At 66.2% G+C, this 56,563-nt stretch carries 53 protein-coding genes and 1 pseudogene (1 of these 54 cut by a window edge); 11 read left to right on the top strand and 43 right to left on the bottom strand.

Features of this window, described 5'->3' with window-relative positions:
- Both ACW7G0_RS00270 and ACW7G0_RS00265 read left to right on the top strand, forming a co-directional pair.
- A protein-coding gene (locus tag ACW7G0_RS00270; protein ID WP_456986891.1) for an HAD family hydrolase crosses the window boundary here: on the top strand, nt 1-617 show its 3' portion. It extends 118 nt beyond the left edge of the window; the window shows 617 of its 735 coding nt (coding positions 119-735); the start codon falls outside the window, past its left edge; the stop codon is at nt 615-617.
- Complete coding sequence (locus ACW7G0_RS00265) at nt 614-1,993, top strand: leucyl aminopeptidase family protein (protein WP_456986889.1); 1,380 nt, start codon at nt 614-616, stop codon at nt 1,991-1,993. Before ACW7G0_RS00270 ends, ACW7G0_RS00265 begins: the two co-directional genes overlap by 4 nt.
- Before the next feature lie 11 nt (nt 1,994-2,004).
- Here the strand turns inward: ACW7G0_RS00265 and ACW7G0_RS00260 are convergent, their stop codons facing one another.
- Genes ACW7G0_RS00260 through ACW7G0_RS00245 form a run of 4 tightly spaced genes read right to left on the bottom strand, consistent with a single transcriptional unit; the run spans nt 2,005 to nt 5,630 of the window.
- On the bottom strand, nt 2,005-2,607 hold the full coding sequence (locus ACW7G0_RS00260; protein WP_456962530.1) for a response regulator: 603 nt from the start codon (nt 2,605-2,607) through the stop codon (nt 2,005-2,007).
- Entirely contained in the window at nt 2,604-3,881 is a 1,278-nt protein-coding gene (locus ACW7G0_RS00255) for a sensor histidine kinase (RefSeq protein WP_456989397.1), read from the bottom strand. Before ACW7G0_RS00255 ends, ACW7G0_RS00260 begins: the two co-directional genes overlap by 4 nt.
- Before the next feature lie 40 nt (nt 3,882-3,921).
- On the bottom strand, nt 3,922-4,701 hold the full coding sequence (locus ACW7G0_RS00250; RefSeq protein WP_456989396.1) for an ABC transporter permease: 780 nt from the start codon (nt 4,699-4,701) through the stop codon (nt 3,922-3,924).
- Entirely contained in the window at nt 4,701-5,630 is a 930-nt protein-coding gene (locus ACW7G0_RS00245) for an ABC transporter ATP-binding protein (RefSeq protein ID WP_456986887.1), read from the bottom strand. The genes ACW7G0_RS00250 and ACW7G0_RS00245 overlap by 1 nt, the downstream gene beginning before the upstream one ends.
- A gap of 168 nt (nt 5,631-5,798) precedes the next feature.
- On the opposite strand from ACW7G0_RS00245, the gene ACW7G0_RS00240 reads away from it, so the two are divergent.
- Genes ACW7G0_RS00240 through ACW7G0_RS00225 form a run of 4 tightly spaced genes read left to right on the top strand, consistent with a single transcriptional unit; the run spans nt 5,799 to nt 10,303 of the window.
- Nucleotides 5,799-7,028, top strand: coding sequence for an efflux RND transporter periplasmic adaptor subunit (locus ACW7G0_RS00240; protein WP_456986885.1), 1,230 nt, complete (start codon nt 5,799-5,801; stop codon nt 7,026-7,028).
- A 54-nt stretch (nt 7,029-7,082) separates the two neighbouring features.
- Nucleotides 7,083-7,775 (top strand): ABC transporter ATP-binding protein, encoded by a 693-nt coding sequence (locus tag ACW7G0_RS00235; protein ID WP_456962533.1) that lies wholly within the window; start codon nt 7,083-7,085, stop codon nt 7,773-7,775.
- A 7-nt stretch (nt 7,776-7,782) separates the two neighbouring features.
- On the top strand, nt 7,783-8,940 hold the full coding sequence (locus ACW7G0_RS00230) for an ABC transporter permease (RefSeq protein ID WP_456986883.1): 1,158 nt from the start codon (nt 7,783-7,785) through the stop codon (nt 8,938-8,940).
- Nucleotides 8,941-8,992: 52 nt separating this feature from the next.
- The gene (locus tag ACW7G0_RS00225; protein ID WP_456986881.1) at nt 8,993-10,303 is read left to right on the top strand and encodes an ABC transporter permease; all 1,311 of its coding nucleotides are present in this window, start codon (nt 8,993-8,995) and stop codon (nt 10,301-10,303) included.
- 116 nt (nt 10,304-10,419) lie between these two features.
- On the opposite strand, the gene ACW7G0_RS00220 is transcribed toward ACW7G0_RS00225, so the two are convergent.
- From ACW7G0_RS00220 to ACW7G0_RS00165, 12 genes and pseudogenes are all read right to left on the bottom strand, one after another.
- Nucleotides 10,420-12,663, bottom strand: a complete 2,244-nt coding sequence (locus ACW7G0_RS00220) for a carboxy terminal-processing peptidase (protein ID WP_456986880.1) — start codon at nt 12,661-12,663, stop codon at nt 10,420-10,422.
- A gap of 237 nt (nt 12,664-12,900) precedes the next feature.
- Complete coding sequence (lipA, locus tag ACW7G0_RS00215; RefSeq protein ID WP_456989395.1) at nt 12,901-13,902, bottom strand: lipoyl synthase; 1,002 nt, start codon at nt 13,900-13,902, stop codon at nt 12,901-12,903.
- Between the two features lie 11 nt (nt 13,903-13,913).
- Complete coding sequence (gene lipB, locus ACW7G0_RS00210) at nt 13,914-14,666, bottom strand: lipoyl(octanoyl) transferase LipB (RefSeq protein WP_456986878.1); 753 nt, start codon at nt 14,664-14,666, stop codon at nt 13,914-13,916.
- Nucleotides 14,654-14,932 (bottom strand): DUF493 family protein, encoded by a 279-nt coding sequence (locus ACW7G0_RS00205; protein WP_456986876.1) that lies wholly within the window; start codon nt 14,930-14,932, stop codon nt 14,654-14,656. The genes lipB and ACW7G0_RS00205 overlap by 13 nt, the downstream gene beginning before the upstream one ends.
- 55 nt (nt 14,933-14,987) lie before the next feature.
- Nucleotides 14,988-16,205, bottom strand: coding sequence for a D-alanyl-D-alanine carboxypeptidase family protein (locus tag ACW7G0_RS00200; RefSeq protein ID WP_456986874.1), 1,218 nt, complete (start codon nt 16,203-16,205; stop codon nt 14,988-14,990).
- Nucleotides 16,206-16,283: 78 nt separating this feature from the next.
- Complete coding sequence (locus ACW7G0_RS00195) at nt 16,284-17,642, bottom strand: septal ring lytic transglycosylase RlpA family protein (protein WP_456986873.1); 1,359 nt, start codon at nt 17,640-17,642, stop codon at nt 16,284-16,286.
- Complete coding sequence (mltB, locus tag ACW7G0_RS00190; RefSeq protein WP_456986871.1) at nt 17,639-18,778, bottom strand: lytic murein transglycosylase B; 1,140 nt, start codon at nt 18,776-18,778, stop codon at nt 17,639-17,641. The genes ACW7G0_RS00195 and mltB overlap by 4 nt, the downstream gene beginning before the upstream one ends.
- Before the next feature lie 80 nt (nt 18,779-18,858).
- On the bottom strand, nt 18,859-19,971 hold the full coding sequence (gene rodA / locus ACW7G0_RS00185) for a rod shape-determining protein RodA (protein WP_456986869.1): 1,113 nt from the start codon (nt 19,969-19,971) through the stop codon (nt 18,859-18,861).
- A complete protein-coding gene (gene mrdA, locus ACW7G0_RS00180) occupies nt 19,968-21,911 on the bottom strand; it encodes a penicillin-binding protein 2 (RefSeq protein WP_456986867.1) in 1,944 nt (647 codons plus the stop codon). The genes rodA and mrdA overlap by 4 nt, the downstream gene beginning before the upstream one ends.
- A 3-nt stretch (nt 21,912-21,914) precedes the next feature.
- Nucleotides 21,915-22,400: a rod shape-determining protein MreD gene (gene mreD / locus ACW7G0_RS00175; protein ID WP_456962543.1), complete on the bottom strand. Its 486-nt coding sequence runs from the start codon at nt 22,398-22,400 to the stop codon at nt 21,915-21,917.
- A 14-nt stretch (nt 22,401-22,414) separates the two neighbouring features.
- Nucleotides 22,415-23,359, bottom strand: a pseudogene (gene mreC, locus ACW7G0_RS00170) (rod shape-determining protein MreC); the annotation flags it as partial.
- Nucleotides 23,360-23,397: 38 nt separating this feature from the next.
- Nucleotides 23,398-24,444: a rod shape-determining protein gene (locus ACW7G0_RS00165; RefSeq protein ID WP_456978152.1), complete on the bottom strand. Its 1,047-nt coding sequence runs from the start codon at nt 24,442-24,444 to the stop codon at nt 23,398-23,400.
- Between the two features lie 260 nt (nt 24,445-24,704).
- On the opposite strand from ACW7G0_RS00165, the gene ACW7G0_RS00160 reads away from it, so the two are divergent.
- Entirely contained in the window at nt 24,705-25,637 is a 933-nt protein-coding gene (locus tag ACW7G0_RS00160; protein WP_456986865.1) for a carbohydrate kinase family protein, read from the top strand.
- Between the two features lie 30 nt (nt 25,638-25,667).
- Here the strand turns inward: ACW7G0_RS00160 and ACW7G0_RS00155 are convergent, their stop codons facing one another.
- The 3 genes from ACW7G0_RS00155 to ubiE all read right to left on the bottom strand — a co-directional run bounded on the left by ACW7G0_RS00155 (nt 25,668) and on the right by ubiE (nt 29,342).
- Nucleotides 25,668-26,390, bottom strand: coding sequence for a hypothetical protein (locus tag ACW7G0_RS00155; protein WP_456986864.1), 723 nt, complete (start codon nt 26,388-26,390; stop codon nt 25,668-25,670).
- A 134-nt stretch (nt 26,391-26,524) separates the two neighbouring features.
- Nucleotides 26,525-28,474 carry a M1 family metallopeptidase gene (locus ACW7G0_RS00150; protein ID WP_456986862.1) on the bottom strand — a complete coding sequence of 650 codons (1,950 nt, stop codon included), beginning with the start codon at nt 28,472-28,474 and terminating at the stop codon, nt 26,525-26,527.
- 73 nt (nt 28,475-28,547) lie between these two features.
- Entirely contained in the window at nt 28,548-29,342 is a 795-nt protein-coding gene (ubiE, locus tag ACW7G0_RS00145) for a bifunctional demethylmenaquinone methyltransferase/2-methoxy-6-polyprenyl-1,4-benzoquinol methylase UbiE (protein ID WP_456986861.1), read from the bottom strand.
- A 166-nt stretch (nt 29,343-29,508) separates the two neighbouring features.
- On the opposite strand from ubiE, the gene ACW7G0_RS00140 reads away from it, so the two are divergent.
- Nucleotides 29,509-29,964, top strand: a complete 456-nt coding sequence (locus ACW7G0_RS00140) for a nucleoside deaminase (protein WP_456986860.1) — start codon at nt 29,509-29,511, stop codon at nt 29,962-29,964.
- Nucleotides 29,965-30,063: 99 nt separating this feature from the next.
- On the opposite strand, the gene ACW7G0_RS00135 is transcribed toward ACW7G0_RS00140, so the two are convergent.
- From ACW7G0_RS00135 to ACW7G0_RS00055, 17 genes are all read right to left on the bottom strand, one after another.
- Nucleotides 30,064-31,338 (bottom strand): APC family permease, encoded by a 1,275-nt coding sequence (locus ACW7G0_RS00135; protein ID WP_456986859.1) that lies wholly within the window; start codon nt 31,336-31,338, stop codon nt 30,064-30,066.
- 300 nt (nt 31,339-31,638) lie between these two features.
- Nucleotides 31,639-32,538: a pirin family protein gene (locus ACW7G0_RS00130; protein ID WP_456986858.1), complete on the bottom strand. Its 900-nt coding sequence runs from the start codon at nt 32,536-32,538 to the stop codon at nt 31,639-31,641.
- Between the two features lie 72 nt (nt 32,539-32,610).
- A complete protein-coding gene (locus tag ACW7G0_RS00125) occupies nt 32,611-33,183 on the bottom strand; it encodes an NADPH-dependent FMN reductase (protein WP_456986857.1) in 573 nt (190 codons plus the stop codon).
- Between the two features lie 80 nt (nt 33,184-33,263).
- On the bottom strand, nt 33,264-33,908 hold the full coding sequence (locus ACW7G0_RS00120; RefSeq protein WP_456986856.1) for a hypothetical protein: 645 nt from the start codon (nt 33,906-33,908) through the stop codon (nt 33,264-33,266).
- Nucleotides 33,905-34,411 carry an RNA polymerase sigma factor gene (locus ACW7G0_RS00115; protein ID WP_456986855.1) on the bottom strand — a complete coding sequence of 169 codons (507 nt, stop codon included), beginning with the start codon at nt 34,409-34,411 and terminating at the stop codon, nt 33,905-33,907. Before ACW7G0_RS00115 ends, ACW7G0_RS00120 begins: the two co-directional genes overlap by 4 nt.
- Nucleotides 34,404-35,123, bottom strand: a complete 720-nt coding sequence (locus ACW7G0_RS00110) for a hypothetical protein (RefSeq protein ID WP_456986853.1) — start codon at nt 35,121-35,123, stop codon at nt 34,404-34,406. Before ACW7G0_RS00110 ends, ACW7G0_RS00115 begins: the two co-directional genes overlap by 8 nt.
- Nucleotides 35,124-35,258: 135 nt before the next feature.
- Nucleotides 35,259-36,644 carry an ATP-dependent protease ATPase subunit HslU gene (hslU, locus tag ACW7G0_RS00105; protein WP_456986852.1) on the bottom strand — a complete coding sequence of 462 codons (1,386 nt, stop codon included), beginning with the start codon at nt 36,642-36,644 and terminating at the stop codon, nt 35,259-35,261.
- Between the two features lie 2 nt (nt 36,645-36,646).
- Nucleotides 36,647-37,198, bottom strand: coding sequence for an ATP-dependent protease subunit HslV (hslV, locus tag ACW7G0_RS00100; RefSeq protein ID WP_456978132.1), 552 nt, complete (start codon nt 37,196-37,198; stop codon nt 36,647-36,649).
- A 131-nt stretch (nt 37,199-37,329) separates the two neighbouring features.
- The gene (xerC, locus tag ACW7G0_RS00095; protein WP_456986850.1) at nt 37,330-38,211 is read right to left on the bottom strand and encodes a tyrosine recombinase XerC; all 882 of its coding nucleotides are present in this window, start codon (nt 38,209-38,211) and stop codon (nt 37,330-37,332) included.
- Between the two features lie 312 nt (nt 38,212-38,523).
- Complete coding sequence (locus ACW7G0_RS00090) at nt 38,524-39,198, bottom strand: DUF484 family protein (RefSeq protein ID WP_456986849.1); 675 nt, start codon at nt 39,196-39,198, stop codon at nt 38,524-38,526.
- The gene (dapF, locus tag ACW7G0_RS00085) at nt 39,195-40,061 is read right to left on the bottom strand and encodes a diaminopimelate epimerase (RefSeq protein ID WP_456986847.1); all 867 of its coding nucleotides are present in this window, start codon (nt 40,059-40,061) and stop codon (nt 39,195-39,197) included. The genes ACW7G0_RS00090 and dapF overlap by 4 nt, the downstream gene beginning before the upstream one ends.
- Nucleotides 40,054-40,350, bottom strand: coding sequence for an LPS translocon maturation chaperone LptM (gene lptM, locus ACW7G0_RS00080; protein WP_456986846.1), 297 nt, complete (start codon nt 40,348-40,350; stop codon nt 40,054-40,056). The genes dapF and lptM overlap by 8 nt, the downstream gene beginning before the upstream one ends.
- Nucleotides 40,351-40,387: 37 nt before the next feature.
- A complete protein-coding gene (locus ACW7G0_RS00075; RefSeq protein WP_456986845.1) occupies nt 40,388-40,828 on the bottom strand; it encodes a YbaN family protein in 441 nt (146 codons plus the stop codon).
- A 97-nt stretch (nt 40,829-40,925) separates the two neighbouring features.
- Nucleotides 40,926-43,046, bottom strand: a complete 2,121-nt coding sequence (locus ACW7G0_RS00070) for a S9 family peptidase (RefSeq protein WP_456989394.1) — start codon at nt 43,044-43,046, stop codon at nt 40,926-40,928.
- 117 nt (nt 43,047-43,163) lie between these two features.
- On the bottom strand, nt 43,164-45,290 hold the full coding sequence (locus ACW7G0_RS00065) for a prolyl oligopeptidase family serine peptidase (protein ID WP_456986844.1): 2,127 nt from the start codon (nt 45,288-45,290) through the stop codon (nt 43,164-43,166).
- Nucleotides 45,291-45,400: 110 nt separating this feature from the next.
- The gene (locus tag ACW7G0_RS00060; RefSeq protein ID WP_456986842.1) at nt 45,401-45,634 is read right to left on the bottom strand and encodes a hypothetical protein; all 234 of its coding nucleotides are present in this window, start codon (nt 45,632-45,634) and stop codon (nt 45,401-45,403) included.
- A 98-nt stretch (nt 45,635-45,732) separates the two neighbouring features.
- Nucleotides 45,733-46,668, bottom strand: a complete 936-nt coding sequence (locus ACW7G0_RS00055) for a patatin-like phospholipase family protein (RefSeq protein WP_456986841.1) — start codon at nt 46,666-46,668, stop codon at nt 45,733-45,735.
- 241 nt (nt 46,669-46,909) lie between these two features.
- Here ACW7G0_RS00055 and ACW7G0_RS00050 point away from each other — a divergent pair, with 241 nt between their 5' ends.
- Nucleotides 46,910-47,128: a hypothetical protein gene (locus tag ACW7G0_RS00050; protein ID WP_456986840.1), complete on the top strand. Its 219-nt coding sequence runs from the start codon at nt 46,910-46,912 to the stop codon at nt 47,126-47,128.
- Between the two features lie 33 nt (nt 47,129-47,161).
- Here the strand turns inward: ACW7G0_RS00050 and ACW7G0_RS00045 are convergent, their stop codons facing one another.
- A complete protein-coding gene (locus tag ACW7G0_RS00045; protein ID WP_456986839.1) occupies nt 47,162-48,139 on the bottom strand; it encodes a helix-turn-helix transcriptional regulator in 978 nt (325 codons plus the stop codon).
- Nucleotides 48,140-48,257: 118 nt separating this feature from the next.
- On the opposite strand from ACW7G0_RS00045, the gene ACW7G0_RS00040 reads away from it, so the two are divergent.
- A complete protein-coding gene (locus ACW7G0_RS00040) occupies nt 48,258-48,917 on the top strand; it encodes a DUF481 domain-containing protein (protein ID WP_456986838.1) in 660 nt (219 codons plus the stop codon).
- A 15-nt stretch (nt 48,918-48,932) separates the two neighbouring features.
- Here ACW7G0_RS00040 and hemC read toward each other — a convergent pair whose 3' ends face one another.
- The 5 genes from hemC to ACW7G0_RS00015 form a co-directional block, all read right to left on the bottom strand.
- Nucleotides 48,933-49,871: a hydroxymethylbilane synthase gene (gene hemC / locus ACW7G0_RS00035; protein WP_456986836.1), complete on the bottom strand. Its 939-nt coding sequence runs from the start codon at nt 49,869-49,871 to the stop codon at nt 48,933-48,935.
- Between the two features lie 16 nt (nt 49,872-49,887).
- Nucleotides 49,888-50,613, bottom strand: coding sequence for a LytR/AlgR family response regulator transcription factor (locus ACW7G0_RS00030; protein WP_456986834.1), 726 nt, complete (start codon nt 50,611-50,613; stop codon nt 49,888-49,890).
- 51 nt (nt 50,614-50,664) lie between these two features.
- A complete protein-coding gene (locus tag ACW7G0_RS00025; RefSeq protein ID WP_456986832.1) occupies nt 50,665-51,369 on the bottom strand; it encodes an alpha/beta hydrolase in 705 nt (234 codons plus the stop codon).
- Nucleotides 51,370-51,418: 49 nt separating this feature from the next.
- Nucleotides 51,419-52,339 carry a TonB family protein gene (locus ACW7G0_RS00020; protein ID WP_456986830.1) on the bottom strand — a complete coding sequence of 307 codons (921 nt, stop codon included), beginning with the start codon at nt 52,337-52,339 and terminating at the stop codon, nt 51,419-51,421.
- Between the two features lie 137 nt (nt 52,340-52,476).
- A complete protein-coding gene (locus ACW7G0_RS00015) occupies nt 52,477-53,184 on the bottom strand; it encodes a pirin family protein (RefSeq protein ID WP_456986828.1) in 708 nt (235 codons plus the stop codon).
- A gap of 273 nt (nt 53,185-53,457) precedes the next feature.
- On the opposite strand from ACW7G0_RS00015, the gene ACW7G0_RS00010 reads away from it, so the two are divergent.
- Nucleotides 53,458-54,873, top strand: a complete 1,416-nt coding sequence (locus tag ACW7G0_RS00010) for an amino acid permease (RefSeq protein WP_456986827.1) — start codon at nt 53,458-53,460, stop codon at nt 54,871-54,873.
- Nucleotides 54,874-55,025: 152 nt separating this feature from the next.
- On the opposite strand, the gene ACW7G0_RS00005 is transcribed toward ACW7G0_RS00010, so the two are convergent.
- The gene (locus ACW7G0_RS00005) at nt 55,026-55,325 is read right to left on the bottom strand and encodes a hypothetical protein (RefSeq protein WP_456986826.1); all 300 of its coding nucleotides are present in this window, start codon (nt 55,323-55,325) and stop codon (nt 55,026-55,028) included.
- Nucleotides 55,326-56,563: the final 1,238 nt, after the last annotated feature.

Here is a 56,563-nt window from a genome sequence, read left to right as displayed (position 1 = left end):
CACGCGCCGCCCGCATGTGGCCGCTGGACGAGCGCCAACGACTGCGCGAGGTCGCCAACACCGAACGGCCGCACCTGGCCCATGACATGACCGCCCAGCGCCAGTGGATGCTGGAAAGAATGCTGGTGCTGGCAGGCGAGGATGTCGATCTGGCCACCGATGCGTATGCCGCCTACTTTGCCGCGCGTTGCGACGTCGACCACTATGCCGACAGCGTACCGGCGTTGGAGCGACTGGCGGCCAAACTGCCCCTGGCCGCGCTCAGCAACGGCAATGCCTGCTTGCACACGATCGGGCTGATGCACCTGTTCGCGTTCCAGTTGGGGGCACGCGAGCATGGCGCGGCCAAGCCGGCAGCGAGCATCTTCCACGCCGCCTGCGACCAGCTTGGCGTCGCGGCACAATACGTATTGCATGTCGGTGACGATCCCCGGATGGACGTCGTTGGCGCCCACCGCGCCGGTCTGCGTACCTGCTGGATCAACCGGCCCGATGCCTCTGGCAAGACCCGGTCCTGGCAGCGCAGCGACATCCGGCCCGACCTCGAATTTTCCACCCTTGCCGCATTGGCCGACTGGCTCGACGCGGCGCACCACCAGGACCCGATTTCCCCATGAGCGCAACCACCGGCTTCATCCATGCCAGCACGGCCACCGACACCCTCCCGCTGCATGTCATCGACCGCAGTCAGCTGACCGATTGGCTGTCGACGCAATCGGCGCAGACCGGTAGCTGGGTGGCGGCTAAAGGTTTCGACGCCGCACCCTGCACGGTGCTGGTGTTGCCGGGGACCGATGGCACGATCGCCGGGGCGGTGGCGGGCATCGGCGACCCACTGGATCCGGCCAGCTATGGCCACCTGCCACTCGGGTTGCCGGTACGCACGTTCCACCTTGCCGGGGATCATGAGCCCGCCGTCCTGGCCGCATTGCAACTGGGCTGGGGGCTTGGCGCCTACCGTTTCAACCGCTACAAGCAGCCCCTGCGCCAACCGGCGCTGTTGCAGGTCGACGGCGATGCCCAGGTGCATGACGCGCTGGCCGCCTGCGTGCGGGTGCGCGACCTGGTCAACACGCCATCCGAGCACATGGGCCCGGACCAGCTGGAGCAGGTCGCCTGCGAGATCGCCGAGCGCCACGGCGCGGCCATCGAGGTGGTCAGTGGCGAGGACTTGCTGGAGCAGAACTTCCCCGCGATCCACGCCGTCGGCCGCGCCAGCCACCGCGCACCCCGGTTGATCGCGCTGCGCTGGGGCGACCAGTCGCATCCCCACGTGGCCCTGGTCGGCAAGGGCGTGTGCTTCGACACCGGCGGCCTGGACCTGAAGGCTTCCGCCGGCATGCGCAACATGAAGAAAGACATGGGCGGCGCGGCGCACGCCATCGCACTGGCCGAATGGATCATGGCGCGCAAGCTGCCACTACGGATCACCCTGCTGGTGGCGGCGGTGGAAAACGCCATTGGCCCCGATGCCTTCCGCCCCGGCGAGGTGATCAGCACCCGCACCGGCATCAACGTGGAAATCGACAACACCGACGCCGAAGGCCGGCTGATCCTCGGCGACGCGCTCGCTTACGCCGGCGAGCAATCGCCGGAATTGCTGATCGACTTCGCGACCCTGACCGGTGCCGCCCGCGTGGCGCTTGGGCCCGACCTGCCGGCGCTGTACAGCAACGATGACGAGCTCGCCAACGCGTGGCTGGAAGCGGGCCGCCAGCACCGTGATCCGGTGTGGCGGATGCCGTTGTGGCGCCCGTACTGGCGCTACCTGACCAGTGACATCGCCGACATCGCCAACGCCGGCCCGTCCAGGATGGCCGGCAGCGTGACCGCCGCGTTGTACCTGGAGCGCTTCGTCCCCGCCGGGCAGAAGTGGGCCCACCTGGACGTCTACAGCTGGAACGACGCCGACCGTCCCGGCCACCCGCCGGGTGGCGAGGCGCAAGGGCTGCGTGCCGCGTTCGCGATGTTGCAGGCCCACACCGGGCGCTGATCGGCCGGGTGTTATAGCCAGCCCTTCTGCCGCGCCGAGCGGTACGCCTCGATGCGGTTGCCGGCACCGAGTTTGCCGATCGCCTCGGACAGGTAGTTGCGCACGGTGCCGTGCGAGAGCTGCAGTTGCGCGGCGATGTCGGTGGCCGGCATGCCCTCGCCGGCCAGCCGCAGCACCTGGCGTTCGCGATCATTGAGCGGGTCGGCCTCACTCCAGGCATCCAGCGCCAACTGCGGGTCGACCGCCCGGCCACCGCGATGCACCGTGCGCAGCGCCTGGGCGAGATCTTCGGCCGGCGCGTCCTTCAGCAGATACCCCGCCACGCCGGCGTCCAGCGCCCGACGCAGGAATCCGGCGCGGCCAAACGTGGTCACGATCACCACCTTGATCGGGAGCCCGTGGCGCTGGATGCGCTGGGCCAGCTCCAGCCCGGTCAGGCCCGGCATCTCGATATCGGTGACCAGCACGTCCGGCTGCAGGCGTTGCAACTCGCGCCACGCACTCTCACCGTCGGCGGTCGCACCGAGCACGTCTATGTCGGGCTCAAGCCCGAGCAGGGCCGCCAACGCGCCGCGCACCATCGCCTGGTCCTCGGCCAGCAGGATCCGGATCATGCGCTGCGTCCGCGGTCGGCGATCGCGGCATTCACGAGGCTGATGCCGGTTGTCGTGCCCCGTGCCGCCGGCGCGAAAGCCGTCCCGGCCGCGCTGGTGCCGTCATCCGCATGTGATTCGGCAGCGGCGGCACGCAACGGCGTCATCGGCACGCACACCCGCAGGCAGGTGCCGTCGCCCTTGGACGATTCCACTTCCAGCGTGCCGGCCAGCGCCGCAATCCGCTCGCGCATGCCGCTCAGGCCATTGCCTTCACGCACCCGGCCCTCGCGCACGACGCCACCGCGGCCGTTGTCGGCGATGTCCAGTTGCACGCCGCCATCGACCAGCGCAAACCGGACCCGTGCCTGGCTGGCATGGGCGTGGCGGCCAATGTTGGTGACCGCCTCGCGCAGCACCAGCGACAGCCCGCGCTCGATCTCCAGCGGCAGACCGGGCGGCGCGTCGTAGTCCAGATGCACGCCGGACGATTCCAGCAGCAGTCGCGCCGATGCCAGCTCCGCCGCCAGGTCGGTGGCGCGGATGCCGGTGACCGCGCTGCGCACTTCGGCCAGCGCATGGCGGGCGATGCGTTCGGCTTCCTCCACTTCGCGCCGCGAGACCGCGCTGTCGCGGTCGGCCAGCTTGCGCGACAGCTCCAGCTTCAAGGTGATCAACGACAGGGTATGGCCGAGCAGGTCGTGCAGATCGCGCCCGATGCGCTCACGCTCGGCGGTCGCGGCCAGCCGGCGCACCTCGTCGTGGGACAGCTTCAGTGCTGCGTCCTTCTCCTGGCTGATGTGTTCGACGTTGACGATGATGCCGATGATGAAGGTCAGCACCGGGATCCAGATCATCACCCGCAGCGGATAACCGATCCACCAGGCCAGCGCCCAGAACGCGGCATTCAGCAGCAGCAACTGGCCCAGGTAGCCCATTATGGTCCGGGTGCTGCCGTGCAGCATCACGCAGCCGAAGATGAAGTAGCTCAGCCCCGACGGATACACCGGTAACAACGCCATGCTCAGCGCGACCATGCCCAGCGCCGGGCGGTACGCGGTGCGCCGTGGCATCAGCAGAGTCAGCGCGAACAGCAGCAGGAACAGCGGGTACGAGGCCAGCGTCAACGCCGCCCACTGCCAGCTGAAACCGCCGCCAAAAAGCGGCGTCAGGAACACCCACACCGACCACAGCAGGTGAATCGCATGCAGCCACGGCGATTTGCCGCGCTGCAGTGCGATCGCCACCAGCGAGTCCGGCGCGGGCGACAACCACGCGGGCAGTGCGTTCCACATCACGAAGGCCTCCGGGTGATCACGGCCCCATGATCCCGCATCAGCCGTGCCGCCGCAGCCGGCGCTGTGCAAGCAGGAAGAACACCATGGTCACGCCCGCCAGCACCGCCACATGCAGCAGCAATCCGCTACCTGAGTCCATGCCGATCACCTTCAGCGCAACCTGCGCCAGATGCCAGGACGGCCACACCGGCGCGATGGCGCCCAACACCGGCGGCAGCATCGACAGCGGCATCCATAATCCGGACAGGAACGCCATGGGCAGGTAGATCAGATTGAGCACGGCCGGCGAACCCTGCCCGCCCACCGTGCCGATGTACAGGCCCAGCGCGCAGAACGGCAGCACCCCGATCACGTTGATGATGAACAACAACAGCCATTGCGACGCCTCCAGCGACACCTTGCCCAGCGTCGCCGCGAGCACGGCCAGCAGCAGCGAGACCATCACCGAGAACAGCATCGCCATCACCATCTTGGCGAACAGGTACGCCCCCGGCGGCATCGGCAACGCGCGTTTGTAGGCGATGAAACCGCGATCGCGCTCCATCGCCACCGTCACGCCGAAGCCGAACAGGCCGGTGCCCATGACACCGAACACGCCGTAGGTCGCGAGCAGATACCGCGCCGCCTGTCCGCCGTCGCTGCGGTTGAGCACCACCCCGAACAGCAGGTAGAACAGCGCCGGGAACAGCAGCAGCGGCAGCACAAACGACGGCGTGCGCAGCATGCGGCGGAACTCGCAGCGCGCTTCCAGCAGGTAGCTGCGCCAGGGCGGATGCGGGAGGTCGGCGAACGGCGTGGTGGATGCAAGGGGGTTCATCATGCGGCCTCGGCAGTGGATAACGACGCGGCGTGACCCTCGTCGCGGGTGAGATGGATGAAGGCTTCGGCGAGTCCGGCGCGCTGGACTTCCAGCCCGCCCAGCGCCGGATCATCGGCCAGCAGCCGGCGCACTACGGCCTCGGCTTCGTCGGTGATGATCTCGATGTGCGCGTCCCGGCGTTGCGCGCTGCGTACCTGCGGCCAGCCGGCAATGCGCGCGGCGTCCAGCGCCGACAGGCAGCGGATGCGCCGTTGCGCGACATGCGTGCGGATCTCGTCCATGCCGCCGGTGGCGATCACCCGGCCGCGATGCAGCACCGCCACGCGATCGGCCAGGGCCTCGGCTTCTTCCAGATAGTGGGTGGTCAGCAGTACGGCGCAGCCGCTTTCGACCATCGTGCGGATCGCCTGCCACAGCATCTGCCTCGCCTCGATGTCCAGCCCGGTGGTGGGTTCGTCGAGAAACAGCAACTGCGGATTGCCGCACACCGCCAGCGCAAACTGCACCCGGCGTTGCTGGCCGCCGGACAACCGCCCGTAACGTCGCTTCAGCAGGCCGTCCAGTCCGGCCAGCGCCACGCACTCGGCGACGCTGCGTGGCTGCGGGTAATAGCTGCGGGTGAGGTCAAGCAGTTCACGGACCGTGCTGGTGTCGGGAATGCCGGCCGACTGCAGCATCACCCCGATGCGCCGGCGCGCGGCGAGCCGGTGCGGCGACTGCCCGAACAGCGCGACCTCGCCGGCATCGGCCGACAACAGGCCCAGCAGCAGCGCGATCGCGGTGCTCTTGCCGGCGCCGTTTGCGCCCAGCAGGGCAAGCACCTGGCCGCGCTGCAGCGACAGGTCGACCCCGTCCAGGGCGAGCACCTTGCCGTAATGCTTGCGCACACCGCGCAGGCTGGCGAGTTCTGTCTGACAATCATCCATCGTGTGCGCCCTTGTTTGCGGGATGCAGTCACGATAGGCAGCGCGCGGCGGCGCCGGCAGTCCCGACGATCACCCGATTCGCATGACAACCGTCACGTGACGCTGCCCCGGCGGCCGCTTAGGCTGTTTCTGTCGCAGGGAGCGACTCCCCCAACACTACGGCCCACGATGACTACCAACGCCGAACTGCTGAAGGAACTCCGCATCGACCGCCAAGCCGCCCCGCCACCATCGCGGCGCGGTTTGTGGGTGGCGCTGGCGATCATTGCCCTGGCGGCATTGGCCATCGGCGCATGGCTATTGAGCCGCGACAGCGGGATCGAAGTACAGACCGCGCCGGTGGTGGCGATCGGCAGCAACAGCGCTTCCAGCTCGGTGCTCGATGCCAGCGGCTACGTGGTCGCGCGGCGCATGGCGACGGTCTCGTCCAAGATCACCGGCAAGGTGCGTGAGGTGTTGATCGAGGAAGGCCAGCATGTCGAGGCCGGTGAGGTGATGGCAACGCTGGATCCGGTCGATGCCGCCGCCCAGCGCGAGCTCGCCACCGCCCAGCTTGGCGCGGCGCGCAGCCAGATTGGTAGCGCCCGGGCCCGTCTGCGCGAGGCCGAAGCCAGTGCAACCCGCCTGGGTCCGCTGGTCAAACAGCAGTTGGTATCGCAAGCACAGTACGACCAGGCAGTGGCCGAGCGCGATGCGTTGCGTGCGCAGCTGCTGACCGCACAGCGCCAGGCGCAGGTCGCCGTAGACCAACTCGCGATCGCCGACAACGGCGTCGACAACACCGTGGTGCGCGCGCCGTTTGCCGGCGTGGTGATTGCCAAGGCCGCCCAGCCCGGCGAGATGATCTCTCCGCTGTCGGCCGGTGGCGGCTTCACCCGTACCGGCATCGGCACGATCGTGGACATGGATTCGCTGGAGGTCGAGGTCGACGTCGGCGAGGCCTACATCGGCCGGGTCAAGCCGGGGATGCCGGTCGAGGCGACGCTGAACGCGTATCCGGACTGGAAGATTCCCGGCGAGGTGATCGCGATCGTGCCGACCGCCGACCGCGGCAAGGCGACGGTGAAAGTGCGGGTCGCGCTGAACGAGCAGGATGACCGGATCGTGCCGGAAATGGGCGTGCGGGTGAGCTTCCTGCAGGCCCCAAACCCCGCTTCGCAGCAACCGCAGGGCGTACGCGTGCCGGCGGCGGCCATTGTGGAACGCGACGGCCTGGACGTGGCATTCGTGCTCGACCCCGACGACACGGTTGTGCAGCGCACACTGGCAACCGGGCGGGCGATGGGCGAGGACCGCCAGGTGATATCGGGCCTGAGCGCCGGAGAGACCGTCGTGCTTGACCCGCCGGAGGCGATGCAGGACGGCGCGAAAGTACGCATGGCGGAACAAGACAGCTAGAACCAAGACAGCTAGATCGGCGACACCCGCCGACAACCCACCGAGGCAAACGCAATGTCACCCCTGGTCAGCATCCGCAACCTCACCAAGACCTACCAGCGTGGTCCCGAGAAGATCCAGGTGCTGCACGGCCTCGACCTGGACATCCCGAAAGGCGATTTCGTCGCATTGATGGGGCCGTCGGGATCGGGCAAGACCACCTTGCTCAACCTGATCGGCGGGCTCGACAACCCCAGCTCGGGCGAGATCGAGATCGAAGGCGAGCGCATCGACCGGATGAGCGCCGGCCAACTGGCCAACTGGCGCAGCCGCCATGTCGGTTTCGTGTTCCAGTTCTACAACCTGATGCCGATGCTGACCGCGCAGAAGAACGTCGAACTGCCACTGTTGCTGACCCACCTGGGCAGCGCGCAACGCAAGCGCAACGCCGATATCGCGCTGCAACTGGTCGGCCTGGCCGATCGCAAGACGCACAAGCCCAACGAGCTGTCCGGCGGCCAGCAGCAACGCGTGGCGATTGCACGGGCCATTGTCTCCGACCCGACCTTCCTGATCTGCGACGAGCCGACCGGCGACCTGGACCGCCATTCGGCCGAGGAGATCCTGCAGCTGCTGCAGATGCTCAACCGCGAGCACGGCAAGACCATCATCATGGTCACCCACGACCCCAAGGCCGCCGAGTACGCCAGCCACACAATCCATCTGGACAAGGGTGAACTGGTCGACGCGCCGGCGATGGCGCACTGAGGCGGCCATGAAATACCTTTCGCTGATCTGGGCCCAGTTGTTCCGCAGCAAGACCCGCACCCTGCTGACACTGCTATCGGTGGTCGCCGCCTTCATGCTGTTCGGGATGCTGGATTCGGTGCGCGTGGCATTCAACTCCGGCGGCAGCGTGGACGGCGCCAACCGCTTGATCGTCGCCTCGCGCCTGTCGATCACCCAGACCCTGCCGACCCGCCTGCTGCCGCAGATCGAGGCGGTCCCGGGCGTGGAGAAGGTGAGTTATGCGATGTGGTTTGGCGGCATCTACCGCGACCCGAAGAACTTCTTCCCGAACTTCTCGGTGGCCGACAACTACTTCGATGTCTACAGCGACTTCGATGTGCCACCGGAGCAGCTGAAGGCGTTCCGCGCCAACCGCACCGGAGCCGCCGTGGGCGAGGCGCTGGCCAACAAGTTCGACTGGAAGCTGGGCGATACCATCCCGTTGCAGGCAACGATCTTTCCGCGCGACGGCAGCAACGACTGGCCGCTGCAGGTCAGCGCGATCTTCCGCGCCCGGGACCGCGAGAACATGGGGGCCGAAAACCAGCTGATGATGCACTGGAAGTATTTCGACGAGGCCAACGACTACATCAAGAGCCGGGTGAGTTTTTTCACCGTGCAAATCGGCAACCCCGCGCGGGCCTCCCAGATCGCGCAGGCGATCGATGCGCTGTCGGCCAACTCCGACCACGAGACCAAGAGCCAGACCGAGTCCGCGTTCCAGCAGGCGTTCGCGAAACAGTTCGCCGACATCGGCCTGATCGTCAGCGCGATCATGGGCGCGGTGTTCTTCACCTTGCTGCTGCTGACCGGCAACACCATGGCCCAGGCGGTGCGCGAGCGCGTGCCGGAGCTGGCCACGCTGAAAACCCTGGGCTTCACCGATGGCACCGTGCTGACCCTGGTGATGGTGGAATCGGTGCTGCTGGTGGTATTGGGCGGCTTGATCGGGTTGGGGCTGGCATCGGCAATCATGCCCACTCTCGCCGCCCTGAGCGGCGGCATGATCTCGCTGCCACAGGTACCCGCGCAGACTTGGCTGGTCGGCTTGGGATTGATGGTCGGGATCGGCATCATCGTCGGCCTGTTGCCGGCACTGCGGGCGAAGCGGCTGAAGATCGTCGACGCGCTGGCGGGACGCTGATGATGGCTCGGACCGGCCTGCCCACTCCAATGAATAACGCGGGGATCGGACCATGAACAAGCAATGGCTGTGGAACCTGTTGTCGATCCTGTTGCTGCTGGTCGGGCTGGCCGTGTGGACCACGCTGCCCTGGTACGCCGTGCTCGCGGTGGCGGTGCTGCTCGGGCTGTGGCTGTCGTTCACTCATGCCGGCCGGCTCGCGCTGGCGGCGGCGCGGATCGGCATCGCCAGCCTGCCGCAGCGCTGGGGGGCCTCCTCTGTGATCATCATCGGCATCGCCGGCGTGGTCGGCGTGCTGGTCGCGATGCTGGCGATGGGCGAGGGCTTCAAGGCAACCCTGGATGCGACCGGCAGCGACGACACCGCGATCGTCCTGCGCGGCGGTTCGCAGGCGGAAACCAACTCGATTATCTTGCGCGAGCAGGTACCACTGGTCGCCAACCTGCCCGGCATCCAGCAGGGCGCCGACGGCAAGCCGCTGTTGTCGGCGGAATTGTCACAGGTCGTGGCGTTGCCGTCACGCGCCGATGGCAGCGATGCCAACGCGCAGTTCCGCGGAGTCGGCGAAGAGGCCTGGGAAGTGCGCGACGGCATCCGCATCATCGAGGGCCGCAAGTTCGGCGCCGGTCTGCACGAGCTGATGGTCGGCCAAGGCGCGCAGTCGCAGTTCGCCGGCCTTGAGGTCGGCAACACGCTGGATTTCGCCAACCAGGAGTGGACCATCGTCGGCACCTTCGCCTCCGGTGATGCGCACGACTCGGAGCTGTGGGGCGATGCGGAAACCATCGCCGCGGCCTACCGGCGCAACGCATTCCAATCGATCACCGTGCGCGTCCAGGGCAAGGCCGGTTTCGAGCAGCTCAAGGCCGCAATGGACGCCGATCCACGACTGAAGCTGGACGTCGAAACCACCCGCGATTACTACGCCAAGCAATCCGGACAGCTGACCAAACTGATCAGCATCCTGGGCACCGCGATCGGCGCGATCATGGCCATTGGCGCGGTCTTCGGCGCGCTCAACACCATGTACGCGGCGGTCGCCGGACGCGCCCGCGAGATCGCCACCATGCGCGCGATTGGCTTCCGCAGCCTGCCGGTGGTGATGGCGGTGATGCTGGAGACGATGCTGCTCGCCCTGCTGGGCGGCGTGTTGGGCGGCCTGATCGCCTGGCTGGTGTTCAACGGCTACACGGTATCGACGCTCGGCAACAACTTCAGCCAGGTCGTATTCCAGTTCAAGGTCTCACCGGAACTGCTTTGGACCGGCTTGAAGTGGGCCCTGGGCATCGGCCTGGTGGGCGGGCTGTTCCCGGCATTGCGGGCGGCGCGGTTGCCGGTGACCGAGGCGCTGCGGGGGGCCTGAAGCGAACGGCCAAAGCCCGCTTGCCGCATAACAACACGGCACCCGAAGGCGCCCGTGTTGTCTAGTACCTTGCGCTATCGCGTCGGTTTCAACGCGTCGGCTTCAACACGTCGTTTTCAATCTGCCCAGCTGCCAACAACGGTCGACTGCGGCAGCACCACGCTGGACAGCTGCGCGTCGTTGCCCAGCAGGTAGATCGCGTCGGCAAGGATCGCCGCGGACTCCTGCAGCAGCGGGTCGGGACGATCTTCGGCCGCCTTCTCGCGCGCGGTGTCCTTGATGATGTCGCGCTCGTTGGCGGTCAGGCCGTCGTCGGCGGAAGCCAGCGCCAGCGGATCCAGCGCCAGGCCCAGCTCCTTGCGGGTGTCCTGGCGTTGCTGTCGTCGCGCCTCGTTGGCATCACGCTCGGTCCGACGCTCCTGCTCGTTCAAGGAGATCGAGGTCTTGTCGGCTTCCTTGCGGAACCTGGCGACATCCTCGTTCCACCACGTGAACTCCAGGCTCTCGACAATCCGTGCGGCATGCAGGGTCTCAAGCTTCGGCAACAAGGGCTGGAAGTTGCCGTAGCTGACGTGCGGCACTCCAGCGATCCGGGTCCAGGGCAAGGCGTTGTCATAGGTGCTCTCGCCGTATTCGCTGGCATCGACCGAGGCGGGGAAATTGATGTCCGGCACCACGCCCTTGTTCTGGGTCGAGCTGCCATCGGGCAGGAAGAACTGGGCGACGGTCAGCTTGACCTGGCCGAAGCGCTCTTCCTCGGTCGCCGGCCAGCGGTCCAGGTCGACCAGGTTCTGCACGGTGCCCTTGCCGAAGGTGGTCTCACCGATCACCAGGCCACGGCCGTAGTCCTGGATCGCACCGGCGAAGATCTCCGAGGCCGACGCGGAGCCGCGATTGACCAGCACCGCAAACGGGCCATCCCAGGCCACGCCGCGATCCTCGTCACCATTGACACTGACCCGACCGCCGGACTCGCGCACCTGCACCACCGGTCCCTGGTCGATGAACAAACCGGTCAACTCGATCGCCTCGTTCAATGAGCCGCCGCCGTTGTTGCGCAGGTCCAGGACCACCCCGTCCACGCCATCGGCCTCCAGTTCGGCCAGCAACTTGGCGACGTCGCGCGTGGCGGAGGCATAGTCGTCCTTGTGCAGTCGGCGACCTTCAAAGTCCTGGTAGAAACCGGGCAGCTCGATGACGCCGATCCGCTGGTCCGGGACATCGCCCTCGCCTTCGATTTCCAACACTTTCGACTTCGCCGCCTGGTCCTCCAACCGCACCTTGTCGCGGGTGATCAGCACCCGTACCGGCTTGCTGTCGAGCCCGGCCTCGGCCGGGATGATGTCCAGGCGTACCTGGGAATCCTTGGGTCCACGAATCAGCTCGACCACGTTGTCGATGCGCCAGCCGATTACGTCTTCCATCGGACCCTCTTTATCCTGGCCGACACCCACCACGCGGTCACCGGGCGCCAGGATCCCGGACTTGTCGGCCGGTCCACCGGGCACGATTTCGCGGATTGCAACGATGTCGTCCTGCTTTTGCAGCACTGCGCCGATGCCTTCCAGCGACAGCGACATCGACAGGTTGAAGTTCTCCGCCGAGCGCGGCGTGAAGTAACTGGTGTGCGGGTCAATTGCGCTGGTGTAGCTGTTGAGGAAGGTCTGGAACACGTCCTGACCCTCCAGCTGGGTGATGTTCTCGGCCAGGTTGCCGTAACGCTTGTCCAGCGTCTCGCGGATCTTGTCGGCGTCCTTTCCCGCCAGCTTCAAGCGCAGCCAGTCGTTGCGAACCGATTGCTTCCACAGTTGATCCAGCTCGGCCGTGTCGGCCGCCCACGGCGCGTCCTCACGGTCGTAATGGAAGCGGTCATCGCCGGTGAAATCGAAGATGTCCTGCTTCAACAATGCGCGGGCATAGGCCACCCGCTCCATCACACGCTGGGCATAGAGGTCGAAAATCTCGTATGCCGGCTGCATCTGGCCACTCTTGATGGCGTCGTCAAGCTCGGTGCGGTAGCGGTCAAAACTGGAAATATCGGCCTGGGTGAAAAACTGCTTGCCGCCGTCGAGCGCTTCCAGGTAGCGCGTGTACATGTCGGCCGACAACGCATCGTCAAGCGGCTGTGGCCGATAGGCGTAACGGCTGTCGGACAACAAGCCGTAGACCAGCTTGGCCGCCGTGGCCTGGTCGGGGGTCACGTTGTCGGGCAGGTCCATGCTCAGGCTGGGCTTGTCCGCCGCGACCTGGGTCACTGGCGGCGCTACCGGCACGGGCGCGACGGATGGGGAAGTGTCGGCATGCCCCAACATCGCCAGGGGCGCGGTCAGCAGCAACGCAAGCAGGGGAGTGTTGGTCATGGAATAGGGCTGGGCGGCCAATAGTGAAGGGGGGACAGGCCTGGCGCGGGGCCATGGAACTCAGGTTGCAAATATCTTGGACAAGTCGACAGTGCCTAAAGTTGCTGCCGCTGTCACGACATCGGCCCGGGAAAACCCCGAAACAGGCGAAATCCACCCCTTCAATGACGGTTTTGGTTCAGTTTGATCGCGTTTGGCGGTCAGGCAGGCGCGTCGGGTGGAAACCCGATGGCGCCATCAGGCCACGCCGGCCTCCGCTGCCGAACGGTCCGCATGGTAAGACGAGCGCACCAGCGGGCCGGAGGCGACGTGGCCAAACCCGAGCTCCAAGCCAAACACTTCCAGCTCCTTGTACTCTTCCGGCGTCCAATAGCGCATCACCGGGTGGTGGTGGGCGCTGGGCTGCAGGTACTGGCCGATGGTGATCATGTCGACATCGTGCGCGCGCAGGTCGCGCAGGGTCTGCCGGACCTGGTCCATGGTCTCGCCCAGCCCCAGCATGATCCCGGACTTGGTGGTCAGCTCCGGATGGCGCGCCTTGAACTTCTGCAGCAGGGTCAACGACCACTGGTAATCGGCGCCGGGACGGACGTTGCGGTACAGCTCCGGCACGGTCTCCAGGTTGTGGTTGAACACGTCCGGGGTGTTGGTTGCCAGGATCTCCAGCGCGCGGTCCATCCGGCCCTTGCCGCGGAAGTCCGGAGTCAGGATCTCGATCCGGGTGCTCGGGCTGTGGGCACGGATGGCGGCGATGCAGTCGACAAAATGCTGGGCGCCGCCATCGCGCAGGTCGTCCCGGTCCACCGAGGTAATCACCACGTACTTCAGGCCCATGTCGGCGACGGTGCGGGCCAGGTTCTCCGGCTCGGAGGCATCAGGCGGCTTGGGACGGCCGTGGGCGACGTCGCAGAAGCTGCAACGGCGCGTGCACACCTCGCCCAGGATCATGAACGTGGCGGTGCCGTGACCGAAGCACTCATGGATGTTGGGGCAGCTGGCTTCCTCGCATACCGTCACCAACCGGTTCTCGCGCAGCTTCGCCTTGAGCTTGGCGACCGCATTGCCGGACGGGATCCGGACCCGGATCCAGGACGGCTTGCGCAGTACCGGGACGTCGGCAAACTGCACCGGCGAGCGGTTGATCTTGTCGCCCGCCAATTGCTTCACGCCCGGCTGCAGCGACGCCGGAGCGTCATTGCCGACAACCGCGAGCGGAATGGATTTTGCGGTGCCGGTCATGGCGGAGTCGGTCATGGCAATGCAGTGCTCTTGATGTTGTTGGCCCCCGGTCCGGTTTTCACGGGAGGGCTGGATGATGGCGCGTGAAACACGCCCGCCGCCGCTTCGACCGCCAATCCGAACTGGCTGGCGAGATGCCCGACCAGCGCCGGCTTGACCGCTTCAAGTCCCGAAGGGCCGCCAAAGTCTACCATCGAGGCCACCTGCAACCCCGCGTAACCACAGGGGTTTATGCGCTGGAATGGCGACAGGTCCATGTCGACATTGAGCGCCAGCCCGTGGAAGGTGCAGCCGCGCCGCACCCGGATACCCAGTGCGGCGATCTTGGCGCCGGCCACGTAGACCCCCGGGGCGCCTGCGCGGCGAACCGCGGTGATGTTCCAATCGGCCAGGGTATCGATGACCGACTGCTCGATCCGGCACACGTACTCGCGCACCCCGATCTTCAGCCGGCGCAGGTCCAGCAACGGATACAGCACCAGCTGCCCCGGCCCGTGGTAGGTCACCTGGCCGCCGCGGTCGACATGGATCACCGGGATGTCGCCCGCAGCCAGAACGTGCTCGGATTTGCCGGCCTGGCCGAGGGTGAATACCGGCTCGTGTTCGACCAGCCACAGCTCATCGTCGGTGTCGCCATCGCGCGCGTCGGTAAAGGCCTGCATCGCGCGCCAGACCGGCTCGTAGGGCTGGCGGCCCGCCAGGTCACGCAGCTTGGCGGCAGGCCGCAGACGCGGCCGGCCCTGCGCGGCAACTACAGCGTCCACTTTACTTCCGGGTGGTCGCGCAGCACCTGATGGGCGAGATCGTATTGCGCGCGGCTGTCCGCCAGAAACACGATCCGCACCGAGACGTACTTGCCGTTGGACGAGTGTTTCCAGTCGATGTGTTCGCTGCGCACTTCGATACCGGCATCGAGCAAGCGTTGCGGCAGTTCCTGCTCCAGTCCGATCTCGGCCGCGCCCATGGCGCTGAGCTGGAATTCACCGGGAAACTGGAACCCGTGTTCGGGATTGTCGGAGATTATGTCCATCGGTCAATTATGGGTACGACCCGCCGCCAACCCAAGGTGGCGGCGGCAAGCGGACTCAGACCGATTCCCACCACATCAGCAGCTCGTGCCACAGGCGCTTGAAGAAGCCGCCTTCTTCGATCGCGGCCAGCGCGACCAACGGCCTCTCGGCAATGACCTTCCCGTCCAGCGTGACCTTCACGGTGCCGATCGCCTGGCCCTTGGCAATCGGCGCGACCAGGGTCTTGGGTACATCCATGGTCGGCTTGAGCTGCTCGTACTTGCCGCGCGGCAAGGTCACCAGCAACGGCGCGGCCACCCCAAGCTGGACCTCGTCGGCGGTGCCCTTCCAGACCTTCTGGGTCGCAATCGAGGTGTCCGCGTCATACAGCTTGTGCGTCTCGTAGAAGCGGAACCCCCAGTTGAGCAGGGCCTGGCTGTCATCGGCGCGTTGCTTTTCCGAGCTTGAGCCAAGCACCACCGAAACCAGCCGCTGGTCACCGCGCTTGGCCGACGCCATCAGGCAGTAGCCGGCGGCCGAGGTGTGCCCGGTCTTGATGCCATCCACGCTCTTGTCGCGCCACAACAGCACGTTGCGGTTGGGCTGGGTGATCGGGCCGACGGTGAATTCCTTGATCTTGTTGTAGGCGTAGGTCTCCGGGAAGTTCAACGCCAGCGCCCGGCCCAGCAACGCCAGGTCGCGGGCCGTGGACACGTGGCCTTCGTCGGTCAATCCGGTGGCGTTGACGAAATGGGTGTTCTTCATGCCGATGCGCTCGGCGTACTGGTTCATCAGCGCGGCAAACGCATCTTCACTGCCGGCGACATGCTCGGCCAGTGCAATCGCGGCATCGTTGCCCGACTGCACCACCATGCCCTTCTCCATCTCCAGCAGCGGTGCCGACTGGTTGACCTGGAAACCCGAATAACTGCCATCGGTGCCCGCACCACCCTTGCGCCAGGCGTTCTCGGTCATCATCACCTGATCGTCGGCTTTGACCTTGCCGCCGGCCATTTCGGCGGCGATCACATAGCTGGTCATGACCTTGGTGATGCTGGCCGGCGGCAACGGAGCGTCGATATTTTCCCCCGCCAACACATTGCCACTGGCCGCGTCCATCACCACCCAGGCCTCTCCCACCACCTCGGGCGGCGGCGGCACCGGCAGCGATTCACTGGCCGGCGCGAGCGCCGCCGGTTTTGGCAGCGCGGGCGTCTGGGCAAAGGCCAGACCGACGGCAAAGGTGGCCAGTGCGGCAAGACTGATCGATCGAAAGACGGTTGGGGACTTCATCGTTGAACTGCTCCGGGTCGACGCGCGGCCGAGGTGTATCGGGATATCTCTATCGGGATATCTGGAAGGAAGGGGTAATCATTCGATGACGCGCTGCGGCGCGCCAAAGCCCAGACTGGCAATACGGCTGGCCAGCGCCGGTGCGGTATCGGCCGGCAGCGGGCCGACGCGCAGGCGCCAGACATGCTGGCCAGCCGCATTGCCGCCCTGGAGGCTGGCATCGGCGATACCGGCGCCACGCAACATTGCCAACGCGCGATCTGCATTGTCACGCCCGGCAAAGCTCGCGACCTGCAAGGTCACGCTCTCATCGGACGCGTCCGCGCCAGTGGTCACGACCTTGGCCACCGCCGCGGCTGCCTGGGCCGGGTTGGCAGGATCGTCGATCACCAGGCTGGCTGTGGTGGCAACGCGATCGGGCGTGCCCGGCCGTCCGGTGGCGACGCGTACCCGGCGCTGCTGCATCCAGGTATCGAATTCCTCGGCCGTCATGGTCCGGCCGTCCTGGTTCATGTCGAAGCGCCATTGTTGCGCCGTCGAACCATCCGTCACCACGGTGCCGGCGGCAGAAGCAGCAGTCACCGCCGCAGTGTTCGCCGGGTTTTCCGCCGCGCCGGGGGCCGGCCTCGGTTTGCCGGTGGCAATCCGCACCCCCGGTGGCAGCTTGACCGCATCAGCGGCGGCGACCGGCAACGACGCAACCAGCTTGTCCATCGAACTGGCCGCCGCCGGCACCGCAACTGCGGCCGTTTCATTCGTGGCAGGCGCGTCGCCGGCGTAGCTCGAGCCATCCTCACCAGGCTGCAACGCGCGAACTTCCACGCTTCCGGTGCCGGCCTGGGTGATGCCCAGTTTGAGCGCGGCGGCATAGCTCAGGTCGATCACCCGGCCTTCGTGGAACGGTCCGCGGTCATTGACCCGCACCACCACCGTCTTGCCGTTGTCCAGGTTGGTGACCCGGGCAAAACTGGGTAGCGGCAGCGTCTTGTGCGCTGCGGTGAACGCGTACATGTCGTACACCTCCATGTTGGAGGTGCGCCGGCCATGGAACTTGTTGCCGTAATAGGACGCCTTGCCGCGCTCGACGTAGCCCTCGCTGTCGTCCATGACGTGGTACTTCTTGCCGAGCACGCTGTAGGTCGACCGGTTGCCGTAGCGCGATCGCTCCAGCGCCTCCACGTCGGGCTCGGGGATCAGCGAGACATCGATATCCACATCGGGTGCGGAATCGGCGATGTGCGGCGCGTACAGGCCGCCGGCGGTGTAATCGCCGCGCTTGCTCAGGTCCTCCTTGGCAGCAGGGTAGGGAGATTTTCGCTGACTGCTGGTGCCGCGGTCCTGGTCGGCGGCCGCACCGGGCGCGGTTGCCGGCTTTTCAGGGGCACTGGCGCAGGACGCCAGACCGATGACCAGGGTCGCGACCAGCAGCCGCTTCATGCGCCCGGCTGGCCCGTGCCGGCGACCGGGATCTCACGTCCGGCAATGGCCTCCGACAACTGATAAACGGCCATCGCGTAATGCTTGGAGATGTTGTAGCGGGTGATCGCGTAGAAGTTCTGGAACCCGAACCAGTACTCCTTGCCATCCACGCCATCCAGATTCAGCAAGGTCGCGGTGTCCACCCCGGTCACCGGAACCGCCGGCGTGTAACCGCGCGCGGCCAACTGGGCCAGGGTATAGCGTGGCTCCAGGCCTTCGGGCTCGAAGTCCTGCGCGTCGCTGGCGCGGATCGCCCGCACGGTGACCGGCTCCCCGCGCTGCCAGCCGCCCTTTTCCACGAAGTAATTGGCGACCGATGCGAACACGTCGTCCAGGTCGGTAAACAGGTCGATCTTGCCATCACCGTTGCCATCGACGGCATAGTCGCGGTAGCTGGACGGCATGAACTGGCCCCAGCCCATCGCCCCGGCATAGCTTCCCTTCCGCGTGGTGACGTCGAAACCGGCTTCCTTGCCCAGCGCGAACAACTGCGCCAGCTCGTCGCGGAAGAACGCCTCACGGGTGTTCTCACGCTCGATCTTGCCGGGCAGGTTGGTGCGGGGGTAGGCGAAGGCCAGCGTGTACAGCGCATCGATCACCGGGTAGCTGCCGGTATTGCCGCCATAGCTGGTTTCCACGCCCAGGATGGCCACGATGATCTCGGGCGGGACGCCGTACTCGGCCTCTACCTTTTCCAGCGCATCGCGGTGCTTGGCCAGGAAGGCCCGGCCTTGGTCGATCCGGCCCTGGGTGATGAAGATCGGCCGATAGCCGCTCCATGGCTTGGCCTCTGCCGGGCGGGTCATCGCGGTGATGATGCTGTCGCGGATCTCCGCCTGGTCCAGCACCGTCTTGATGTAATCGGCATCGACGTCGTACTTGGCCGCTGCGGTGCGCACGAAGACCGGCACCGCCTGTTCGATCGGCTGCGCACTGGACACCACCGGCGTCGATGGCGGCGGCGTCGGCGCCACCGGCTCGGCCACCTGGGGCGGCTCAGATTGAGGAATCGGCGGCGGCGTCTGCGTGGCGCAGGCCACCAGCACGAGCGGGAGCGCACATAGCAGGGCGCGACTGGCGAGTTGGCGTGTCATCGCGGCGAGATTACCACGCACGCGAAAGGCCCAGAACCGTTGAAGACGTATCACGACGCCGTGAGTCAGGTGGTGTTGTCTCAACGCCCGTGCACCGGCCGATGCGCGCGCACTGCCATCACCACGCCCATGCCCGCCAGCAAGGACACCGCCGAGGTGCCGCCGTAGCTCAGCAGCGGCATCGGCACCCCCACCACCGGCATCAACCCGGCCACCATGCCGCCGTTGACCACCACATAGACGCAGAATGCCAAACCAAGTGATCCGGCCAGCAGTCGCGAATAGCCATCGCGCGCCTGGGCGGCAATCCACAGGCAGCGCCCCACCACGAACATGTACAACGTCAACGTCACTGCCACGCCGATCCAGCCGAATTCCTCGCTGAGCACGGCGAAGATGAAGTCGGTGGTGTGCTCGGGAATATAGTTGAGGTGGGCCTGGGTGCCCTCACCCCAGCCCTTGCCGGTGAAGCCACCGCCGCCGATCGCGATCTTGCTCTGGATGATGTTCCAGCCGGCGCCGAGCGGGTCGCTCTCGGGATCGAGAAACATCAGGATGCGGTCTTTCTGGTAAGGCTTGAGCAGCCAGAACCACGCCGCCGGCGCGCTGGCGGCAACCGCACCAAAGCCGACACCAAACCACCACCACGACAGTCCGGCCAGGTACAGCACGAACGCGCCGCTGACACCTACCAGCATGGCGGTGCCGAGGTCCGGCTGCAGCAATATCAGGCCGGTTGGCACGATGATGATCGCGGCCGCGACCAGCACCACCGAGAACTGCGGCGGCAGCGGCTGACGGTTGAGATACCACGCCACCATCATCGGCAATGCCAGCTTCAGCAGCTCGGCGGGTTGGAAGTAGAACAGCCCCAGGTTGATCCAGTGGGCCCCGTGCCGGCCCTGACCGACAAACAGCACCACCAGCAGCGGCAACAATGCGATGCCATAGGCCAACGGGGTCCAGTTGCGCAGTTGGATGGGCGGCAACCGGGAAAGCAGCCACAACGCACCCAGCCCCACCGCAAACCGTGAGCCTTGCGCCACCACCAGAGCAGTGGACTGGCCACCGGCGCTGTAGAGCACCGCCAGGCCGATCGCCATCAGCGCCAGCAACGCCCCCAGCAATAGCCAGTCGAGCGTGCGCACGCCGCGCCGCAGCAGGTCCAACAACCAGCGCAGGATCACGCTCATGGCGCAGGCTCGTCGGCGGTGGCGGTCGCTGATGGATCCAGCGGCGCATCGGTTGCCGGCTCGGTCGCGCTGTCGTCCAGCGGCGCCAGGCCGTCCGGCATCTTGCCCAGCAGCCAGGCATCAAAGCCGGCACGCGCGATCGGCGCAGCGGTGCTGCCACCGTAGCCGCCGTGCTCGACCACCACCGCGATCGCGATCGTCGGCTCCTCCGCCGGTGCGTATCCAATGAACAACGCGGTATGACGCAGGTGGTAGGGCAGCGAGTGCGGGTCACGGCTGATGTTGCCCTTGCGGCTGGAGCGTTGGGCGGTGCCGGTCTTGCCGGCGATGGTGTACGGCGCGCCGCGGCCGGTCGCGCGGGCCGTGCCACGGGGTCCGTTGACGGTGGCCACCATCCCCTCCTGTACCGCACGCAGATGCCCGGGGTTGTCGGTGATCGCTGAGCTGGGTGTCTCCGCCAGCGGCTGCCAGGGGGCGCCGTAGCGGTCGCGCCGGGCCTGCAGCAGCCGCAGCTCGTGCAGGTCGCCGCCGTTGGCAATCGCCGCCGTGGCACGCACCAGTTGCAGCGCACTGGCAATCCAGTAGCCCTGGCCGATGCCGGAGATCACCGTCTCGCCGGGGTACCACGGCTCGGTACTGATTGATCGCTTGTAGTCGCGCGACGGCACCACCCCGTCGGTCTCTCCCGCCAGGTCGATACCGGTCTGCTCGCCGAACCCGTAGCGATGCATGTACTGGGCGAACGTATCGATGCCCATGTCCAGGGCAAGCTTGTAGTAGTAGGTGTTGACCGATTGCGAGATCGAATCGCGCAGATCGACCCAACCGTGGCCGCCGCGGTGCGAATCGCGATAACCGCGGCTCTGCCCCGGGATGTGGAACTCGCCGCTGGAGAAGGTCTTGTCGGCCGGCGTGCGCAGGCCGCTGTCGACCCCGGCCAGGGCCACCATCGGCTTGACCGTCGACCCCGGCGGGCCGCCGCCGAGCACGTTGCGGTTGAACAACGGCCGCGACGGATTGTTGATCAGCGCGTTGTAGTCGGCATGGGAGATGCCGTTGACGAACATGTTGGTGTCGTACGACGGCAGGCTGACCATTGCCAGCACCTGACCGGTCCTGGGATCGATCGCCACCGCCGAGCCGTCGGCATCGCCAAATGCCGCCACCATCGCCCGTTGCAGGTCCACGTCGATCGACAGCTGCAAGTCCGCCCCCGGGGTCGCCGCCACCCGCCCGACCACCCGCATCGGTCGACCATCGACATTAGTCTCGACCTTCTCGTACCCCACCTTGCCGCGCAACGCCTGCTCGTAGAAGCGCTCCACCCCGGTCTTGCCGGTATGGCTGAACAACATGCCCGCCTCGCCCATGGTCTCCCGGTCCTCGACATCGACCCGGCCGACATAACCGATCACGTGGGCCAGCAACTCGCCATACAGGTAACGACGATTGAGGTACGACACCACCTCGATTCCCGGATAGCGCCAGCGGTCGACCGCGAACCGGGCGACCTCTTCCGGCGTGACGCGCAGTTTCAGCGGGATCGCCTTGAACCCACGGGTCACCTTGCGCGCCTGCAGGAACTCCTCGACGTCCTGCGGCGACAGCTCGACGATGCGCGCCAGCTCCGGTAGCCACTTGTCAGGGTCGCCGGCCTCGCCGGGAGTGACCTCCAGGCGGAATGCCGGCACGTTGTCGGCCAGGATCCGTCCGTCGCGGTCGTAGATCAGGCCACGCCCAGGCACCACCGGCTGCAACTTGATCCGGTTCTGCTCCGAGCGTGTCGCGTAGTCTTCGTACTGCCAGACCTGCAGGCGGAAATACCCCAGTGCCAACCCGCCCAACGCCAGCATCACGCCGGCGAACGCAACGCCCGCACGCCGGCGGAACTGCCCGGATTCCGCCGCCGAATTCTTGACCACTTTGCGCAAACGGCGCATGCCCTAGCTCCTGCGCCAACTGCCCAGGCGCAGCGCGTCCAGCAGCAGGAACACCGGACCCCACAACAGCATCCCGGTCAACGAGGCGAGCCAGAACATCATCGGCAATGGCTGGATGCCGAGCGCTACGTGGATGCCGGCGGCAACCACACGGTCGTTCAGCAACAACCCGCCAATCGCCAACGCTTGCTGCCACAGCGGGAAGAACCGTATCCGGGCGCGGAAGCGTTGCAGGATGAACGCAATCACCACCAAACGCAGTGCGTGCTCGCCCAGCAGGCTGCCAAAGCTGATATCGGCCAGCAGCCCTACGATAAAGGCAAAGCCCAGCCCCAGCCGCTCGGGGTCTTCGATGACCCAGTAGGCGACCACCAGCGCCAGCCAGAAGGGTCGTAGCGGCAGCAGCGAAGGCGGCAAGGGGAGCAGGCCGGCCAGCAGACCGGCCACCACGCTCACCGGCAGCAACCAGGCCGGACGCGAGCGCCTCATGGCAGCACCTGCGCAGGTGTTTCAGAAGGCGCGGGCGCGCCTGCCGCGTCCGTCGCGTCGGTCGAATCGCTGTTGTCAGTCACCGGGGTGTCGGTCATCGGGGTGTCGGTCACTGGTGCCGGCACCAGGCGCAACAGCAGTACGTCGCGCCCGCGATCAAGTTGGGCCGCCGGTCGTATCTCACCCAGCAGGAATGCACGGCTGTGATCCGGGTGCAGGGAGATAATGGTTCCCACCGGAAAACCTGCCGGAAACCGCCCGCCCAGTCCGGAGGTCACCAGTTGGTCACCGACCCGGATATCGCTGGACAGGGGAATGCTCGGTACCCGCAGCAAGTCACTGCGGCCATCACCGTAGGCCACCAGCCGCACGCCGTTACGCGCCACCGCCACCGGCACCGCATGGGACGGATCGGTCAGCAGCAACACGGTCGAATGGATCGGCGTGACGGCGATGACCTGCCCCACCAGGCCGCCGGCGTCGATCACGCTCTGGCCAACGTGGATGCCGTCGTTGCTGCCAGCATCGAGCACCAGCCGCTGCCGGGTCGGGTCCAGGTCGACGTCCAGTATTGGCGCCAGCTGCACATCCAGGCTCCCACTATCGGCCGCATCAAGCAGGCCACGCAGGCGATGGTTGTCGGATGCGAGCGTCTGCAGACGCGCGATGCGGGCGCTGTTGACCAGCAGTTGATTGCGCAGACGCTGGTTCTCCGCGCCCAACTGGGCCAGCGTGCCGGCGTCGTCGTATAGCTTCCTGACCATCCGCCCCGGCCAGCCGGCCACGGCCCACAACGGCTGAGCCAACCCCGACGCCTGGTAGCGCGCCTGGTGCAGCCAGCCGCCACGGTGGTCCAGCACGATCAACGCCACCGCCAGGGTCAGATACGCCAGCAACCACAGCGTGCCGGCGACTTCACCAGGACGGTTGGGGGTGGTGGGGCTGGCGTAGGAAGGCACTGATGCTTAATCGGGAACCGTCTTGCTCGTGGGCGGGGTTAATCGGGTGCGAAGAACTCGTTGCCGTGCATGTCGACCAACTCCAGGGCCCGGCCACCACCGCGGGCGACACAGGTCAGTGGATCATCGGCGACCTGCACGTGCAGGCCGGTTTCCTCGCTGACCATGCGGTCGAAGCCGGCCAGCAACGCGCCACCGCCGGTCAGCACGATGCCGCGTTCGGCGACATCCGCACCCAACTCCGGCGGGGTCTGCTCCAGCGCCAGCTTGATCGCGGTGACGATGCCGGCCAGCGGCTCGCGCAGCGCGTCGAGCACCTCGTTGGAGGTGATGGTGATCATCTTCGGCACACCCTCGGCCAGGTTGCGGCCGGTGATCTCCATGCTGGCGTTCTCTTCCTGCGGGTACGCGCAGCCCAGGGTTTCCTTGACCCGCTCGGCGGTCGCCTCGCCGATCAAGGTGCCGTAGGTGCGGCGCACGTAGGCGATAATCGACTCGTCGAAACGGTCACCACCAATGCGTACCGACGCCGCGTAGACGACGCCGTTGAGTGCGATCACCGCGACCTCGGTGGTGCCGCCGCCGATATCCACCACCATCGAGCCGCGCGCCTCGGTCACCGGCATGCCGGCGCCAATCGCCGCCGCCATCGGCTCCTCGATCAGGTACACCTCGCGCGCGCCGGCCTCCTCGGCCGACTCCTTGATTGCGCGGCGCTCGACCTGGGTCGAACCGCACGGCACGCACACCAGCACCCGCGGGCTGGGCCGCAGGAAGCGCGACTTGTGCACCTTGCGGATGAAATGCTTGAGCATTTCCTCGGTGTAGGTGAAATCGGCGATGACACCGTCTTTCATCGGCCGGATCGTGGTGATGTGGCCAGGCGTGCGGCCCAGCATCATCTTGGCCTCGGTACCCACTGCCACCACGGTGCGGTTACCGCCAACGATCCGGTCCTGGCGCACCGCGACCACCGATGGTTCGTTGAGGACGATGCCCTGCCCACGTACGTAGATCAGGGTGTTGGCCGTGCCCAGATCGATGGACAGGTCGTTGGAGAACATGCCACGAAACTTCTTGAACATCGTCGATTGGGCCGTGAAATGGGGTGCCGGGGCGGTCGGCTAGCGTAGCAACCGCCCCCTTGCCGGGCAAGGAGAAATGGCGCTCTCCGGCGCTTTGTACCCGTTTTGGTCATTCCGGCCACCGCCGGTGGCTCGTTTGACTGGTCGACGGCCGTAGCAGCCGCTACGCTAGCGGCCGGCGTGGCCTCCGTCGGGCCCGCCAACCCCCATTTGCATCCTGTCTGGCCACGACGGCCGGCAATTTCGGAGTGTGATTATCGATGTCTGCCCTGATCTGCGGCTCGCTGGCCTACGACACCATCATGGTGTTCCCCGACCAGTTCAAGAACCACATCCTGCCGGACAAGGTGCACATCCTGAACGTCTCGTTCCTGGTGCCGCGGATGCGCCGCGAGTTCGGTGGTTGCGCCGGCAACATCGCCTACAACCTCAAGCTGCTTGGCGGCGACCCGATCCCGATGGCCACCGTCGGCCAGGATTTCGGGCCCTATCGCGGCTGGTTCGAGCAGCAGCAGATCCGGCTTGACCAGGTCAAGGTGATCGACGAGCTGTTCACCCCGCAGGCATTCATCACCACCGACCTGGACAACAACCAGATCACCGCGTTCCATCCCGGCGCGATGATGCGCTCGCACGAGAACCACGTGCGCGACGTGGCCGGTGTGACCATCGGCATCGTCAGTCCCGATGGCTACGACGGCATGATCCAGAACGCGCGGGAGTTTGCCGAGGGCGGCATCCCCTTCATCTTCGACCCCGGCCAGGCGATGCCGCTGTTCAACGGCGAGGAGTTGCGCAATTTCATCGGGCTGGCTGACTACGTCACCGTCAACGACTACGAATCCAACCTGTTGCAGGAACGCACCGGCTGGAGCGAGCAGCAGATCGCCAGCAAGGTGAAGGCCTACATCGTCACCCGTGGGCCGAAGGGCGCGGTGATCCACGCCGATGGCGCCAGCCTGGACATCCCACCCGCGCATGAGCGCCGCATCACCGACCCGACCGGCTGTGGCGACGCGTTCCGCGCCGGGCTGATCTTCGGCATCCAGAAGAACTGCGATTGGGAGACCATCGGCCGGATCGGCAACCTGATGGGCGCACTCAAGGTCGAGCATCCCGGCACCCAGAACCAGCGATTCGACGCGACCGGGTTCGCCGGGCAGTTCCGCCAGCAATTCGGCTACGCGTTCTGATCGAGTACGCCCTGATCGAGCACGTGCCGGTCAGTTCCAGTCCGGCAGCCGGGCCCGATCCAGGCCGCCGACTTCGAACACGGCAGTCCGCGTTCCGCCGACCTTGGCCGGGAATTCGATCGAGATCACTTCGGCAGTTTTCGCCAGCTTCCACAGCGCGGCCTCGTCTTCGATGAACATCGCAATCGCGTCATCGGTGTCGGGCCGGCTGGCGGCCATACGCCGCGGCTCGTCATCATCGACCGTCACTGTGACCCGACAACCGCCGTAGCAATCGAAATCACCCGCCTCCAGCACCATATAGCTGCTGTCGCCCCACTCGGGATGGTCGCGGAAGATCAGTCGCACCGGCCGTGCCGTCGCCCCATCGGTCTCGACGTTGTCCTTGGCATAGATGGCCGCTGATAGTTGCTGTTTGGCGCCGACCGGCTGGCTCTGGTAAGCCCACAGCGCTTCGGTGCGTCGTGCCTCGCGTGCCGCATGCGCCTTCTCCGCCGCCTCGGCATGCTGGGCCTCGATCCGCGCCGCCGCCGCGCTATCGGGATACTCGGCAAACAGCACGTCGCCATGGGCCTTGGCCAGATCCCAGTTGCCGGCGACGAACTGCTCGTCGAACTGCGCCGCCATGGCTTCGGCTTGCTGCTCTGCCGCGGCGGCTTGCTGGGCGCGCACGGCTTCCGGATCAGGCGCGGGCTGGCACGCCGACAGCGCGATGGCCGCTGCCAGCAACAACGCCGATGTGATCTTGCTCATTGCGCGACTCCTTGGTGTTCATTGGGGCCAGATTGCCGTAAGCCGCCGCCACCTGGCCAGTGGTCCGGACGGCCCAGACAACACGACCGCCTCGGAGGCGGTCGTGTTGTTCTTGATGGACTATGCAGCGCGCATCAATCGACCGGCGTCTCCACCGTGTCATCGCCCTTGGCTTCGGCAATCACCGCATCCACCGAGCCGGTGGTGATCGGGTGGTAGCCGGGCCGCGCCTCGGCCAGAATCTGTTCGGCCATCGCCAGGCCTTCGGGCGTTTTCACCAGCGCCGCGTAGGTCGGCATGATCAGCTTGCGGCGGCCGACCCGGGCCAGGAACTCGGCAATCGCCTCATTGGCTTCCGGATAGCCGCTACGCACGGTCAACGGATACCAGCGCATCGCGATCTCGCCGTTGGCGGTGCCGGTGAACTCGTAGGCCTCGTCCAGCGCCACCAGTTGCTCGTGGTCCAGCGTTTCCGGCAGGCCCTCGATGAAGTGCAGCCATTCCTGGGTGCTCCACTTTGCGGTCACGTCGGTGGCCGGCAGCTCGCCGCTGTCCAGCCAGGCCTTGCGTGCCTCGTCCACGGCGTCGAACTGCGGCGACTCGGTCACCGGCGCCGACTCGGGAATGCCCTGACCGTAGATCCACTCGTCCAGCTCGGCCTCGGTGACCTTGCCCGGATGCTTGGCCAGCAGATTGTCCTTGGCGTACTGGATGAAGGTGGTGGTCGGGATCGACTGGAACGCGAAGTGGTCGAAGTACCCGCGCAGGAACGGATCGAAGTCCTCGCGGCCGAAGCGGTGCTCCAGGAACATCATGAACCACGCGCCCTTGTCGTACGCCACGGCGGTCAGCGTATCGCCGGCCTTGACGTGCACGTCGGGACGGATCGCCAGTGACTGCGCCTGCGGCTCCATGTCGCCGATGGTCTTGCGCAACTCGTTCTGCGCGATCGCCGCCTCCATGTTGGCGAAGTCCTTGCCGTACAACGACTCGATGATGCGGTTCTCGACGTAGCTGGTGATGCCCTCGTTCATCCACTGGTCTTTCGGGCTGGAGAAGGTGACCAGGTTGCCGGCCCAGCTGTGGGCCAGCTCATGCGCGATCAGCGACACCAGCGACTTGTCGCCGACGATCACGGTCGGGGTGGCGAAGGTCAGGCGCGGGTTTTCCATGCCGCCATACGGGAACGACGGCGGCAGCACGAGGATGTCGTAACGGCCCCAGCGGTACGGGCCATACAGCGCCTCGGTCGCCTCGATCATCTTCTCGGTATCGGCGAACTCGGCCGTGGCCTTGTCGACCATCGCCGGCTCGGCCCACACGCCGCTGCGCTCGGAGATCGGCTTGAACGCCAGGTCACCGGCGGCGATCGCGAGCAGGTAGGACGGGATCGCCTGCGGCATCGCGAACGTGTAGTCGCCGTCACGCGTGGCGTCGGGATCGTTGTCGGCGCTCATCAGCACCATCACGTCCTCCGGGCTGGTCACGTGCGCGGTGTAGGTGAAACGCACCCGCGGCGTGTCCTGCAGCGGCACCCAGGAGCGCGCGTGGATCTGCTGCGACTGGCTGAACATGAACGGCTGCTCGCCGCCCTCGGTCATCGCCGGGGTCAGCCACTGCAGGCCCGAAGCCTGCGGCGCGGTGTGATAGGTGACGCGGATGCGCTCGCTGCGATCCGGGGCCTGGATGGTCAGCTTGCTGCCCAGGCGCTTGTCGGCGTCGGCCAGTTCGTACTTCAGGTCAACCCATTTGTCGTCACTGCGCTCACCGACCACTTTCTCGATGGTCAGGTCGCGGGTATCGAGCACCAGCTCGGTCGCGTCCGGATCCACCCAGTCCAGCTGGTAGGTCGCGCTGCCGCTGATCTGCTTGTCGTTGAAGTCGACATCCAGGTCCAGCGCGAGATCCTTGATCCGGACCTTGTCGGGCTCGGCATAGGACAACGAGTCGTACTCGGCACCCGGCGCGGTCACCGCGTCGGCATCGGGTGGGGCGGCGGTATCGGCGGCCGGCGCGGCATCGCGCGAGCAACCAGCCACTACCACGGCGGCAGCAAAACACAGGGTCAGGATCGAGGAACGCATTGGCGGGCCCACGGTTACAAATAAGTCCCCGAGTGTAGCGTCGACCGATAGCCGGTGCGAAGTGCCGTCCCGGCTAGACCTTGTAGCCGGTATGGATGGCGACGATGCCCGCCGACAGGTTGCGGTAGTCGCATCGCGCAAAACCGGCCGCGGCCATCATCGCCTTCAGCTCGTCCTGCGGCGGGTGCTTGCGGATGCTCTCGGCCAGGTACTGGTAACTGTCCGCATCGTTGGCAAACAGCTTACCCAGCCGCGGCAGCACCTTGAACGAGTGGAAGTCGTAGATCGGCTTGAACCAATCGAACTTCACTTCCGAGAACTCCAGCACCCGCGCTTGCCCGCCGACCTTCAGCACCCGGTGCATCTCGGCCAGCGCCGCGTCCTTGTTGGTGACGTTGCGCAGGCCGAACGCGATCGTGACCAGGTCGAAACTGGCATCGGGAAACGGCAGCTTCTCGGCGTTCATCTGCACGTATTCGAAACCGGCGACCTTGCCCTTGTCGGTCATGCGGTCGCGGCCGACGCGCAGCATCTCGCCGTTGATGTCGCCCAGCACGATCGAACCGGCATCGCCGACGCGATCCTTCAGCAGCAGCGCGATATCGCCGGTGCCGCCGGCCAGGTCGAGCACCCGGTCGCCGCGCCGCACCTGCGCGGTGGCAACGAAGTAGCGCTTCCAGACCCGGTGGATGCCCATCGACATCAGGTCGTTCATCAAGTCGTAGTTGCCGGCGACCGAGGAAAACACCTCCCCGACCAGCTTCTGCTTGTCCCCGGTGGGGACGTCGCGGAAACCGAAGTGGGTGGTGCCGGGAGCGCTGTCTGAAGGCGTCGCGGAGCCTGGGTCGTGCGGGGTCGGATCGTTCATGCGCCGATTATCGCACCGGCCCGCCGGCAGTGTCGCCGGCCACCCAATACCGGCGCCACGACGCCCGCAGCCCTGCACGGGCGCGCACTCACTTCAGCCGACCGTCCTCGACATCCGGCGCCACCACGACGACGATCAGCCCATCCACTCCTTACGGCCCATCCGAATGATCGCCACCCCCGACTACCACGCCCTGCTCGCCACCGCCGTCGCCGAAGCCCGCCAGGGACTGGCCGAAGGCGGCATCCCGATCGGCGCCGCGCTGTACCACGCCGACGGGCGCCTGCTCGGCTGCGGCCACAACCGCCGCGTGCAGGAGAACGACCCCTCGATCCACGGCGAGACCGACGCCTTCCGCAAGGCCGGCCGCCAGCGCAGCTACCGCGACACCATCATGGTCACCACCCTCGCCCCGTGCTGGTACTGCAGCGGCCTGGTGCGGCAGTTCAACATCGGCACCGTGGTGGTCGGCGAATCGGAAACGTTCAGCGGCGGCATCGACTGGCTGCGCGAAGCCGGCGTCAAGGTCATCGACCTCGCCGACCGGGAATGCATCGAGATGATGCAGGGGTATATCGCGGAGAATCCGGAGGTGTGGAATGAGGATATTGGGGAGGAGTGATTATTGAATGGCTGCTTCCGGCCAAAAGCGATTGTTGGGAAGTGAACCTGACCCCGTTTTCGCACAGCGAGCCGCCTCCTTGTCGCTAGCGGCATCTACCTACGGTGCCGGTGCTCGTTGGCCCCACACCAGAAATATGAGTACACCCGTCAGCAGCACCGCGGCACCCGCGAGTACGGATGGCACAGGCAGCGTAAAGGACAGTGTCACGCATCCGGCCAAGCCGACTGCCGCGATCCACCGTGGCCAACGGCGCTCGGAGGGCTTCAACGTCAGCGCCGATGCATTGGTCACCGCGTAGTAGGTCAGCACTGTGAACGCGCTGAAGCCGATGGCCGATCGCAGGTCGACGAACACCACGGCGGTGGCCACCAGCAAGCCGACGCCGAGCTCGGCTCGGTGCGGCACGCGATAACGCGGGTGCACCGCGGCGAAGAAGTGCGGCAGATCACGGTTGGCGGCCATCGAGAACGTGGTGCGGCTGACGCCGACCACCAGCGACAGCAACACACCAAGCGAGGCGACCGTCGCGCCGATCCGCACCACCGGCGACCAGGCTGCCCGGCCGCCGGCTTCGACCATCGTGACCAGGGGCGCCGTGGCGCGAGCGAGCGTTTCGACATCGACTGCAAGCACAGCGGTGATTGCGACCGCGGCATAGACCAGCAACGTGATGCCGAGCGCGACCGGGATCGCCCGCGGAATTGTGCGCACAGGATCGACCACCTCCTCACCCAGCGTGGCCAAACGCGCGTAACCGGCAAAGGCGAAGAACCACAGACCGGCGGCCTGCAGCACACCGTACGGTCCGGTTCCGGTCAGGGGCAGCAGACGGTCGGCTCGAACCTGCCCGCCGGATAACGAGGCAGCCACGACGATTCCCAGCGAGATCAGGACCACCACCACGATCGCACGCGTCAGCAGCGCCGTCTTCTGAATGCCGAAATAGTTCACCGCCGTCATCATCAACACAGCCGACACCGCCAGAGGCCGCATCCATTGCGGCGCGGCATAGCTGGCGAACGTAAGCGCCATCGCCGCACAACTGGCCAGTTTGCCGACCACGAAACCCCAGCCGGCCAGAAAGCCCCACAGGTCGCCGAGCCGTTTGCGGCCGTAGACGTAGGCCCCGCCTGATTCTGGATAGAGCGCAGCCAGCTGCGCCGACGACAGGGCATTGCAGTAGGCCACTAGTGCCGCGATCACCAGTGCCACCAGCAGGCCGGTGCCGGCGGCTTCTGCCGCCGGTCCGACCACGGCGAATACACCGGCACCGATCATCGCTCCCAGCCCGATCACGATCGCATCAAGCATGTGGAGCTTTCGAGCCAATCGGGTCGGCTCAGCGGGCGTGGTCTGAGTTGGCTTCGTCATCTATCGGCGGCTCCAGCTACATCAGTAGTGCCGGGCTGTCGGCAGGGTCAGGAAGCTTCGTGCGAAAAACAGCGGCGGGCAGCGACCTGCAGCGGATGGCCTCGGGGCTTGAGTGGGGATCGACAGAGCTGCATTGGAGGCGAACGCGGATAGTACCCGGGAGGCTAGCAGCTCAGCGTTGAGTTGGATCTCAGCGGTTGACTAGCGCGACCGATGTCCGCTTCGGGTCGGGAGCGGCCACTTAACGAACGTCGGCTCCCGGCAAGAAGCCGTCACCAGCCACGCGCGGCGGCCTCTTGCTCATGACATCGGTTCGGGTTCACGCGCCTCGCCGATCTTCGGCGGCAGCGGGATGAACTCATCTTTGTCGAGGTCGGGCAGTTTCATGCGCCCGGCTTTCCAGTCCTCACGCGCCTGGTCGATACGCTCCTTCGACGACGACACGAAGTTCCAGTCGATATAGCGCGGCCCCACCGGCTCGCCGCCCAGGGCCATGACCACGGCGTCGTCGAGGGCGGCGATGGTGACGGCCTTGCCGGGGGTGAGCACCGCCATGGCGCCGGGCTCGATCCGCTGGCCGTCCACTTCAACCTCGCCTCTGGCGACGTAGACCGCTCGCTCGGGATATTCGGCGGGCAGCGACACGCGCGAGCCCGCACGCAGCTGCCAGTGCACGTAGAACTGGGGTGAGTCGATCCGAACCGGCGACACCACCCCGGCAAGTCGGCCCGCGATCAGGCGCCCGACCACGCCCTCGCCGTCGAACACCGGCAGCGCGTCGCTGGCGTAATGCCAGAAGCCCGGGTCCATCTCCTCGCGCTCGTCCGGCAGCGCCACCCAGGCCTGGATGCCATCGATCGGCCCGCCCTCACGGCGCAGTCGCTCGAAGCGTTCGGAGTGGGTGATACCGCTGCCGGCGGTCATCCAGTTGACCTCGCCCGGGCGCACCGCCTGCTCCGAGCCGACGCTGTCGCGGTGCATGATCTCGCCGTCGAACAGGTAGGTGATGGTTGACAGGCCGATGTGCGGATGCGGGCGCACGTCGGCCTCACGCGGCAGTCCCGGCGGCAGGTCTTTCGGGCCCATGCGGTCGAAGAAAATGTAGGGACCGACCATGCGGCGCTTCGCGAACGGCAGTACGCGGCCGACCTCGAAGCTGCCGAGGTCGCGGCGGCGCTGCTGGATGACGAGTTCGATCATCGAAAGACTCCGGTCTGGGACCGCACAGGTCCGCGATGGCCCAACTATCGCACCGACTGCACGCAGACGGCCTCAGGCACCGCGCGGCAACACCGTCAGGACATGCGCGATGTGTTCGTGGAACGCCTTGAGGTAGTCGCCAAGGAACTCCGCCGTCGACGCGTCGGCGATCTCGCCGGCATCGTTGATCATTCCATCCTTGAACTGGATGTAGGCCTCGGGCGAGTTCATCTGCGGCGAGTTGAGGAAGCCCAGGATGCTGCGCAGATGCTGCTGGCACACCGCGGTGCCGATCGCGCCGGGCGAGGTGCCGATCACGCCCGACGGGATCTTGGCAAAGGAGTTGGTGCCCCACGGCCGACTGGCCCAGTCGATGGCGTTTTTGAGTCCGCCGGGGATGGAGCGGTTGTACTCCGGCGTCACGATCAGGATCGCGTCGGAGCCCTCGATCGCCTGCTTGAACTTGCGGCCCGGCTCGGGATAGTCGGCGTCGTAGTCGTAACTGTAGATCGGCAGGTCCCTGTAGGAGATCTCCTCAAACTTGAGTTGGTCCGGCGCCAGCTTGATCAACGCGCTGGCGAGCTTCCGGTTGATCGACTCTGTGGCGATGCTGCCAATCAGATATCCCACCTTGTAGGTTTTCATCATCTGCTCCTGGGTCAAAGGTCAACCTCGCGAGGATGACCTTGTGCGGTTAAGGGAGCATGAAACCGACAGACAAGTCGTCAATCAGCATCGAGCGCCTCCTGCAAGGCTTGCAGCCGCTGTAGTCGCTTCCTGCCGCGACCGCACCACCACCATGCAAACGTGGCGAAGCCCAGCATGACCGGGGCGTTGACCAGCAACGACGCCATCGCCTGTCGCAATAACATGCCAGAACCGCCGTCGTCGGCAGGCACCACCAAACCCTGCATCAACACGCCGAACAGCACGCACCAGAGCGCGACCGCCAGCCAGACGTTGACTCGCCAGTAGAGCAGCGAGGTCCTGATACGGTCGCGCTCCAACGCAAGCAACGCGCGCACGTCCAGGCCGCTGTCGCGGACCTGGCGCCGACGAATCCACAGCGACCAGCCTTGGACGCCGAGCAGACCTGCGATCACCACCAACGATCCGGTCGGCGAGAGCAGCGGTCGTTCCAGCAGCAACGTCGCCCAGACACACATGCCGATTACAACGGTCGTCAGCAGCACTTCCGCGCCCATCATCCAGCGCAGGCGGCGCCCCCGCCGCGCTACCGCCCGGCGCAGTCCCTCGACATCGATCTTCGCCGTCGCCTGCGCGCGCCAATCGGCAGCCAGGGCGTTCCATCCGTCGCTCGCCGGGGCGGTCGCACCGGATCCGTCGCGGCTGTCGGCACCGGTATTCATGCACTGTCTCCCAGCCACTCGGCCAGTTGTTTGCGGGCGCGACTGAGGCGCTGGGCCACGGTATTTTCCTCCAGCCCAAGCGACTGGCCGATCTCACGTTGCGAGAAGCCCTCCAATGCCAACACGACGACCTGCCGCTGGCCCAGCGCAAGTCGTCGCACTGCGGCCAGAAGGGTGTCGCGGCGTTGCTGCATTTCAGTGTGTTGCTGGGGGTTGGCGGCCGGGTCGGGATGGTGTTCGTCGAGCTCGTTCTCGTTCAACCGGCAATACTTGCCCAGGTGATCCACCGCGCGGTTGTGCGCGACCCTGGCCGCGAACGTGCGCAGTGATGCCTCGCCGCGCCAGCGCGGCAGTGCCCGCCACAATGCCAAGCTGATTTCCTGCAGCAGGTCCTCACGGCGCGCGGGTTCGAACTCATAGCTGGCGGCGATGCGCGACAGCATTGGGCCGTGCTGACGGAGCACCTCGTCGATATCGGTCGCCGCCGACGCGGAGTCAATCAAGTTGGGGACGGTCGAATACATCGCGATAGCTCGTGTAGCCGACCAACGTGGCAAAGGGCAGCAGGACCAGCAACAGCAGTGGTAGCCACAGAACTGCACCGATCAGCGCAGCCACCAGCAAGGTTAGCAGCGCCACCGGTCGCCAGTAACGGACAACGCAGCGCAAACTTTCACCCAACGCCCGGCCGACCCCAATGCCATCGAGCAACACCCGCGGCATCAGGAACATCAGCAGCGCTGACGGGAGCGTTCCCGACGCAAAGATGCAACCGAGTTCAGCGCGGTCGAAATGCAGGTTGGCGATGTCGCCCGCGGCCAGCGCGAGTGACTGATCGACGCCACCCAATGTTGCTGCGACCAGCAACTGGAAGGCGAACACTGCCGCCGACAGCAGCGCCACCCACAGCAGCGGCGCCAGCCGCGACAGCCACACTCCGCTTGCCGCCGAGGGCGCAAAGTGTCCGCCCCGCGCCTTGTGATGTATCAACGCGAGCACCCAGGCGCTGGCCAATGGTGTCAGCAACTTGGACGCCACGATGCCGACGCCCGGCGCCAACTGGATCAGCGCTTCCACCGCAATGGGCAGCAACGACAGCAGGAACATCCGGACCGGCGCGCGGCGGAACAGACGCCAGGCGTCGGCTAGCCAAGTCGACAGGATCCGAAATGCGGGGCGGGTGTGGGCAGCTGCGAACGGGACAGTGGCATCCATGTGGCGTTTCCGTTTGGGTCTGGATGGTTAGTCGCCCGCCGCTCGGAAAACCTGACAGCTCAAACTGGCTTGGCCCCATCAGCCAGAAAATCGCCAACACCCCGGTACCGGCACCGCCTCGCAAAAACAGGCCAACTAAAGGATGTAACGACTCAAATCCGGGTCCTGCACCAGCTCGCCCAGGTGCTCGTCGACATACGCGCTGTCGATGGTGATGGCCTGGCCATCGCGGTCGGGAGCTTCGTAGCTGAGGGTGTCGAGCAGGCGTTCGAGCACGGTGTGCAGGCGGCGGGCACCGATGTTTTCCTGGCGGTCGTTGACGGTCGCGGCGATCTCGGCGATGCGCTCCACCGCATCGTCGGTGAACACGACGCTGACGCCTTCGGTCTTCATCAACTCAACGTACTGGACGGTCAGCGCAGCCTTGGGTTCGGTCAGGATGCGGATGAAGTCGGCCTTGGTCAGCGCCGACAATTCGACCCGGATCGGGAACCGGCCCTGCAGCTCGGGGATCAGGTCCGACGGCTTGGCCATGTGGAACGCGCCGGAAGCGATGAACAGGATGTGGTCGGTCTTCACCGAGCCGTACTTGGTGCTGACCGTGGAGCCTTCCACCAGCGGCAGCAGGTCGCGCTGCACGCCTTCGCGGGAGACGTCACCGCCGCCGACGTTCTCGCCGCGCTTGGCGACCTTGTCGATCTCGTCGATGAACACGATGCCGTGCTGCTCGCAGGCCTCGATCGCGGCCTCGCGGATTTCGTCCTCATTGACCAGCTTGCCGGCCTCTTCCTCGATCAGCTGCGGACGGGCGGCCTTGATGGGCAGGGTTTTCTTGTTGGTCTTGCCGCCCGACACCTGCGAGAACATCTGCCGCAGTTGCTGGCCCATCTCCTCCATGCCCGGCGGGGCCAGGATGTCGACGCCGACATTCATCGCGGTCGCGGTCTCGATGTCGATCTCGCGCTCGTCCAGCTCACCCGCACGCAGCTGGCGACGCAGCTTGATCCGGGTCTCCGATTCCTGCGCCGACGGCTCGCTGGCGGCGACCTGCGGATCGAAGCCGATGCCGCCACCCAGGCCCTTGGTGCGCTTGGGCAACAGGGCGTCCAGGATGCGATCCTCGGCGCGTTCTTCGGCCTTGGTGCGGACCTTGTGCTTGGCCTGCTCGCGATACAGCTTGACCGCGGTATCGGCGAGGTCACGGATGATCTGCTCGACATCCTTGCCGACGTAGCCGACCTCGGTGAAGCGGGTCGCCTCGACCTTCACGAACGGCGCGTTGGCCAGCGTCGCCAGCCGCCGCGCGATCTCGGTCTTGCCGACACCGGTGGGGCCGATCATCAGGATGTTCTTGGGCATGACCTCGTTGCGCAGCTCCTCGTCGAGCTGGCTGCGGCGCCAGCGGTTGCGCAGCGCGATGGCAACCGCACGCTTGGCGTCCTGCTGGCCGACGATGTGGGTGTCCAGCGCCTGCACGATCTCGCGCGGGGTCATGGTGGCGTTGGTGTTGTCCAGTTTCATGCTCACAGTTCCTCCACCACGACGTTGCGGTTGGTGTAGATGCACACGCCGCCTGCGATGTTGATCGCCTCGACCGCGATTGTCCTGGCATCCATTTCGGTATGCGCCATCAGCGCGCGCGCGGCCGACAACGCGTACATGCCACCGGAGCCGATGGCGACGATGCCGTCGTCCGGCTCGATGACGTCACCGGTGCCGCTGATGACCAGCGAGGCCTCCTTGTCGGCGACCGTCAGCAGCGCTTCGAGCTTGCCGAAGCGGCGTTCGGTGCGCCAATCCTTGGCCATCTCGACGGCGGCGCGGGTCAGCTGGCCGTGTTTCTCCAGCTTTGCCTCGAACACTTCGAACAAGGTGAACGCATCGGCAGCGGCGCCGGCGAAACCGGCAATGACCTGGCCGTCCCGGCCAAGGCGTCGGACCTTGCGGGCGTTGGATTTCATCACCGTGTTGCCAAGCGTCACCTGGCCGTCGCCGGCAATCGCGACGCGACCGTTGCGGCGCACCGAGATGATGGTGGTGGCGTGGAACACGTTGGGGTTCTGGCTGGGGTCCATACAGGCCTCCGTGGGTGTCAACCAGAGGTGGGGATGGGTCCGGCGGGAGGCAAGGGTGAAGGGGGGCAGTCCGGCGTATTACGGCCTCCGGCCTAATACGCCCTACCCGGCTATTGCACCCTACGGCTCAATCACGGTTTTCGCTTGGCGCGGGGGTGGGCGGAATCGTAAACCTTGGCCAGATGCTGGAAGTCCAGGTGGGTGTAGATCTGGGTGGTGGCGATGTCGGCGTGGCCGAGCAGTTCCTGCACGCCGCGCAGGTCTCCGGAGGACTCCAGGATGTGGCTGGCGAAACTGTGCCGCAGCATGTGCGGGTGGACGCGCTTGAACACGCCCTGGCGCTGCGCCAGCTGCCGCAACCGGTATTGCACCGCGCGCGGGGTGATCGGCCCGTTGCGTCCGGGAAACACCGGGCTGTCACGGCCGGCACCGGTGGAGCCGTGCCATTCAGCCAGCGCCGCACGGGCGTAGGAGCCCAATGGCACGCTGCGCTGCTTGCTGCCCTTGCCCAGCACGGTGACCAGTCCGTCCGCCAGGTCGAGGTCACGCCAGCGCAACGCGCACAACTCGCTCAGGCGCAGACCGGAGGAGTAGAACAACTCCAGCATGGCGCGGTCGCGCAGTCCCAGCGGCACGTCGGTCGGCACTTCGACCAGAACTTTTACCTCGTCGGCATCCAGCACTTCGGGCAGTTTCCGTGGCGCCTTCGGTGCGCGGATCGCGGCGGCGGGGTTGGCGTCGACACGGCCGTGCTTGAGCAGCCAGGCGTAGAAGCTCCGGCACGCCGACAAGCGGCGCTGCAGGCTTTTGGGCGACAGGCCACGGCGATGCTCGGCGGCGATGAAGCCGCGCAACGGCTCGGTGCGCAGATCCAACACCGCCAGTGCCTGCGCGTCCGCCCATTGCGACAATGCAGTCAGATCGCGCCGGTAGGCATCCAGGGTGTGCGGCGACATCCGCCGTTCAACCGCCAGATGGGACAGGAAGTCCTCGACTGGAGAGGTTATGGGCACGGAGCGAAGGTCACTGGATCCCCGCCTTCGCGGGGATGACGGTGGGTGGTGGGATGACGGGGGGTAGCCGGATGACGGTGGGTAGCCACTTCGTCAATGAAACGTCGACGCGGCGTCCTGTCGGGGGTTTGCGGAAAGCAGGCCATGGATGGCCTGCGGCGGCGAGTCAGGCCATGGATGGCCTGACCGAGCCGAGTAGCAAACCCCCGGCAGGGCGCCGCCCCTACCGGAGCCGAGAGACCGCTCTGGCTGTCGCGGTTGCGGTTGCGGTTGCGGTTGCTGTCGCAGTCGCGGTCGGTGTCGCTGTCGTGGCTAGCGCGCATACCTCGCCAGCGCCGTTTCCAGCGCCTCGCCCATCATTCGCAGGAACAAAGTACCCATCCCCGGAAAGAACCGGTTCGGGTCGCGGCTGCCCACGGCTATCAGGCCCAGGTTGGGCAGCGGCAACAGCGCGGTGGAATGCACCTCTTCGGCCTGCATCCCGTACAGCAACGCGTGTTTGTCCGGCTGCAGCCGCCCGCACAACGGCTCGCCATCGTCCAGGCAATCGCGGAACGCTTGCAGACGGGCGTCATCGCGCGGCACCACTTGCAGCCACTCGTCCTCGTCCAGCCCCTCAACGGGCTCGAACAACACCAGTCGCACCAGATCGCCGTTGAAGTCCTCGGCCAGGCTGGCGGCCATCGCGCGCACCGTGTCGGCGGCGGTGTCCTGACGCATCAGCGCCAACGCCAACTGGTGGGTGCGCACTGCCAGCCGCTCGTTCTCCTGCGCATTGCCAAACAGCTCACGCAGCCGCTTGGACAGCTCGCGGTTCTTGTCGCGCAGGACCTCCAACTGGTAACTGGCCAACGATGCGGCCGAGCCTTCCTCGCGCGGCACCACCAGGGTCAGCGACAAGTCGGGGAACTGCTGCAGGAAAGTGGGATGACGACGCAGCCAAGCGGCAACATCGTGGGCACCCAGTTTCTCGGTGGTCTCGCTCATGCGGTCCATTCTCCTTCGAATACAAATTTTGCCGGCCCGGCCAACTGCATCGGCGCATCATTGTCCGGCCAGGTAACGCGCAGCTCGCCACCAGGAAGAACCACCCGGACGTCACGATCGACCCGGCCCCGGCGAACCAGGATCGCCACCGCAGCACAGGCGCCGCTGCCACACGCCAGGGTCTCGCCGACGCCGCGCTCATACACGCGCAGGCGGATATGGTCGCGCGCGACCACCTGGACAAAGCCGACGTTGACCGACTCCGGGAACGCGGCGCTGTGTTGCAGGTTGCGACCCATGGCCTCAAGCGGCGCGTCGTCGATCTGCTCGACCTCGATCAAGGCATGCGGATTGCCCAGCGACACCGCGCCCACTTCGATGATCGAGCCGCGCACCGGCAGCACGTAGGCATCGCGCGCCGCATTGAAGCCGTGCAACGGGATCCGGACCGGATCGAATTGCGGCACTCCCATTGCGACCCGGAAGCCGCCGTCGTCCAACTGCTCGGCCACGTGCGTGCCGGCCGGACTGTCCATCGCGAAGTCGGCACTCGCCGACGCCGCGCCGTCACGCACCAGCCAGGCCGCGATGCAGCGCGCGCCGTTACCGCATTGCTGCGATCCCGAGCCATCGGCATTCCAGATCCGGTAGCTGGCGGCCGAGCCCGGTTCGCGGGCCGGCTCGACGGTCAGAACCTGATCGCAGCCGACACCCGTGTGCCGGTCGGCCAATGCGCGACACAACGACCGGCTGGGCGCGGGGACTTTGCCACGCAGGTCCAACACGACAAAATCATTGCCGGCGCCGTGCATCTTGCTGAAACGCAAGGCCGGCACCGCCACCGATGTCGCCGGCTCAGCCATTCCCGTCGTCGTTGGCGGCGTCGGCGTCGGCGTCGGCGTCGGTTGATTCGGTGTCGGTGTCGGGAACCGTGGCCGGGTCGATCGGCACCGGATCGACGGGCATGTCATCCACTGGCGAGCCAACGTCCACCGGCGGGGTATCGGTCTGCAGCGGTTCGGCATCGGTCTCCGCAGGCTCGACCGGAACCGCATCGGGCATCACCAGCGGGCCCTTGTTGCCACAGCCGCTCAGCACCAACAGCGACACCGTCAGCGCGCCAGCAAGCCACATCATTTTTTGTGTGTTCATCGGCGCAGTGTAGCGGTGGCGGCCGTGGCTGCGAAGCTCATCGGATTGGCGGTTCAGGCCGCAACCACAACCAACCCGCCACCAGCGCCATGACCCCGGTGCCGGTGCCGGCCATCCACCACTGCGGCGCGGTCAGGAACATCACCACCGCACACACCGCCATCGACAGGCTCGCCCACCATTTCGCCCGGCGCGCGACCGTCCCGCCGCGTTGCCAGTCAACGATCATGGGCCCGAACAGGGCATGGGCCAGCAGCCAGCGGTGCAGGCGGGCAGACCCACGGGCGGCCGCATAGGCCGAAAGCAGCACAAACGGGACGGTCGGCAGGCCGGGCACGACCACCCCGACCAGACCCAGGCCGAGGCTGAGGTAGGCGACCAGCCACCAGGCCCAACGCAGCCGGCTGGCTACCGGGGCGGGAGGGGCGAGCAGGACTGTCGGGGCGGGTGGGCCCGGGATTGGCGCACGGTCAGGCATGGCCCATTGTCGGCGAATCGACACTCCGGTGCCGATCCTCGACCCCAACCTTCGTCCCGGGCCCTCGACCCACTGGCGTAACCCACGCCAGCACAGCTCAAGAGGCCGGCGGAGCAACCTTCAGCTGATCCAGCGCGAACGCGTACATCTCGGCCAGTTCCCGATAGCGCCGGAACCGCCCCGACTTGCCGCCATGACCGGCGTCCATGTTGGTCCGGAACAGGATCGGTGCGTCACCGGTCGCCAGGTCGCGCAGCCGGGCGACGTACTTCGCCGGCTCCCAATATTGCACCTGCGAGTCCCACAGCCCGGTACCGATGAACATCGCCGGATAGTCCTGGTCGACCAGGTTGTCATACGGCGAGTAAGCCAGGATGTAATCGTAGAAGACCTTGTCTTCCGGGTTGCCCCACTGGTCGTACTCGTTGGTGGTCAGCGGGATGCTCGGATCCAGCATGGTGGTGACGACGTCGACAAACGGTACCTGCGACAGGATCAACTTGTAGCTGTCGGGTGCCTGGTTGGCGATCGCGCCCATCAGCAAGCCGCCGGCGCTGCCGCCATACGCGGCCACCCGGTCGCTGGCCGCGTAACCCTGCTCGACCAGGTACCGCGTCACGTCGATGAAGTCGTTGAAGGTGTTTTGCTTGTTCAGCAGCTTGCCGTCGTCGTACCACTGGCGGCCCAGCTCCTGGCCCCCGCGGACGTGGGCGATGGCGTAGACCATGCCGCGGTCCAGCAGGCTCACCACCGGCAGGTTGAAGGCCGGATCCATCGAGTACCCGTAGCTGCCATATGCGTATTGCAGCAGCGCCGCCTCACCGTTCTTCTGGAAGCCCTTTTTGTAGACCAGCGATACCGGCACTTTCACGCCATCGCGGGCCGGCGCCCAGACCCGCTCGGTCACGTATTGGTCCGGGTCGTAGCCGATCACCGGCTGGCGCTTGAGCAGCTTGCGCTCGCCGGTGCGGGTGTTGAGCTCGTAGGTGGTCGCCGGCGTGGTCAGCGAGGTGTAGCTGTAGCGCAACCAGTCGGTGTCGGATTCGGAATTGACCGCCAGGCCCATCGAGTAGGCCGACTCATCGGCCTGGACATACTCCGCATCGGCATTCAACTGGCCGGCCTCGCCGCGCAGCAGCCGGACCCGCTCCAGGCCACCGGAGCGCTCGGCCACCGCAGTGAACCCGTCGAACAGCTCGAAGCCCTCGATGAATACGTCCTCGTCGTGGCCGATCCACTCCTGCCACTGGGCGCGCGAGCTGGCATGGCTGGGCGCGGTCATCAGCTTGAAGTTGTCAGCCACCTGCCCGTCCGCATCCGGCGCGTTGGTGCGGATTACCCAGCGCCCGCCGTGGTGGTCGGCGTCGTACTCGACGTCGCGCTGGCGTGGCGCCAACACCACGAACTCACTCGGGTCGCTGGCCCGCGCGCAACGCGACTCGCTGGACACCGTGCTTTCCACGCCAATGCAGATGTACTGGTCGTCGCGGGTGCGGCCGATGCCCATGTAGAAGGTGTCATCGGACTCCTCGTACACCAGCACGTCGTCGCTGACCGGGGTGCCGAGCACGTGCTTCCGGACCCGCACCGTGAGCAGGGTTTCCGGATCGTTCTCGACGTAGAACAGGGTTTTATTGTCGTCGGCCCAGACGATGTTCGCCGCCACCCCGGCGATGACGTCATCGAAGACCTTGCCGGTCTCCAGATCCTTGATCCGGATCACGTACTGGCGGCGTCCGATGTCGTCCTCGGCCCAGGCCAGCAGCCGGTTGTCCTGGCTGACTTCCCAGTCGCCGACACTGAAGTAGTCCTTGCCGGCGGCCATCGCGTTGACGTCCAGCAAGACCTCTTCGGCGGCGTCCATCGAACCGTGGCGACGCGCATGCACCGGATAGTCCTGCCCGGTCTCGTACCGGGTGTAATACCACCAGCCCCGCTCGCGATACGGCACCGAGCTGTCGTCCTGCTTGATGCGCCCGACGATCTCCTCGTACAGGGTGTCCTGAACGCCCTGCAGCGGCGCCATCACCGTGTCGACGTAGCTGTTCTCGGCGTTGAGGTAGGCCAGCATCTCCGGGGCGGTGCGGCTGTCATCGCGCAGCCAGTAGTACTCGTCCTGGCGCTCGGCACCATGCGGCGCGGTGACGGTGTGCGGCTTTTGCGCCGCATCGGGCGGCGCGGGCAGGGTCTGGGCGAGGGTCGGGCTGGAGAGGGTCATCAAGGCGGCAAGCAGCAAAGTGGGATTCATGGGATGGGGGCCGGAAGTGGGAAGTACAACGGGCTACGGGGCGTCGCTCCTGCAAAAAAAGGCCGGGCATGCCCGGCCTTTGCGCATTCAGTCCGCCAACTGGTTCCACAGGAACGTATACGCCAGCGCGCTCATGTGCGCGGCCTGCTTGTTGTTGGCCGAGCCGCCATGACCGCCTTCGATGTTCTCGTAATAGCGCACGTCCTTGTCGGCCTCCAGCATCCTGGCCATCATCTTGCGCGCATGGCCGGGGTGGACGCGGTCGTCGCGGGTCGAGGTGGTGAACAGGGTTGGCGGGTAGTCCTTGTCGGCATCAAACAGGTGGTATGGCGAGAAGGTCTTGATGAACGCCCACTCCTCCGGCTTGTCCGGATCGCCGTACTCGGCCATCCACGACGCCCCGGCCAGCAGCTTGTGGTAACGCTTCATGTCCAGCAGCGGCACCTGCACCACGATGGCGCCAAACAGCTCCGGATACTGGGTCAACATGTTGCCCACCAGCAGGCCACCGTTGCTGCCGCCCTGGGTGCCGAGCTTGTCGGGCGAGGTGATCTTGCGTGCGACCAGGTCCTGGGCGACCGCGGCAAAGTCCTCATAGGCCTTGTGACGGTTGGCCCTGAGCGCGGCCTGGTGCCAGCGCGGGCCGTACTCGCCGCCGCCGCGGATGTTGGCGACCGCGTACACGCCGCCCTTCTCCAGCCACGCCGTGCCAACGTTGCCCGAATATCCGGGCAGCATCGATATCTCGAAGCCGCCATAGCCGTACAGCAGGGTCGGTGTCGTGCCATCGAGCACCAGATCTTTCGGCTTGACGATGAAGTACGGGACCTGTGTGCCGTCCTTGCTGGTGGCAAAGAACTGCTCGACCTTGTGGCTGGAAGCGTCGAAGAACGCCGGCATGGTCTTCAGCACCTGCGGCGCCTGGCCAACCTCGGCGATCGCCAACGTCTCCGGGCTGAGGTAGCCGTCGGCGGTGATCCAGATCATGTCGTTGTCGTCGGGGTCGACGGCCCACACCTTGACGCTGCCCTCGGGCTGGCCGACGAAGGCACTACGAGTCCATTCGCCCTGGGCGTCTTCCGGTGGGGTCAACACGCTGAGCTGGTTGCGCACGTCATCAAGCACGTTCAACACCAGATGGTTGGCGGTCACGGCCGAGCCGGCCAGCGAAGTGGTCTCGCTGGGCTCGAACAGCGCGGTGAACTCGCGCCCACCGGCCATGAAATCGTCGAAATTGGCCGCGATCAGGCTGCCGGCCGGCCAGGTCTTGCCACCGGCCTCGTACGGGTTGCGCAACTCCAGCACCAACCAGTCTTTGTGCACCGACTTGTTGGCCGAGTTGGGTGCATCGATCCTGGTCAGCTCGCCGTCTTCGCGCAGGTACAACTCGTCGTTGTAGAACGCCAGAGAGCGGCTGACGAAATCGCGCTCGAAGCCCGGGGTGTGGTCGTGGGCGGCGGCGATATACATGTCGTCGGGTTGGCCTTCATAGACCACCGTGGCCTCGGACATCGGGGTGCCGCGGGCCCACTGCTTGACCACGCGCGGGTAACCGGACTCGGTCACCGTGGGCGCGCCGTCCGCGTCGGGGCCAAAATCGGTAAACACGTAGACATGGTCGCGGTCGATCCAGCCCAGCCCGCCCTTGGCCTCATCGCGGAAGAAACCGTCGGTGACCCAGGACTGGGTGGACAGGTCGAACTCGCGGGTGACATCGGCGTCGGCGCCGCCGCGCGACAGCGCGATCAGGCAGCGCTCATAGGCCGGCTTCAGGCAGTCCGCGCCATGCCAGACCCAGTTCTCACCCTCGGCCTGGTTGAGTGCGTCCAGGTCGATGACGGTTTCCCACTGCGGCGAGTCCTTGCGGTACTCGGCCAGCGTGGTGCGTCGCCAGATGCCGCGCTCGTGCCCGGCGTCCTTCCAGAAGTTGTAGTAATAGTCGCCAATCTTGCTGACGGACGGGATCTTCGCCTCCGAGTCGAGGATCGCGAGGATCTTCGCTTCCAGCTGCTTAAATTCCTGCGTGCTGGCGAGCTCGGCTTCGGTCACGGCGTTGCGGGCCTTGACCCAATCAAGCGCCTTCTCCCCTTCGACGTTCTCAAGCCAGAGATAGGGATCGGACACGGCGGACTCCTGGGCGTGGGCAGCGCCCGCAGCAACGGTCAGGCCGGCAACGAGGATGGCGGCCTGGCAGGCCTGCGACAGCGTGGACATGGGCGCTCCGGTATCTAAACAAAGTTATCTAGACAAAGTTATCTGGACAAAGGTGAAACACGAAGCCCGCACGCTAGCACGGCGGCCCGATGCCGGCCGCGTGCACCAAGTCACCCGTGACGGGCCCTCCCAGCGAGTCGCGGGCGGCGGACCTGGCGCACCAACCACCAGCCACTCAGCGGCATCACCAGCAACCACAACGGCAGCCAGCCGATCATCTCGCTGGAACCGCGCGCCGCCGGCAGCAACACCAGCAAGGTCGCGCCGATCGCGCTGGCGTAGCGCAGCACGTCCTCGATACGCGGATCAATCGGATCGATGGCAACTCGGTCGGAACGGTTCATGGCGCGGCTCCTGATGGGTGGAGCCGCAGCATTGCGCTGCGCGATCTCACGGGCTGCGACCGCATGGATGACGTTGCCGCCACGCGCCTGGACGATGCTCAGTAGCCGGCGGCGTCGAGCACCTTGTCGGCTTCGGCGCGACCGATCGCGATGAGCTCGCGCGCGCGCCAGAACTCGTAGAACTCACAGGCATCGCGCGGGATCCGTATCACCAGTTCCGGCGGGTCCAGCGCCATCTGCACGCGCGCGATCTGTGCCTGCATGGTATCCAGCGAGCGCGCCATCAGCTCAATGAAGCCGTACTGGGATCCGGTGTCCATGGACGCGCCGACATCGTTGCCGTTGCGATGGAAGCGACGCTCGATCCAGTCGAGCAGCCCCCCGTGCGCAGGGCTCTCATCGCCGATGCGCGGTTCGGGTGCGTCCGGCTCCGCAGGCCTGCCGGGCGGGTTGCTCGGCCAGCTGTTCATGTCGACCGCAATCAATCGGTGCGCACCCGACAGGCGGGTCGCCGCGATCGGCAGTGGTGCCAGCAGGCCACCATCGACCAACTCGCGACCGTCTACACGGTGCGGGGTGAACACGCCGGGGATCGCGATCGAGGCGCGCACCGCATCCCACAGGTCACCGTCACGCAGCCAGACTTCGCGCTGGCGCGGCAAGTCGACCGCAACCGCGGTGAAGTCGATCGGCAGGTCCTCGATCCGGATGTCGCCGGTGCGTTTCCGCAACGCCGCCATCAAGCGCGTGCCTTCAAACAGCGCGGGCTGGCCAAACACCGGATCGAGCAGGCGCAACATGTCGGTCCGGCTCATCGACAACACCCACTCGCGGAACACGTCGAGCTGCCCGGCCGCAAACAAGCCGCCGACCAACGCTCCGCAGGACGAGCCGGCAACCGCGACGATATTCAGGCCGCGCTTCTGCAGTGATTCGATCACGCCGATCTGCGCGAACCCGCGCGCGCCACCGGCACCGAGCACCAGGGCGACCGGTTCGTCGCGCTCGATCCGGGGGGCGTCTGCGCCGGCCATCAGCAACCCGCAACCGGATCGAGCGAAAGTCCCGGCGGTCGGATGTCTGGGAGATCTTCGATACAGGCCATGGCAAGGGGCGTGGTTGCGGATCGAGGTGACCCTGGCTCAAGGATGCCACGGACGCGACGATCGCCAGCCGCTGCGAACGCGACGCATCGACGGCCGTCTTCACCCGCGGTCGCTCGCGTATCCGCCGTGCGGCCGGCACACTTGTCACCGGCGAACAGGAGGACACGTCATGAACACGCGGCTGTACATCGGTTACCTGTGTATCGCGCTCGGCTTCGCCTTCATCATGCTGCTCGGCTACGGCGTCATCGATCCGATCGGCATGGACATTGAAGCGGGTGCAGGATCGATTGGCGCGCTACTGCAGGGACTGCTGCCCAGCGCGCTGGTGGCGGCGGTCGCCGTCGTGCTCGGCCTGTACCTGGTGAGGAGCGCGCGCAAACCGTAGCCCGGCACGCCGTGGGGTTCGTCTACTGACCGGTCAGCGGGGGTCGCGCTCGTAGTTGCCCATTGCCAGCGACAACAAGGCGCGCGCCTGCTCCCGCAACACCGGTGGCTCGAGGATCTCGGCGTCGCTGCCGTAATGCAGCACGTCCATCAGCAGCTCGCGCCCGGAGCTGAAGGGCACCTTCAGTTCATAGCGCCCGTCATTGAGGAACCGGCCCTGCTGCTGCGAGTGCCAATGCTCGTCGGCCACCCAGCGCGCGGCCTTGGCGCTGAACACGATCGTCGCCCAGCCTTTCGGAGTGCCGGAGAAAATGCCGTAGCTGGAGGCCAGCTGGCGATCGAGCTCCTCGTCCGGAACGTCATGCACCGCCCCGTCTAGCTGGCGGGCGTTGCTGATGCGGTCGACCGCGAAGCTGCGCAATGCATCACGGTCGTGGTCCCAGGCATCCAGGTACCAGTTGTCGCGATAGTGGGTCATGCGTTGCGGCGACACCGTGCGCCGGGTGGCCTGGTCGGTGGAGCGGGCGCGATATTCGAATGCCAACTGCTTGCGGTCCAGCACCGCAGTGGCGACGTGGCGGAACGCGGTTTCGTCCAGTCGCCGGGTGCGGTGCGGGATTACGCGGATGCGCTCGATCGGCACCCGCCGGCCGCCGGCATGGTCGTCGAGCAGCTTCTCGATGCGGTGTTGCAACGGCGCCAGTGCGTTCGACAACACACCGCCGCCGCTGCGCAGCATCAACTGCTGGGCCGCCAACAGCGAGTGCAGCTCCTCGGAGTTCAGCCACAGGCCGGGCAACTCGAAACGATCACTCTCGTCGGGGTCGTAGCGGAACCCGGCCTCGCCGTTGCCGATCACCGGTGCCATCAACTGGTCGCGCAGGTAGGCGAGGTCGCGATAGACCGTCGCCCGTGAACATTCCAGCTCCTCCTGCAGACGCTGCACCGTGACCGGATAGCGCGCGGAAGTCAGGATCCGGTGCAGGGCGTGAATGCGTTCGATACGTTCCATGGCGCAAGCATCGCATCGGGCCAGAGCCGCCGCCACTATTGCCAGCTGAACCGACGTATTTGGGTCGGTACGTGATCATTGCCATAATGGGCGTTCCTTCACCGATCCATGGTTGACCATGCTTGGCACCTTGGGGCTGGTCCTGCTTACCGGCCCATTCATCACCCTGCCCACAGCGGCGGTTGGCGACCCGGCGCTGATGGCGCTTGGCAGCGACCCGGCGCAGCTGCGGCTGTTCTGCTATTCGACTCGCTGTGGCGATGAAGAATGGCAGCGCGCGGCCTCCCCGCTTGGCAATCATCTGGCGTTCGACAGCAAGCGCGGCGGGCGGCTGAGCTTGCCCGGCAGTGGCCCGTGGATCGGACTGAGCGCACCGGCACGCCCGCGTGATGCAAAGGCGAGCTACGCCAATGACTGGCGCATCGGCACCCGCTACCACCTGCAGGCGCTGCGCAACGGCCCGACCCAACTGGGCGTGCAGCTGGGCGCCGCCTACCGGCTTGCGCCGCTCCACGACGATGGCATCAACCTGTCCGGCCCGGTGCTGCGGGGCGAGATCGACATCGGGCACCAGATCACTGAGCGCGCACGATGGAACCAGACCATCCAGTTCGAAACCGGGCAAGGGGCGACGTTCGTCAAGCAGTCGGTTGGCCTGGATGTCGCCTTGTGGCCGTTCTGGACCCTGGAAGGCGACTTCCAGATCCGCCATAACGAGGCCGGTGTCACCGGCACCGAATCGGCGGAGTCGTCGCTGCAGCTGCGGCGACGGTTCTAGCCAAACCCTCTTTAGTCAGCCCCGCGTCGCGGGCGATGACAACGCTTGCGCCAGCAATTCGCCGGCGCCCTGGTCGAGCAACGCTCTGGCGACCTTCGCCCCCAGCGCCTCGGGGGCATCGGCGCTGCCCTCCGCATCGGCACGCACCGCGCCGCCGTTGGCTGCCGAACCGACCAGCCCGTGCAATCGCAAACGCTCGCCGTCAAGCGTGGCCAGGCCGGCGACGGGCACGTGGCAACTGCCGTCCAGGGCGCGATTCATCGCCCGCTCGGCCTCCACGCAGGTGCGGGTGTGGGCATGGTCCAGTGCCGCGCAAAGCGCCGCTGTGGCGGCATCGTCGTCGCGGCATTCGATCGCGATCGCCCCCTGCGCCGGCGCCGGCAGCCAGTCCGGTGCCTGCAACCGCGACCGGATCCGGTCATCAAAGCCGAGCCGTTGCAGACCGGCGCAAGCGAGCACGATCGCGTCGTAATCACCGGCATCGAGCTTGGCCAGCCGGGTGTTGACGTTGCCACGCAGGTCGCGCAATTGCAGGTCCGGACGCAGCGCACGCAATTGCGCCTGCCGCCGCAACGACGATGTGCCAACCACGGCACCCTCGGGCAGGCTGGCAATATTGTCGAAATGGTTGCTGATGAAGGCGTCCGCGTAGTCGGCACGCGGCAGGATCGCCGGCAACGCAAAGCCCGGCTCCAGCGCCATCGGCACATCCTTCAGCGAGTGCACCGCGCAGTCTGCCTCGCCGCGCTGCATCGCAATTTCAAGCTCCTTCAGGAACAGGCCCTTGCCGCCGATCGCGGCCAGCGAACGGTCCAGCACCTCGTCGCCGCGGGTACTCATCGGCACCAGCTGGACGAGGATTCCGGGATGCGCCGCGCGCAGGGCGTCGGCGACGTGTTCGCTCTGCCACAGGGCGAGCGGGCTCTTGCGGGTAGCGATACGCAGGGTAGTCATGCGGTCATTATCGCCGTTAAAGCTGCTTCAGCACTTCGCGCACCGCGCTTGCGCAGCGCCGACTGACTTCCAGCGGCTCGGCCACGTTCCCGAGCAGTACCGTTACCTGTCCGTCCGGGCTGCGGCGCAGCTCGGTGACCAGGTGACGGGAAACCAGGCAATTGCGATGGATGCGCAGGAAGCGCTCACCGAACTCGTCCTCCAGCGACTTCAACGACGCCTCGATCAGGTCCTCGCCGCGCGCGTGGTGGACCACGACGTACTTCTCGTCGGCGTACAGGTAATGCACGTCCTCGACCGGGATCAGCCGCAGGCTGCCGCGCAGGCGCGCACAAAGGTGACTGCGCGGGCCCCCGGGATGGTCGCCGGTACGCTCGCGTCCGGCGGCAAAGGTACGCACCCGTTCCAGCGCGGCGGCCAGGCGCTCGGCGCGAACCGGCTTGACCAGGTAGTCGATCGCCTCGGCTTCGAATGCCGACAGCGCGTGGATGTCGTAGGCAGTACAGAACACGACCGCCGGACGCGGCTCGAAGGCCGCCAGGTGGCGCGCCACCTCCAGTCCGTCAATGCCGGGCATGGCGATATCCAGCAACACCAGATCGGGGGAATGCTCGGCGCAGGCGTGCAGGGCCTCGGCGCCGTCACAGGCTTCGGCGACCACCTCGATGCCGTCCATGTCCTTCAGCAGTCCGCGCAAACGCTCGCGCGCCAGTGGTTCGTCGTCGACGATGACTACTTTCATCGGCCTGCCCCTGTATCCGTATGGTCGTGTGAGCTTCGCCGCGTCGCCGTTCTAGCTGGCGGCAAAGCGCGCCGCCAGCCAGTCGCCAAGGTCGCGAATCTGTTCGGCGCAAACCTGATGGGCCATCGGGTAGGCGTGCCAGTCGATCTTGAACCCCAGCGCGCGCAGCCGTGCGGCACTGGCTTGGCCTGCCGCGAACGGCACCACCGGGTCGAACTGGCCGTGGGCCATGAACAACGGTTGGGTCGGCGCCGCAGCCGGCACCGACTGTTCCAGGCCAGCCAGCGCCGCGGTCGACAACGGCAGGTAGGTCGACAACGCGACCAGCCCGGCCAGCGGCTCGCTGCGCCGCAGCCCCGCGGCCAGCGCGACCGCGCCGCCCTGCGAGAACCCGGCCAGCACCACGCGGTCGGGCGCGATGCCACGCTCGAGCTCGCGGGCGATCAAAGCCTCGACCTGCGCCACCGACTGGGTGACCCCGGCCTCGTCGGCGCGGTCGGTCATCTTGTTGGCATCGAGGCTGACGATGTCGTACCAGGCCCGCATCGACATGCCGTTGTTGATCGTGACCGCGCGCATGGGCGCGTGTGGAAACACGAAGCGCAGCCCCGGCCAATCCTTGCGGACCAGCTCGGGAACGATCGGCGCGAAGTCATTGCCGTCGGCACCGAGGCCATGCAGCCAGATGACGGCCCAGGTCGGGTCCGGGCGAGTTTCGTGCTCGACGGTTTCGAGCAGTTGGGCGGTATCGTTCATCGCACCATTGTCGCCGTTGTGCCTCGAGGCGGCCAGCGACCAAGCGCCGTCACCCCTCGGGCAGGGTGAAGTTGACCACACGGTTGGTAGTGACCGCTGTCGCGCCGGGCTCGAACCGCCAGCGCCTCGCCGCCGCGATCGCAGCCTCGTCGAACACACCTTCGGGATTGGCCGAGAGCAGCCGCGGCGCGCTGACGCTGCCGTCCGGCTTGATGGTGAAAGCGACCTGGACGTAGCCCTCGATGCCGCGCCGCAATGCCGACAGCGGGTATCGTGGAGCGGCATCCTGGAGCAGGCGCGGAATCACCGGCTTTGGCTTTGATTGCGGCCGCGTCGGCGGAGGGACGGGCTCGACGCTCGCCAGCTCGACGCGCGGCGGCTGGGCCGGGGGCTGCGAGGCCTCGATGGCGGGCGCGGCCGTCGCCGTTGGCGCAGGTTTGCCCGGGTCGGCAACAAGTACCGGCGCCGACGTTGATGCCCGCCGCGACGACTCGCTGGCTGCGCGTTCCATCTCGGCCTGGCGCGCTTGATGCAATACCTGCAGACCCTCGCCCAACCGCGGCAAGGCTGGCGCATCGGCGTCGATCCGTCGCAACAGCACCAACAGGCGATCCGCCTCGTACACATCGTCCTGCACGATCGCCTGCTCGGTGGCGATCACCATGTACGGCGACAACTCGGCCAGCGCCGCGGCCACTCCCGCGTCATTGGGCCGCTGCTCGCGCAGCGCCAGGTAGTAGTCAATCGCGCTGTCGCCGACCGGCAAGTGGATGCGGTTCTCAGCCATCGCCGCCATGGCGAGCACGGCGAGATCGCCGCGGCCAGGGTCGATGCGCTTTTCGATGACGTCACGCGCCGGCACGGCGGCAGCTGAGGAGGTGCCATCCACCGGCGCCGGTCCGCACCCGGTCACGTATGCCGAGGTCGCCAGCACGGCCAGCATCGCCGCGTGCCCCAATCGATCCGACATGCCCACGTTTGCGCCCCCCCTGCGCCACGAAACAGCGGACAGGCTAGCCGCGGAGTGTGACGGTTATGCGGAGCCGCTGGCCGTGCCGGGAAAGCCTGAATTGATCGCTGGCCACCCGAGGTTCATCGCTGTCGGCTTCATTGCAGCGACGGCAGGTCGAAGGCGAGGATCTCGGCACCGTCGCCGCGTTCGATCAGCACCTGCGACTCGTCGGCGTACAGCAACGCGTCGCCGGCAGAGACAGCGTGGCCATTCACCACCGCGCTGCCGCGGGCCATGTACACGTAGCCCAGGCGGCCCGGCGCAAGCTCCTGTACGGCCGCTTCGCCGGCATCGAACAGACCCGAATACATCCGTGCGTCCTGGTGGATCAGCACCGAGCCGTCGGCACCGTCCGGACTGGCCACCAGCCGCAGGCGGCCGCGCTTCTCGGCCTCCGGGAAAGCCTTCTGCTCATAGCCGGGCTGAATGCCGCGCACAGAGGGGATGATCCAGATCTGCAGGAAGTGCGTGGTCTTGCCCTGTTCGTGGTTGTACTCGGAGTGGGTGATGCCGGTGCCGGCGCTCATCCGCTGCACCTCGCCCGGCACGATGGTGGCGCCGGTGCCCATGGAGTCGCGGTGGGCCAGCGCGCCATCGAGGACGTAACTGATGATCTCCATGTCCTGGTGCGGATGGGTACCGAAGCCCTTGCCGCCTTGCACCCGGTCTTCGTTGATGACCCGCAGCGGGCCCCAGTGCATGTGGTTCGGGTCGTGGTAACCGGCGAACGAGAAGCTGTGATGGGAGTCAAGCCAGCCGTGGTTGGCGTGGCCGCGTTCCGAGGCGGGGCGCAAGGTGATCATGTCGGCGGTCTCCGTGTTCAAGGGGCGACGATGCGTCGCCGGACGGAAACAGCTTGATTGATATCATCATCAGGATAAACAACAAGTTTTATATCTGTACGTTCTATATTTGGCACAATTCCTTTGTGCGACCGCCAGCGGCACCTCATGGCGACGATACCTGCGTCGCCGGCCAGCCCCGGCGCACCGGCCACTACCCCAGAACGACCGCCGCCCCGCGAATCGCACTGACGGGTATCGTTGCGGGCTCGCCACTCGCAGCCCGTCCACCGAATGTCCCTTTCTCCGCAACTACCCGACCCCACTTCCGCCAGCTCTCCCGTCGGCGAGCCGCGGCTTCAACATGCCTTGAAGCCCCGCCAGCTGATCATGATGGGCCTGGGCACCGCCATCGGCGCGGGCCTGTTCCTCGGCTCGGGCGTGGGCGTGCAGGCGGCGGGGCCGGCGGTGCTGGTCTCCTATCTGATCGCCGGCGCGCTGGTGATCATCGTGATGCACGCGCTGGGCGAGATGGCCGCAGCGCGTCCGTCCAGCGGCGCGTTCTCGGTCTATGCCGCCGACGCGATGGGCCCGACCGCGGGAGCCACCGTCGGCTGGCTGTGGTGGCTGCAGATCGTGGTCGTTGTCGCGGCCGAATCGGTCGGTGCCGCCGGACTGCTGGCCACGGTCTGGCCCTCGTTGCCGGTGCCCTGGCTGTCGCTGTTGTTCATGGCGATATTCACCGCGATCAACCTGCTGGGCGTGCGCAACTTCGGCGAGTTCGAGTTCTGGTTCGCGATCATCAAGGTGATCGCGATCCTCGCCTTCATCGCGATCGGCGCGGCGCTGCTGCTCGGACTCCTGCCGGCGGCACCCTCGCCGGGGCTATCCAACTTCACCACCCACGGCGGCTTCGCGCCCAAGGGTCTGGCCGGGATTGGCGCGGCCTTGTTGGTGGTGGTGTTCGCGTTCGGCGGTACCGAGATCGTCGCCATCGCCGCCGCGGAATCCGAGCAGCCAGGGCGCAGTCTCGCCCGCGCGATCCGCACCGTCGCCTGGCGCATCCTCGTGTTCTACATCGGTTCGATCGCGGTGATCATCGCGGTGGTGCCGTGGACCAGCGACGCATTGAAGTCGCCGTTCGCGGCGGTGCTGCAGGTCGCCGCGATCCCGGGAGCCGCCACCGCGATCACCCTGGTCGCGGTGATCGCGCTGCTGTCGGCGCTCAACGCCAACCTATATGGCGCCTCGCGGATGATCTTCTCGCTGGCCGAGCGCGGCGAGGCGCCACGCGGCCTGGCCCGGGTAAACCGGCGCATGGTGCCACTGGTCGCGGTGATGGCGAGCGTCACATTCGGGTTCTTTGCCACCCTGCTGGAGCTGTGGTTCCCCGAGCGGGTGTTGCCCGCGCTGCTCAACCTGGTCGGTTCGACCTGCCTGATGGTGTGGACGATCACCCTGGTCTCGCAGCTGATCCTGCGCCGTCGCGCAGACCGGGCCGGCACACCGTTGCCGTTCCGCATGCGCGGTTTCCCGTACGTGACCTGGCTGGGTCTGGCGATCCTTGCATTGATCTTCGCGCTGACGCTGCTGTCGCCCGACTCCCGGCTGCAACTGCTGTCCACGATCGTGCTGACGCTGGCCATCGCCGCGGCCTGCAAGGTCGCGCGGCGGGCGCGGAACAGGAGCCGTCGCCGAACCGCTGGCTGAAACGCCGGAGACGAACGTCTTGATCAGCCGCTGGAGCCGAGGCCCGAACATGTGGCGGCGATGCGACGGCATGTGCATGAAAGCGTAATTTGTCCGCCCAGGAAAAGCACAGTTTGGCCGCGGCCGCGGCCGCCTGCGGCCTGTGCTATCCGTCAGGCCCGATCCACTGATCGAGCTCGCCTGAGCATCCGAGTAAATCCCAAACAGGATTGAGCACGAGTTTCGGCGTGCACGCCCGCTTCTGAAAACCTGAAGCGCTGGTGTCGCGCTGCAGCTTCTACCCATAACGCAGACTCCACGACCTCTGACGGACCATAGTCGAAGATCTCGCGGTGTTTGAGCAACGCAACGCAAACGCTGATGGCATCGCCGTCGCCAATGAAAGCAAGCTTCTTGCCATCTGCCCAGCGAGCGACCTGCTCGCTCTGCATTACCATGTCGCCAGTCTTCATGTAGATCTGGTCGACATTACGCAGAGGCCGCGGCCTATTCTGGACGACATCGGATGCGCGCACCGATGAAGCTGATCAACGCGACCAATTCAGGGCGATCAGCATACCGATTCGATCATCAACCGGATGTCGGCTTCCGGCCATGTGCGGACAACGACCGAAGGGGGCTCAAGAATCTCTGTCGAATGCGAGCTCTCTCAGATGTCTCGACGAGACTGTTCGCCCACGTCTTGATCTCAGAGTGCGAACTAGTCCTGTCGGATCAAGTCCCATCGTGATGCGCCGGTGCTCGTCTACTTCGGACTACGGTTGTCGAAGTTGCTTCATGGCGCCCACCCTGTACGAGGATCCGAGCTTACACCCGGGGCCATCCGAGCTCTATGTTAGTTTTGGGCCAAAACAGGCGTCTCGGCAGCTGCCCGAAGCGCCTCCAGCATCGTGAAGATAACGCCATCGTTATCGTCGTGTTCGCAGGGCCAAGGCATTGCTGATCTATCGACGCACTCGGAACCTGCGAGCTGTCCAGCTGCTTCTTGGCCACACGAAGCTGGAAAGCACTGTGCGCTATCTGGGGATCGAGGTCGACGATACTCTGGAGATTGCCGAGCAGACGGATGCCTGAGCTAAGGTCGTTTACTCCTCGATCTTGGTGGGTCAAGGAGCGGCCAGAAGCGGACGTAGCCATTTGGCAAGGCGCGAGGCTTTTTAGCAGGTTTTATTGGTGACCTGCTAATTTTATTAATCGTTTGCTTTCAGTGACTTAGGTGGCTGGCAGGCCGATCGATCAGGCCGATCATGGCTGCAACTCAGTCTGAAACCCTGGCTGCCAGACTCGATTCACATCGTTGGGGCCACGACCGTCCAAGGTCGAAGCTGCCCCTCCCCTACCCGCGATAACCCTCCCTAACCGCCGCGCTCTAGGGCGGCTGCTTTCGGCTAGAAGCGGGTATTAGACAAAATCTTCGCCCGAGAGCTACGACTGCCACCCCAAATTATGCAAAAACGACTAAATTTTCATAATTATGAAAATCGTCCTCGATCCCCATAATGCATGCACGAGTTGCCAGAAGACGCGCTCCCTTTACCTCCCACAGCCCGCCTTGAAGCGGCTGCTCTACCGCCGATAGCGCCCTCTAATCCCTGCCCTAGTGACGTCTGCTTCCGGCCAGAAGCAGACGTACGTTTTACACCCAGATTTTAGTAACAATCGACCATGCCCCGCCCTTCCCGGGCGCCCG

This window comes from Lysobacter sp. A286, assembly GCF_054052105.1.
This window is presented reverse-complemented; position numbering and strand designations above follow the sequence as displayed.

Bases quoted from the DNA above. Each gene is read 5' to 3' on its own strand.
- ACW7G0_RS00265 (WP_456986889.1), top strand. From the start codon at position 614: ATGAGCGCAACCACCGGCTTCATCCATGCCAGCACGGCCACCGACACC.
- ACW7G0_RS00260 (WP_456962530.1), bottom strand. From the start codon at position 2,607: ATGATCCGGATCCTGCTGGCCGAGGACCAGGCGATGGTGCGCGGCGCG.
- ACW7G0_RS00255 (WP_456989397.1), bottom strand. From the start codon at position 3,881: ATGTGGAACGCACTGCCCGCGTGGTTGTCGCCCGCGCCGGACTCGCTG.
- ACW7G0_RS00250 (WP_456989396.1), bottom strand. From the start codon at position 4,701: ATGAACCCCCTTGCATCCACCACGCCGTTCGCCGACCTCCCGCATCCG.
- ACW7G0_RS00245 (WP_456986887.1), bottom strand. From the start codon at position 5,630: ATGGATGATTGTCAGACAGAACTCGCCAGCCTGCGCGGTGTGCGCAAG.
- ACW7G0_RS00240 (WP_456986885.1), top strand. From the start codon at position 5,799: ATGACTACCAACGCCGAACTGCTGAAGGAACTCCGCATCGACCGCCAA.
- ACW7G0_RS00235 (WP_456962533.1), top strand. From the start codon at position 7,083: ATGTCACCCCTGGTCAGCATCCGCAACCTCACCAAGACCTACCAGCGT.
- ACW7G0_RS00230 (WP_456986883.1), top strand. From the start codon at position 7,783: ATGAAATACCTTTCGCTGATCTGGGCCCAGTTGTTCCGCAGCAAGACC.
- ACW7G0_RS00225 (WP_456986881.1), top strand. From the start codon at position 8,993: ATGAACAAGCAATGGCTGTGGAACCTGTTGTCGATCCTGTTGCTGCTG.
- ACW7G0_RS00220 (WP_456986880.1), bottom strand. From the start codon at position 12,663: ATGACCAACACTCCCCTGCTTGCGTTGCTGCTGACCGCGCCCCTGGCG.
- lipA (WP_456989395.1), bottom strand. From the start codon at position 13,902: ATGACCGGCACCGCAAAATCCATTCCGCTCGCGGTTGTCGGCAATGAC.
- ACW7G0_RS00205 (WP_456986876.1), bottom strand. From the start codon at position 14,932: ATGGACATAATCTCCGACAATCCCGAACACGGGTTCCAGTTTCCCGGT.
- ACW7G0_RS00200 (WP_456986874.1), bottom strand. From the start codon at position 16,205: ATGAAGTCCCCAACCGTCTTTCGATCGATCAGTCTTGCCGCACTGGCC.
- ACW7G0_RS00195 (WP_456986873.1), bottom strand. From the start codon at position 17,642: ATGAAGCGGCTGCTGGTCGCGACCCTGGTCATCGGTCTGGCGTCCTGC.
- mltB (WP_456986871.1), bottom strand. From the start codon at position 18,778: ATGACACGCCAACTCGCCAGTCGCGCCCTGCTATGTGCGCTCCCGCTC.
- rodA (WP_456986869.1), bottom strand. From the start codon at position 19,971: ATGAGCGTGATCCTGCGCTGGTTGTTGGACCTGCTGCGGCGCGGCGTG.
- mrdA (WP_456986867.1), bottom strand. From the start codon at position 21,911: ATGCGCCGTTTGCGCAAAGTGGTCAAGAATTCGGCGGCGGAATCCGGG.
- mreD (WP_456962543.1), bottom strand. From the start codon at position 22,400: ATGAGGCGCTCGCGTCCGGCCTGGTTGCTGCCGGTGAGCGTGGTGGCC.
- ACW7G0_RS00165 (WP_456978152.1), bottom strand. From the start codon at position 24,444: ATGTTCAAGAAGTTTCGTGGCATGTTCTCCAACGACCTGTCCATCGAT.
- ACW7G0_RS00160 (WP_456986865.1), top strand. From the start codon at position 24,705: ATGTCTGCCCTGATCTGCGGCTCGCTGGCCTACGACACCATCATGGTG.
- ACW7G0_RS00155 (WP_456986864.1), bottom strand. From the start codon at position 26,390: ATGAGCAAGATCACATCGGCGTTGTTGCTGGCAGCGGCCATCGCGCTG.
- ACW7G0_RS00150 (WP_456986862.1), bottom strand. From the start codon at position 28,474: ATGCGTTCCTCGATCCTGACCCTGTGTTTTGCTGCCGCCGTGGTAGTG.
- ubiE (WP_456986861.1), bottom strand. From the start codon at position 29,342: ATGAACGATCCGACCCCGCACGACCCAGGCTCCGCGACGCCTTCAGAC.
- ACW7G0_RS00140 (WP_456986860.1), top strand. From the start codon at position 29,509: ATGATCGCCACCCCCGACTACCACGCCCTGCTCGCCACCGCCGTCGCC.
- ACW7G0_RS00135 (WP_456986859.1), bottom strand. From the start codon at position 31,338: ATGACGAAGCCAACTCAGACCACGCCCGCTGAGCCGACCCGATTGGCT.
- ACW7G0_RS00130 (WP_456986858.1), bottom strand. From the start codon at position 32,538: ATGATCGAACTCGTCATCCAGCAGCGCCGCCGCGACCTCGGCAGCTTC.
- ACW7G0_RS00125 (WP_456986857.1), bottom strand. From the start codon at position 33,183: ATGAAAACCTACAAGGTGGGATATCTGATTGGCAGCATCGCCACAGAG.
- ACW7G0_RS00120 (WP_456986856.1), bottom strand. From the start codon at position 33,908: ATGAATACCGGTGCCGACAGCCGCGACGGATCCGGTGCGACCGCCCCG.
- ACW7G0_RS00110 (WP_456986853.1), bottom strand. From the start codon at position 35,123: ATGGATGCCACTGTCCCGTTCGCAGCTGCCCACACCCGCCCCGCATTT.
- hslU (WP_456986852.1), bottom strand. From the start codon at position 36,644: ATGAAACTGGACAACACCAACGCCACCATGACCCCGCGCGAGATCGTG.
- hslV (WP_456978132.1), bottom strand. From the start codon at position 37,198: ATGGACCCCAGCCAGAACCCCAACGTGTTCCACGCCACCACCATCATC.
- ACW7G0_RS00090 (WP_456986849.1), bottom strand. From the start codon at position 39,198: ATGAGCGAGACCACCGAGAAACTGGGTGCCCACGATGTTGCCGCTTGG.
- dapF (WP_456986847.1), bottom strand. From the start codon at position 40,061: ATGGCTGAGCCGGCGACATCGGTGGCGGTGCCGGCCTTGCGTTTCAGC.
- lptM (WP_456986846.1), bottom strand. From the start codon at position 40,350: ATGAACACACAAAAAATGATGTGGCTTGCTGGCGCGCTGACGGTGTCG.
- ACW7G0_RS00075 (WP_456986845.1), bottom strand. From the start codon at position 40,828: ATGCCTGACCGTGCGCCAATCCCGGGCCCACCCGCCCCGACAGTCCTG.
- ACW7G0_RS00070 (WP_456989394.1), bottom strand. From the start codon at position 43,046: ATGACCCTCTCCAGCCCGACCCTCGCCCAGACCCTGCCCGCGCCGCCC.
- ACW7G0_RS00065 (WP_456986844.1), bottom strand. From the start codon at position 45,290: ATGTCCACGCTGTCGCAGGCCTGCCAGGCCGCCATCCTCGTTGCCGGC.
- ACW7G0_RS00060 (WP_456986842.1), bottom strand. From the start codon at position 45,634: ATGAACCGTTCCGACCGAGTTGCCATCGATCCGATTGATCCGCGTATC.
- ACW7G0_RS00055 (WP_456986841.1), bottom strand. From the start codon at position 46,668: ATGGCCGGCGCAGACGCCCCCCGGATCGAGCGCGACGAACCGGTCGCC.
- ACW7G0_RS00050 (WP_456986840.1), top strand. From the start codon at position 46,910: ATGAACACGCGGCTGTACATCGGTTACCTGTGTATCGCGCTCGGCTTC.
- ACW7G0_RS00045 (WP_456986839.1), bottom strand. From the start codon at position 48,139: ATGGAACGTATCGAACGCATTCACGCCCTGCACCGGATCCTGACTTCC.
- ACW7G0_RS00040 (WP_456986838.1), top strand. From the start codon at position 48,258: ATGCTTGGCACCTTGGGGCTGGTCCTGCTTACCGGCCCATTCATCACC.
- hemC (WP_456986836.1), bottom strand. From the start codon at position 49,871: ATGACTACCCTGCGTATCGCTACCCGCAAGAGCCCGCTCGCCCTGTGG.
- ACW7G0_RS00030 (WP_456986834.1), bottom strand. From the start codon at position 50,613: ATGAAAGTAGTCATCGTCGACGACGAACCACTGGCGCGCGAGCGTTTG.
- ACW7G0_RS00025 (WP_456986832.1), bottom strand. From the start codon at position 51,369: ATGAACGATACCGCCCAACTGCTCGAAACCGTCGAGCACGAAACTCGC.
- ACW7G0_RS00020 (WP_456986830.1), bottom strand. From the start codon at position 52,339: ATGTCGGATCGATTGGGGCACGCGGCGATGCTGGCCGTGCTGGCGACC.
- ACW7G0_RS00015 (WP_456986828.1), bottom strand. From the start codon at position 53,184: ATGATCACCTTGCGCCCCGCCTCGGAACGCGGCCACGCCAACCACGGC.
- ACW7G0_RS00010 (WP_456986827.1), top strand. From the start codon at position 53,458: ATGTCCCTTTCTCCGCAACTACCCGACCCCACTTCCGCCAGCTCTCCC.
- ACW7G0_RS00005 (WP_456986826.1), bottom strand. From the start codon at position 55,325: ATGAAGACTGGCGACATGGTAATGCAGAGCGAGCAGGTCGCTCGCTGG.